This is a genomic window from Rheinheimera sp. UJ63, assembly GCF_021568285.1.
GTDB lineage: Bacteria > Pseudomonadota > Gammaproteobacteria > Enterobacterales > Alteromonadaceae > Alishewanella > Alishewanella maricola.
Genome location: NZ_JAKGTQ010000002.1, coordinates 691,647 through 749,317, shown reverse-complemented (window position 1 = coordinate 749,317; position 57,671 = coordinate 691,647). Strand labels below are relative to the sequence as shown.

Annotated in this window: 47 protein-coding genes and 2 tRNA genes (1 of these 49 only partly in view); 12 read left to right on the top strand and 37 right to left on the bottom strand. The window is 45.0% G+C overall.

Annotation, left to right across the window (positions count from 1 at the left end; all coding sequences use genetic code 11):
* Positions 1–53 precede the first annotated feature (53 nt).
* Entirely contained in the window at positions 54–1,049 is a 996-nt protein-coding gene (locus L1N97_RS09470) for a 6-phosphofructokinase (protein WP_229585670.1), read from the top strand.
* An 8-nt stretch (positions 1,050–1,057) separates the two neighbouring features.
* Here L1N97_RS09470 and L1N97_RS09465 read toward each other — a convergent pair whose 3' ends face one another.
* The 4 genes from L1N97_RS09465 to L1N97_RS09450 all read right to left on the bottom strand — a co-directional run bounded on the left by L1N97_RS09465 (position 1,058) and on the right by L1N97_RS09450 (position 4,033).
* Positions 1,058–1,876 carry a LytR/AlgR family response regulator transcription factor gene (locus tag L1N97_RS09465; protein ID WP_229585671.1) on the bottom strand — a complete coding sequence of 273 codons (819 nt, stop codon included), beginning with the start codon at positions 1,874–1,876 and terminating at the stop codon, positions 1,058–1,060.
* Complete coding sequence (locus tag L1N97_RS09460) at positions 1,869–2,864, bottom strand: sensor histidine kinase (RefSeq protein ID WP_236129613.1); 996 nt, start codon at positions 2,862–2,864, stop codon at positions 1,869–1,871. Before L1N97_RS09460 ends, L1N97_RS09465 begins: the two co-directional genes overlap by 8 nt.
* A 231-nt stretch (positions 2,865–3,095) precedes the next feature.
* Positions 3,096–3,563 (bottom strand): Mpo1 family 2-hydroxy fatty acid dioxygenase, encoded by a 468-nt coding sequence (locus tag L1N97_RS09455; protein ID WP_236129612.1) that lies wholly within the window; start codon positions 3,561–3,563, stop codon positions 3,096–3,098.
* A gap of 71 nt (positions 3,564–3,634) precedes the next feature.
* The gene (locus tag L1N97_RS09450) at positions 3,635–4,033 is read right to left on the bottom strand and encodes an acyl-CoA thioesterase (RefSeq protein WP_226752201.1); all 399 of its coding nucleotides are present in this window, start codon (positions 4,031–4,033) and stop codon (positions 3,635–3,637) included.
* A gap of 144 nt (positions 4,034–4,177) precedes the next feature.
* On the opposite strand from L1N97_RS09450, the gene L1N97_RS09445 reads away from it, so the two are divergent.
* On the top strand, positions 4,178–5,944 hold the full coding sequence (locus L1N97_RS09445; protein WP_236129611.1) for a M61 family metallopeptidase: 1,767 nt from the start codon (positions 4,178–4,180) through the stop codon (positions 5,942–5,944).
* Positions 5,945–5,967: 23 nt separating this feature from the next.
* Here L1N97_RS09445 and L1N97_RS09440 read toward each other — a convergent pair whose 3' ends face one another.
* The 3 genes from L1N97_RS09440 to L1N97_RS09430 all read right to left on the bottom strand — a co-directional run bounded on the left by L1N97_RS09440 (position 5,968) and on the right by L1N97_RS09430 (position 7,954).
* The gene (locus L1N97_RS09440; RefSeq protein ID WP_236129610.1) at positions 5,968–6,804 is read right to left on the bottom strand and encodes a M23 family metallopeptidase; all 837 of its coding nucleotides are present in this window, start codon (positions 6,802–6,804) and stop codon (positions 5,968–5,970) included.
* The gene (locus tag L1N97_RS09435; protein WP_236129609.1) at positions 6,764–7,624 is read right to left on the bottom strand and encodes a 6-pyruvoyl trahydropterin synthase family protein; all 861 of its coding nucleotides are present in this window, start codon (positions 7,622–7,624) and stop codon (positions 6,764–6,766) included. Before L1N97_RS09435 ends, L1N97_RS09440 begins: the two co-directional genes overlap by 41 nt.
* A gap of 72 nt (positions 7,625–7,696) precedes the next feature.
* Positions 7,697–7,954: a hypothetical protein gene (locus L1N97_RS09430; RefSeq protein ID WP_229585677.1), complete on the bottom strand. Its 258-nt coding sequence runs from the start codon at positions 7,952–7,954 to the stop codon at positions 7,697–7,699.
* A gap of 189 nt (positions 7,955–8,143) precedes the next feature.
* On the opposite strand from L1N97_RS09430, the gene fabA reads away from it, so the two are divergent.
* Positions 8,144–8,656: a bifunctional 3-hydroxydecanoyl-ACP dehydratase/trans-2-decenoyl-ACP isomerase gene (gene fabA, locus L1N97_RS09425; RefSeq protein ID WP_226752196.1), complete on the top strand. Its 513-nt coding sequence runs from the start codon at positions 8,144–8,146 to the stop codon at positions 8,654–8,656.
* Between the two features lie 99 nt (positions 8,657–8,755).
* Here the strand turns inward: fabA and rmf are convergent, their stop codons facing one another.
* From rmf to rlmKL, 5 genes are all read right to left on the bottom strand, one after another.
* Positions 8,756–8,938, bottom strand: a complete 183-nt coding sequence (gene rmf / locus L1N97_RS09420) for a ribosome modulation factor (protein ID WP_229585678.1) — start codon at positions 8,936–8,938, stop codon at positions 8,756–8,758.
* A 299-nt stretch (positions 8,939–9,237) separates the two neighbouring features.
* Positions 9,238–11,052, bottom strand: coding sequence for a DUF3466 family protein (locus L1N97_RS09415; RefSeq protein ID WP_236129608.1), 1,815 nt, complete (start codon positions 11,050–11,052; stop codon positions 9,238–9,240).
* Between the two features lie 17 nt (positions 11,053–11,069).
* Positions 11,070–12,986: an ATP-binding cassette ATPase Uup gene (gene uup / locus L1N97_RS09410; protein ID WP_236129607.1), complete on the bottom strand. Its 1,917-nt coding sequence runs from the start codon at positions 12,984–12,986 to the stop codon at positions 11,070–11,072.
* Complete coding sequence (locus L1N97_RS09405; RefSeq protein WP_236129606.1) at positions 12,986–13,234, bottom strand: glutaredoxin family protein; 249 nt, start codon at positions 13,232–13,234, stop codon at positions 12,986–12,988. The genes uup and L1N97_RS09405 overlap by 1 nt, the downstream gene beginning before the upstream one ends.
* On the bottom strand, positions 13,234–15,348 hold the full coding sequence (rlmKL, locus tag L1N97_RS09400; protein ID WP_236129605.1) for a bifunctional 23S rRNA (guanine(2069)-N(7))-methyltransferase RlmK/23S rRNA (guanine(2445)-N(2))-methyltransferase RlmL: 2,115 nt from the start codon (positions 15,346–15,348) through the stop codon (positions 13,234–13,236). Before rlmKL ends, L1N97_RS09405 begins: the two co-directional genes overlap by 1 nt.
* Before the next feature lie 206 nt (positions 15,349–15,554).
* Between rlmKL and L1N97_RS09395 the strand changes: the two genes are divergently transcribed.
* Both L1N97_RS09395 and L1N97_RS09390 read left to right on the top strand, forming a co-directional pair.
* A tRNA-Met gene (locus L1N97_RS09395) sits at positions 15,555–15,631 on the top strand.
* Between the two features lie 84 nt (positions 15,632–15,715).
* Positions 15,716–15,792 (top strand) — tRNA-Met (locus L1N97_RS09390).
* On the opposite strand, the gene L1N97_RS09385 is transcribed toward L1N97_RS09390, so the two are convergent.
* From L1N97_RS09385 to L1N97_RS09345, 9 genes are all read right to left on the bottom strand, one after another.
* A complete protein-coding gene (locus tag L1N97_RS09385) occupies positions 15,771–16,163 on the bottom strand; it encodes a hypothetical protein (RefSeq protein ID WP_236129604.1) in 393 nt (130 codons plus the stop codon). The genes L1N97_RS09390 and L1N97_RS09385 overlap by 22 nt on opposite strands.
* Before the next feature lie 379 nt (positions 16,164–16,542).
* Entirely contained in the window at positions 16,543–17,655 is a 1,113-nt protein-coding gene (locus tag L1N97_RS09380; RefSeq protein WP_236129603.1) for an 8-oxoguanine DNA glycosylase OGG fold protein, read from the bottom strand.
* A 153-nt stretch (positions 17,656–17,808) separates the two neighbouring features.
* Positions 17,809–18,261, bottom strand: a complete 453-nt coding sequence (locus L1N97_RS09375) for a hypothetical protein (protein ID WP_236129602.1) — start codon at positions 18,259–18,261, stop codon at positions 17,809–17,811.
* A 172-nt stretch (positions 18,262–18,433) separates the two neighbouring features.
* Entirely contained in the window at positions 18,434–20,488 is a 2,055-nt protein-coding gene (locus L1N97_RS09370; RefSeq protein ID WP_236129601.1) for an AAA family ATPase, read from the bottom strand.
* Positions 20,489–20,591: 103 nt separating this feature from the next.
* Positions 20,592–22,565 carry a DUF2779 domain-containing protein gene (locus L1N97_RS09365; RefSeq protein WP_236129600.1) on the bottom strand — a complete coding sequence of 658 codons (1,974 nt, stop codon included), beginning with the start codon at positions 22,563–22,565 and terminating at the stop codon, positions 20,592–20,594.
* A gap of 108 nt (positions 22,566–22,673) precedes the next feature.
* On the bottom strand, positions 22,674–23,780 hold the full coding sequence (locus L1N97_RS09360; protein WP_236129599.1) for a hypothetical protein: 1,107 nt from the start codon (positions 23,778–23,780) through the stop codon (positions 22,674–22,676).
* Between the two features lie 61 nt (positions 23,781–23,841).
* Positions 23,842–24,855, bottom strand: a complete 1,014-nt coding sequence (locus tag L1N97_RS09355) for a helix-turn-helix transcriptional regulator (protein ID WP_236129598.1) — start codon at positions 24,853–24,855, stop codon at positions 23,842–23,844.
* A gap of 68 nt (positions 24,856–24,923) precedes the next feature.
* Complete coding sequence (locus L1N97_RS09350) at positions 24,924–25,793, bottom strand: hypothetical protein (protein WP_236129597.1); 870 nt, start codon at positions 25,791–25,793, stop codon at positions 24,924–24,926.
* Positions 25,794–25,804: 11 nt separating this feature from the next.
* A complete protein-coding gene (locus tag L1N97_RS09345) occupies positions 25,805–26,011 on the bottom strand; it encodes a hypothetical protein (RefSeq protein ID WP_229585690.1) in 207 nt (68 codons plus the stop codon).
* Between the two features lie 995 nt (positions 26,012–27,006).
* Between L1N97_RS09345 and L1N97_RS09340 the strand changes: the two genes are divergently transcribed.
* The gene (locus L1N97_RS09340) at positions 27,007–28,029 is read left to right on the top strand and encodes a helix-turn-helix transcriptional regulator (protein ID WP_236129596.1); all 1,023 of its coding nucleotides are present in this window, start codon (positions 27,007–27,009) and stop codon (positions 28,027–28,029) included.
* 18 nt (positions 28,030–28,047) lie between these two features.
* Here the strand turns inward: L1N97_RS09340 and L1N97_RS09335 are convergent, their stop codons facing one another.
* Positions 28,048–30,141: an AAA family ATPase gene (locus tag L1N97_RS09335; RefSeq protein WP_236129595.1), complete on the bottom strand. Its 2,094-nt coding sequence runs from the start codon at positions 30,139–30,141 to the stop codon at positions 28,048–28,050.
* Between the two features lie 164 nt (positions 30,142–30,305).
* Between L1N97_RS09335 and L1N97_RS09330 the strand changes: the two genes are divergently transcribed.
* Both L1N97_RS09330 and L1N97_RS09325 read left to right on the top strand, forming a co-directional pair.
* Positions 30,306–31,028: a metallophosphoesterase gene (locus L1N97_RS09330; RefSeq protein WP_236129594.1), complete on the top strand. Its 723-nt coding sequence runs from the start codon at positions 30,306–30,308 to the stop codon at positions 31,026–31,028.
* 61 nt (positions 31,029–31,089) lie between these two features.
* Positions 31,090–32,868: a hypothetical protein gene (locus tag L1N97_RS09325; protein WP_236129593.1), complete on the top strand. Its 1,779-nt coding sequence runs from the start codon at positions 31,090–31,092 to the stop codon at positions 32,866–32,868.
* A 172-nt stretch (positions 32,869–33,040) separates the two neighbouring features.
* Here the strand turns inward: L1N97_RS09325 and L1N97_RS09320 are convergent, their stop codons facing one another.
* From L1N97_RS09320 to L1N97_RS09295, 6 genes are all read right to left on the bottom strand, one after another.
* The gene (locus tag L1N97_RS09320; RefSeq protein ID WP_236129592.1) at positions 33,041–34,150 is read right to left on the bottom strand and encodes a PDDEXK-like family protein; all 1,110 of its coding nucleotides are present in this window, start codon (positions 34,148–34,150) and stop codon (positions 33,041–33,043) included.
* Positions 34,151–34,648: 498 nt separating this feature from the next.
* The gene (locus L1N97_RS09315) at positions 34,649–35,914 is read right to left on the bottom strand and encodes a vWA domain-containing protein (RefSeq protein WP_236129591.1); all 1,266 of its coding nucleotides are present in this window, start codon (positions 35,912–35,914) and stop codon (positions 34,649–34,651) included.
* Positions 35,911–37,038 (bottom strand): ATP-binding protein, encoded by a 1,128-nt coding sequence (locus L1N97_RS09310; RefSeq protein WP_236129590.1) that lies wholly within the window; start codon positions 37,036–37,038, stop codon positions 35,911–35,913. Before L1N97_RS09310 ends, L1N97_RS09315 begins: the two co-directional genes overlap by 4 nt.
* Before the next feature lie 74 nt (positions 37,039–37,112).
* Positions 37,113–37,610: a phosphatase domain-containing protein gene (locus L1N97_RS09305; RefSeq protein WP_236129589.1), complete on the bottom strand. Its 498-nt coding sequence runs from the start codon at positions 37,608–37,610 to the stop codon at positions 37,113–37,115.
* Between the two features lie 26 nt (positions 37,611–37,636).
* The gene (arsB, locus tag L1N97_RS09300) at positions 37,637–38,653 is read right to left on the bottom strand and encodes an ACR3 family arsenite efflux transporter (protein WP_229585699.1); all 1,017 of its coding nucleotides are present in this window, start codon (positions 38,651–38,653) and stop codon (positions 37,637–37,639) included.
* A gap of 16 nt (positions 38,654–38,669) precedes the next feature.
* Positions 38,670–38,999, bottom strand: coding sequence for an ArsR/SmtB family transcription factor (locus tag L1N97_RS09295; protein ID WP_229585700.1), 330 nt, complete (start codon positions 38,997–38,999; stop codon positions 38,670–38,672).
* A gap of 101 nt (positions 39,000–39,100) precedes the next feature.
* On the opposite strand from L1N97_RS09295, the gene L1N97_RS16945 reads away from it, so the two are divergent.
* Positions 39,101–39,223, top strand: coding sequence for a hypothetical protein (locus tag L1N97_RS16945; protein WP_268964660.1), 123 nt, complete (start codon positions 39,101–39,103; stop codon positions 39,221–39,223).
* Between the two features lie 197 nt (positions 39,224–39,420).
* On the opposite strand, the gene L1N97_RS09290 is transcribed toward L1N97_RS16945, so the two are convergent.
* The 4 genes from L1N97_RS09290 to L1N97_RS09270 all read right to left on the bottom strand — a co-directional run bounded on the left by L1N97_RS09290 (position 39,421) and on the right by L1N97_RS09270 (position 46,875).
* On the bottom strand, positions 39,421–40,113 hold the full coding sequence (locus L1N97_RS09290; RefSeq protein WP_236129588.1) for an SIR2 family NAD-dependent protein deacylase: 693 nt from the start codon (positions 40,111–40,113) through the stop codon (positions 39,421–39,423).
* A gap of 113 nt (positions 40,114–40,226) precedes the next feature.
* A complete protein-coding gene (locus L1N97_RS16940) occupies positions 40,227–42,251 on the bottom strand; it encodes a glycoside hydrolase family 32 protein (RefSeq protein WP_268964659.1) in 2,025 nt (674 codons plus the stop codon).
* A gap of 243 nt (positions 42,252–42,494) precedes the next feature.
* A complete protein-coding gene (locus tag L1N97_RS09275; protein ID WP_236129587.1) occupies positions 42,495–45,233 on the bottom strand; it encodes a TonB-dependent receptor domain-containing protein in 2,739 nt (912 codons plus the stop codon).
* Positions 45,234–45,429: 196 nt separating this feature from the next.
* A complete protein-coding gene (locus tag L1N97_RS09270) occupies positions 45,430–46,875 on the bottom strand; it encodes a glycoside hydrolase family 32 protein (RefSeq protein WP_236129586.1) in 1,446 nt (481 codons plus the stop codon).
* A 146-nt stretch (positions 46,876–47,021) separates the two neighbouring features.
* Here L1N97_RS09270 and L1N97_RS09265 point away from each other — a divergent pair, with 146 nt between their 5' ends.
* A complete protein-coding gene (locus tag L1N97_RS09265) occupies positions 47,022–48,038 on the top strand; it encodes a LacI family DNA-binding transcriptional regulator (protein WP_236129585.1) in 1,017 nt (338 codons plus the stop codon).
* A gap of 15 nt (positions 48,039–48,053) precedes the next feature.
* Positions 48,054–49,295, top strand: a complete 1,242-nt coding sequence (locus L1N97_RS09260; protein WP_236129584.1) for an MFS transporter — start codon at positions 48,054–48,056, stop codon at positions 49,293–49,295.
* A 103-nt stretch (positions 49,296–49,398) separates the two neighbouring features.
* On the opposite strand, the gene L1N97_RS09255 is transcribed toward L1N97_RS09260, so the two are convergent.
* From L1N97_RS09255 to L1N97_RS09240, 4 genes are all read right to left on the bottom strand, one after another.
* A complete protein-coding gene (locus L1N97_RS09255) occupies positions 49,399–50,949 on the bottom strand; it encodes a leucyl aminopeptidase family protein (RefSeq protein ID WP_236129583.1) in 1,551 nt (516 codons plus the stop codon).
* Between the two features lie 306 nt (positions 50,950–51,255).
* Entirely contained in the window at positions 51,256–53,259 is a 2,004-nt protein-coding gene (locus L1N97_RS09250) for a S9 family peptidase (protein ID WP_236129582.1), read from the bottom strand.
* 237 nt (positions 53,260–53,496) lie between these two features.
* Positions 53,497–54,120 carry a DUF2799 domain-containing protein gene (locus tag L1N97_RS09245; RefSeq protein ID WP_236129581.1) on the bottom strand — a complete coding sequence of 208 codons (624 nt, stop codon included), beginning with the start codon at positions 54,118–54,120 and terminating at the stop codon, positions 53,497–53,499.
* 265 nt (positions 54,121–54,385) lie between these two features.
* Positions 54,386–55,447, bottom strand: coding sequence for a hypothetical protein (locus L1N97_RS09240; RefSeq protein WP_236129580.1), 1,062 nt, complete (start codon positions 55,445–55,447; stop codon positions 54,386–54,388).
* A 574-nt stretch (positions 55,448–56,021) separates the two neighbouring features.
* Between L1N97_RS09240 and L1N97_RS09235 the strand changes: the two genes are divergently transcribed.
* Positions 56,022–56,912, top strand: a complete 891-nt coding sequence (locus L1N97_RS09235) for a WYL domain-containing protein (RefSeq protein WP_236129579.1) — start codon at positions 56,022–56,024, stop codon at positions 56,910–56,912.
* A 7-nt stretch (positions 56,913–56,919) separates the two neighbouring features.
* Here the strand turns inward: L1N97_RS09235 and L1N97_RS09230 are convergent, their stop codons facing one another.
* A protein-coding gene (locus tag L1N97_RS09230) for a phosphoethanolamine transferase (protein WP_236129578.1) crosses the window boundary here: on the bottom strand, positions 56,920–57,671 show its end. Its footprint extends 898 nt past the window's final position; 752 of the gene's 1,650 nt are visible here — the last part of the coding sequence; its start codon lies beyond the right edge, outside the window — the gene reads right to left on this strand; it ends in the stop codon at positions 56,920–56,922.

Below are 57,671 nucleotides of genomic sequence, written 5' to 3'. Positions count from 1 at the left end.
AAATTAGAGATCTGTCGTTATAATCAAGGCTTATGGCAAAGGAGAATAATTATATGGCTACCATTAAGCGGATCGCATTACTGACCTCAGGCGGAGATGCGCCGGGAATGAACGCGGCCATTCGAGCCGTGGTGCTAACGGCGGCGGCATGTCGTATCGAAGTGATCGGCTTTGAGCACGGCTACATCGGTTTATTAGAGCAAGAATACCGCACCTTACTACCGCAGCATGTGCATAATATTATTCAACGCGGTGGCACCATATTAAAAAGTGCACGTTGCCCTGCTCTGCAAACGCCAGAAGGCCCCAAACTGGCCGCCGATAACCTACAGCAATTGAATATCGATGCCTTAATTGTGATTGGTGGCGATGGTAGTTTTCGAGGTGCCTTGGAAATTGCTCGGTATTATGATGGGCAAATTATTGGCGTGCCCGGCACCATTGATAATGATGTTGATGGCACCACCAACACCATTGGTTATGCCACAGCCATTGATACGGCTCTTGATGCGATTGATAAAATTCGCGATACGGCCGATGCCTTTGAGCGTATTTTTCTGGTGGAACTGATGGGGCGTCACAGCGGATATATCAGTTTAGCGGCAGGAATTGCCGGCGGTGCCGAGCAAATTATTTGCCCTGAGTTTAGTCAGATCACTCCCACAGATTTACGTCAAATCACCACGCCAATACAGCATGCCCAACTGTTAATGGGCAAAGCCAGTTATATTATTGTGGTGGCTGAAAACAGTTACCCTGGCGGCACCACCGCGCTAGCTGAAGCATTAACCAAAGCGATTGGTATTGAATGTCGCGCCTGTATTTTGGGGCATATTCAACGTGGCGGCAGCCCAGTTGGCGCAGATCGCATCTTAGCCACTAAACTGGGTGCTTATGCGGTGGAAGCCTTACAACAAGGGGCGCATTTACAAATGGCCGGAGAAGTACACGGTGAGGTAACCCTGTACCCACTGGCTAAAACCGGCGATCGCACTAAGGCGATTGATCCTTACTTAGTGCGCTGGCAACAGCAAGTGGGCAGTTATTAAAGGGGCAGTTAATGGCTAAACACTTGTTTTACACGGTCTTTGTAACTGCGGCTGACCTTAACCGCTTGGCCATTAGTTAACAGTAATTGATGTTCGCCATTGCTGAGCATTTGCAGTTTAGCAATGGTTTGTACATTGACAATAGCCGAACGATGCACCCGCACAAATTGCCGTGGATCTAATTCGCTCTCTAATTCTTTCATGGTACGGCGTAAAATATGGGTTTGGCCGTCGCGAGTATGAATACACATATAATCGCCCGCAGCATCCACCCAATCGATTTCGGCTACCGGTACTCGGGTGATCTCACCACTGTCTTTAATACTGATCGCTTCAGGGAAACGACTGTTCACCACGGGCTCGGCTTTATCTAACCGCTCTAAGATGTGATTGGCTTGATCACCGGTTAAACGCGCCACCGCCGCCGCCAGCTGATCTTTATGTTTTAGATTGTCAGAGGCCCCATGATAAGTAATTACCTTGTCTACCGCCGCTTTCAGCCGATCCGCTTCAACAGGCTTTAACACATAATCTAATGCATTCACTTCAAAAGCATTAAAGGCATATTGATCATAAGCCGTCACAAAGACGATATAAGGCAATTTAATTTCTTGCGCCTGTAATTGCTTTAACACAGCAAAACCGTCCATGCCTGGCATTTCGACATCTAAAAACACCAAATCGGGTGACAGCTCAATAATGGCTTTTAAAGCATCAGGCCCATTCGCACATTCTGCAATCACCTTCAATTCAGGAAATGCAGCTAATCGAACTAACATACCTCTGCGCGCTAAGGGTTCGTCATCCACTACGATTACATTAAGCATGTTCAATATCCGTCTTCTCTAGTTGTAATGGAATTCTGATATTCACTTTTACACCTTGCGGTTGATTATGAGTTAATACCAAAGCAAAATCATTGTCGTACAACGCAGCCAGTCTTTCTCGTGTATTCACTAGCCCAACGCCACTGTCCGTGTTGTCAGAAGCTTTAACTAAGCCATCAACTAACGGCATACCTGGGCCATTGTCGGCCACCTCAAGCAATAGATCATGCCCAAAGCGTTTGGCTTTGATGGTGATCTCTCCCCCATCAACTTGACTTGCCACCGCATACTTAATGGCGTTTTCAATTAATGGCTGCAAAATTAAACTGGGCACTAAAGCTTTTTCGGTGCCAGGCTCTAAATCGATCACTATTGCTAGTCGTTCTGAGAATCGCACCTTTTCAATTTCTAAGTACAACCTCGCCGCATAGATCTCTTGTTCAAGCATGACCTTATTAATTGGGTCTTTATACAGCGAATAGCGTAAGAAATCACTTAAACGGCTGACCATCTTATTGGCAGTATCGTTATCGTTAATTAATACTAAGGTTGAGATGGCATTCAGTGTATTAAACAAAAAATGGGGGTTTAGCTGATACCGTAGCATTTTTAACTGCGCTTCATGCGCTTTATTCATTGCCGTTAGCAGTTTTTGTTTTTCTAATTGTAAAGTTTGATAGTACTTAATACCAAAATACAAGCCACTCCAACTAAGCATAACGTAAAAGGCCACGGGCGTATCACGGATGTATAAAAACCAGTCGGCTGGGCGGTAGCCATGTCGATAGATCTCCCAATAGTTAAAATTGCGGATCACCGTCCAAACTAACGCCGTTAATAATGCTGCTGCCAAAATAACCAGCACCATTTTCCACGGTTCCCAGAACCAGACTTTACGATAAAGATAGCGCAGCGGTATGGTTAATAACCAACCAACATAGGCATCGAGGCTAATCACGATCAGAAAAGCATCTCGGGTGTCTAACATCAGAGAGCTGAGATAATTGACTATAGCGAAACCGAGCCAGCCGAGGGAATGCAGGATCCAGAATTGTCGGTTTCTATCTTCGAAAAGTTTATTCAATGTTGACGCCGGTTTCTACCATAACAGAGAGGCATTATAACGATAGCTGCGCACAATGCCTCGGCTACCTGCCGTATACAACCAGACATTAATCGCAACTTTGGCCATAAAACCGCGCACACATCACAAACTAAATTAATAGCGAATGCGAAAACGTTGCAAAATGAAACCGAGTAACCAGGCAGGACCAATCAACAGAAAGACCAGATCTTGAAAGAATGACGGTTTTTTACCCTCAATTTTGTGGCCAATAAATTGTAAGATCCACATTAATACAAACACTGCAGCGGCAATTTGCCAAATGGCAAACAGGCTTTGTTGCTCCAATGCTCTTAGCACTGTCACCACGGCAGCGGTAAAGATGGTCATGCCAAGGCCTAAACTAAAAGCGAGTAAAAAGTAAAAAAGTAACGCGGGCATCACCAGTAACAAAGCCCAATTAATGCCCTGCTCTGCCAAGCCTGAAAATGGCATAGGGATCTGCCATAGCAAACCCAACACCGACGCGTAAATAAGCGGCACCGCTACCCAATGGATGGCTTTATTAACCGGGTTTTGATGACTAACGGCGTATTCACTAAACCACTCTGTTGCTGACTTCATGTGGCTAACTCTCTGGCAGGGCTAATTTTTAACGCAACATAACAAGGTCAGGCCAGTTATACAAGCTCAACTTAGCCTAGCACGGGTGTGGGTTTGCGATCTTCATCTAAAGCGACAAAAGTGAAGCTACCCGAAATGGCTTTGTGCTGATTGTCGTTGTACATGTTTTCAACAAAAATATCGACCTGCACTTTAATACTGGTACGACCGACGTGCGCAACACGGGCAACTAACTCGACAATATCTCCCGCCGCAATGGATTCTTTAAAATCGACGCGATCGGAACACACGGTAACTAAAGGCTTACGACAAAAACGCGTCGCCGCAATAAAGGCAGCTTCATCCATCCAAGCTAAGGCTTCACCACCGAATAACGTATTATGATGATTGGTGCGCCCAGGAAATACCGTTTTTGTCACTCGAGTAACAGCATATTCCATGCGCTTTATGATGAGGGCTTCGTTAGACATAAGATTCCTTAACTGATAAATCGTCATATTATACGTGATGTCAGCCCTGAGTGCTGAACACTTGTGGCGCATTTGGTAATTTAATAACGAAACGGCATAATAGCGTTCAATTAGCCGTTAGCATAAGCCTTTGGAGATCCCGTTATGTCAGCCGTGCAGTATGAAATAACCTTTGATGATATCAGTGCGCATCTACTCACCCTATCGCTGCGTTTTGAGCCTTGCAGCGCAGTGCATCAGTTAACCCTGCCGGCTTGGATCCCTGGCAGTTACCTCGTGCGTAATTTTGCACGGCATATTGTCAACATCAATGCTTATGATGCCGACGGTGAACTTCATCTGGAGCAACGCGATAAACAATCTTGGCAGCTCAGTTGTGGGCAACAACCGGTCACCGTGACTTACCAAGTTTACGCGAATGATTTATCGGTTCGCGCAGCCTATGTCGATGATGAAGTGGCAGTGCTAAACCCAGCTTGTCTATGTTTAAACGTCAGCGAACTAAGTGCTGGGCCCCATTCGCTTACCTTGCACAAACCACAAGATTTTCGCTGTGCAGAATGGCGTGTAGCTACGGCCTTACCTGCGGCAGACAACACTGCCCCACTTTGTTTTGGGTGTTATGTTGCGACCGACTATGATCATCTGATTGATAGCCCCTTACTGGCGGGCATTTTTAATCTGCAGCAGTTTAATCTTGATGGCGTGCCGCATTATGTGGTGGTCAGTGGTAATAATTTGTTTGATGCTGCGCGTTTAACTGCCGATGTCGCCAAGCTTTGCCAGGCACAGCGCGATGTATTTGGCGCATTGCCGCAAGATTTAGATCAATATTGGTTTTTACTTTGGGTGACCGAGCAAGGCTATGGTGGCTTAGAGCATAAATTTAGTACCTTGTTACTGTGTAATCGCTATGACTTACCTGCAGTACAACAAACAGAATTAACCGAAGCCTATCAGAATCTGTTGGGTTTATTCAGCCATGAATACTTTCATACTTGGTGGGTAAAACGCTTAAAACCACAATGTTTTACGCCCTATGTCTTAGACAAAGAGCAGTACAGTCGGCAATTATGGCTTTATGAAGGTTTTACCTCTTACTTTGATGATTTAGCTTTAGTTAAAAGCGGTATTATCGAGCAAAGCCGTTATTTAACGGTGTTAGAGAAATTAATTACTCGGGTCAGTCGCAACCCCTCAGATAGTCAGCAAAGTTTAACGGATAGCAGCTTTACGGCGTGGACTAAATTCTATTTACAAGATGAGAATGCGGTAAACAGTGTGGTCAGTTATTACGCGAAAGGAGCGTTAGTGGCCTTATTGCTAGAGGCTGAACTGCAATCTAAAGGATTAAATTTGGCTGCTTTTTGCCGACAACTGTATCAGCAGCATGTTGCAACAGGCACCTCGGATAACGCTATATTCGAGCAGCTCATCGCATGGCAATTACCCGAACTCGCTGCCCAATTGACGGGCTGGCTCAATGAAGCCAAACCCTTACCGCTGGCAGCAACCTTGGGCAAACTAGGCCTAACCTTAACGCAGCGCGCGCCCAGCAGTTTTAGCGATCTGGCCGGAGAAAGCAGTAAGGTCGTGCCAGCCAGTTTAGGCTGCAGCCTTAAAACGACAGCGCAAGGCGTGTTTATTCAGCAATTATATTGGGGCTCTGCTGCCCATCAAGCCGGATTAATGAGCGGCGACCAATTAGTGGCCTTGGGCGGCTACAAGATCAGCGAATCTAGCTTAACGGAGCTAATGCTGCGTTTACCGCTGGGTTCGGTGCAGCCGTTATTCATTTTTAGAAAAGATCGATTACTTGAGTTGGCACTACCGATACAACAGGCTGCGCCAGGAGTTGCCATGTTAAACGTAGCGAACGAAGTAACAGTAAAACACTGGTTGTCGAGTTAAAACTCAACAACCCTTTTTTAGCTTTAAGGGGTAAGCGCTAAACGCTGCGTTTGGTTTGGCGTAAATTCGGGTAACAACAGTTGCGGGTCAAGCCGCTCTTGAAACCAATTGATACGCCAATCTAAATGCGGGCCGGTAACGCGGCCTGTCGCCCCAATATCGGCAATATGTTGGCTTTGTGCTACGGTATCCCCAACCTTTACTTTAATGGCATTTAAATGCATAAAGGTTGAGCTTACCCCAAAGCCATGATCAACAATTACCGTTAACCCTGAAAAATACAGATCTTCAGCCAGTAACACCTTACCTGGCCATGGCGCCAATACCGGTGCACCGACCGGAGCGGCAATATCTAAACCAAAATGCGGATTGCGCGGTTGGCCGTTAAACACACGTTGACTGCCATAAACACCACTAATACGCCCTGCGGCTGGGCGCACGGGTGTGCTAAAAATGGCATCAAGCTCACTTAAGGTGCTGCGAACTTGTCGCACCTTAGCATTATCATTGGCAATGCGCGCGCTGACTTCTTTTGGCGGTGCTACATACTTTTGCTCCACGCCAGTAATCCGCTGAATATCGTATTCTCTGGCGGTAAAGCGCAGCGGAAATTGCTGTTGCTTACCTTGATGTACCACTTTAAGTTGATGTTGCAGTGCCGCATCACGACCAATACCAAAAACAAATTGGCCTTGCGCACTCACAACAACCGGTTGCTCGTTAAACCAAATCTGAGCACCCATCGGCGCTTGACCGCGGATCAAACTGCCTTGGGTTAATGGGCCATGTAACACCACTTCCGCGGCGTTAGCCGCAACACTAATCGCGCAAAGCAATAGCGCCTTTACCCACACCTTCATAAGCTACAACCTTATATTGTTTACTGCCATTGGCCGCTTTTAACTGATCGGCAATAAAATCGGCCAGACATTCTACCGTAGTATCACAAGGCACAAGTTCACAATGACTGGCAGGTATACATAACTCGAACCAACCTTGGGTAGCCTGATAACGGAAGCTGTAATCATCGATGCCCGGCGTTAAAAACGACAAGGCTTCGGCCGAAACGAGATCGTCTTTACTGCCTAAATAAATATCTTCCCAGCGCTCGCACCACATTTTATTTAAGCGTGGCACTAACATGCCATCTTCAAAGATTTGAATAGTAGAACGATGACCATGGGCAATGCGCTGACAATTACCATCATGCTTTTTCAAACCATGACTGTAATGATAATAAAAACCGCGCATCGCTTCGCTGCGCAATTTTAAAACCAGTTTAGCGACATTATCAGGTAACAAGGGTTTGATTTGTTGCTCAAGAAAATGGGCTACCGTTTGCTCGTTAATCTCTGTACCGGGAATAAAAGCAAAAGCAGAAGGCGGACAAGCGAGTTGTAAGGTGCCGCGTTCACTTTGATAGTGCAGCACAATCATTTGCTCTGCTTCACTGTGACGAAGCGCAGGACATGCCGTAGCAACGGCTAACTTGTGATCAACTAATTGGTCAATCGCTTGTTTAATCACTTTTTTCACTTTAGCAAAATCGAACACCATAGCGGTGTCATCTAAAACACCGTGTAGCTCGACATCGACAATAAAGCTTTCACCCAACATGCCACGCTGCCGATGCAGATAAGAAAAATCAATTACGGTAAGATCCTGCACAAATAAAATCATGGCGCCTTCCTGAAATAAGCTTCAAGCAAAAAATGAAGCCTATTATACCTTTACCACACGGTGGCGTCACTTTTAGCGTTTATGTTCATTTAACCAGCTATTTAAAATCCCCACTTGGCCAAGTTTATGTGCGGCATACATTAAACGCAGCGCATTGCTCAAAATAGTGCTGTCGTTCCACTGCGTTTTTTGCACAATATCTTCGTAGCATTTTAAGGCTTCTGGTGTTAAATAGCCGCGTAATTCTTTTTTACCGGAGTCTTTTTGCCGATCACGGTAGCGTCGTTGTTTTTCTGCGTTACTTAACGCCGGCGTTTTTTCATTACTCATGGGGCACTCCATCATAACGCGTTACCCGCACCTGCTTGGTGTCGGAGTGTGGCTGGTTCAGTTTCAGCGCTGAACAAACCGTTTTAGAATGATTTACCTGCAGAAATCGTTAATACTATAACAAATCGGACTTGTTTAGCGTACAGGTGTTCGCTAAGCTGATGCAGCATTTTTATTGGATAAACATACATGACTAAGAATAGCTTTTCAAAAGAAGATTTAATCGCTTGCGGCAACGGTGAATTGTTTGGCCCAGGCAACAGCCAACTCCCTTCTGACAACATGCTAATGATGGATCGCATTGTGCACATCTCTGAAGAAGGCGGTTTATATGGCAAAGGCCAAATCATTGCCGAATTAGATATTACCCCTGAGCTGTGGTTCTTTGCTTGCCACTTTAAAGGCGATCCGGTTATGCCAGGTTGTTTAGGCCTTGATGCCATGTGGCAACTGGTTGGTTTTTTCTTAGGTTGGGCCGGTGGCCCGGGTAAAGGGCGTGCTTTAGGTGTCGGTGAAGTGAAGTTTACCGGTCAAGTATTGCCAACGGCGAAGAAAGTGACTTATACCATCAATATGAAACGTGTGATTAAGCGCAAACTGTTTATGGGGATTGGTGACGGTGTAGTGAGTGTCGACGGACGCGATATCTATGCAGCGACCGATCTTAAAGTGGGTTTATTTCAAGATACTTCCAGCTTCTAATGCGTATTGCTGGTAAGTTTTAGTGCGTTTTAGCACTGAGCGCTTAATACCAAAAAGCCCCGTCTAAGTACGGGGCTTTGGTTTAGGTGTAAATGAATTCTAGGCGCCTTTGTTAAATAAACCTACGTTACGATCTTCTATGGCCTCCCGCCAGCCACCTAACCACTCAGAACGAGCGTCTAAATTTTGATAAGGACAAAGTTCTTTTGAACGGCCGGTAACACCAGCACGATAACCTTGAGCATGAGCACGTTCCAGACGATCACGTTTTTGTCTTTTCATACGGCAATCTTCCTCACAATTTTTATTTAGAAATAACACTCAACACCGTTAATCGCTGAATGTTACAGTTAATAGATAGTCAAAGACGGCAAAAGGTTCAAGCGAAATTACTATAATAAACAACTTGACTTTGACTAACGGCATGAGAACTAGTCGGTTTTTGTGGTTGTTTATTTTTAGATGGAAGTGCTATAAGGCAAGGTGAATTTCAAACATAAAAGCATAAAGCGAAGGCGATGAGGTTATGCCAACAAAAAAGCTGCCGAAGCAGCTTTTTTTCATGCCGTAAACCTAATAGGTTATCGGCTTAATCTCGCGCGGTAGCGACGACGTAATAAAGGTAAAGTACCTAGCAACATTAACCATAACGCTGAAAGTGAACCGGCGTTACGTTCATAGGTGTTTTCTTCGGTATTACAGTCTTCGACTTGGCCGTTAGCAATAGGCTGTAAAAGTACGGTGGTCGCTTGCTCAGATTCAAACACATCACCGTTTTCATCAAGCACCGGCTCGCCATTATAACTATAAAGCACTCGCTTAATCAGCGCGGTTGCGGTGATCACACCATCATCATTAATTGAAGTTGCTTCAACTAAAGTGTAAGGCGCATCACAACCTACTAAACTGTTTAAATTAGTAAAGGTGTTACTGGCGTTATCATACAGAAAAGCATTAATACGGCGTGAGGTAGTACCGCCAACAATCACTTCAGTCCGGCCAACTACCTGACCTTGATTATTCATATCCAGCGGTTCAGTACCTGAGCTACTGAAAAAGCCCTCAGGAAAACGTAAGGTTTGCGTGTTCATATCGTAAGTAAAAAAACGTGAGCGAACACTGCTATTAATGTTTTTCAGCGCATAGCCCGCTATTAAATTCTGATTATTAATATCTGTAGCGACACTACCAAGCCACTCTTCAGTATCAATAAAGCCGGTTACGCTGTCACCATTAAAGATAGTGGCATGTGGCGCACTATAAATGATCCGGAATTCACCACCAAAACCATCTATAAAGGTCTTAATACGGCTGGTGTCTGAATATAACGAACTACCCACTGCAATACCGCTGTCATTAACAGCATTAGCCCGGCTGTAATATACCGGCACGGTATAATCTTCAGAAGTCGTTGCCGCTAAACCTGTACCTTTCTCACCTAAAAAGCCCCAAGTGCGATTTAAAACCGCTGTACCCTCTGGTGCATATTGCCAAAGAGCAGCACGCTCTTCATAGCCCTCGGTAAAAGAGTCTACCGTTTCATATAAACGGACTTTGCTTAGCAATGACAGCACATTGACGCTTCTGGCAGACAGTGCTTGATTTAAACAATACTGTAATGGCTGACTAAAGCCGGTACAAATTGAATCAATGGATTCTTGAGTGGTCGTGGTAATACCAGTAGAGGTAAAACCCGCCACCAGATTAGTGTTATTAATATCAAGGGCCGCTGACATGCCGCCACCATAACTAGAAAACTGCGGCGGTAAAGCGGTGCTTTGCTGACCATTAGCAACATAGCCAAACAAGTAGCCGGCTTCTGGGATCCAGGCAGTATAAGGATCGGCTGGCTCAACCGCCTCTTCACCTTCAGCTACTGGCGCAGCCGTGGGCGTAAAAGTGCTTTTAAAGGATGGCGAGGTGGCAATACCTGCAATATAACCGCTGTTGTTCGCGGCATAAGCAAATTCACTGTTATTTTTGGTTTGCTGCGTATCACGCAACACCACTTGCGATTGCCCTGAATTTTGCGTTTGACGTATAACACGTGTCGAACCAACAGGCTGAATAGTGACAAAAGCTTGTGAACTAAGATAGTTGATTAACGTGGCTTTAACCGTGGAACTGAAGATCCCATTATTAATTTCTTCGATCTGCTCATCAGTAAATAGCGCTAAGATGACTTCACTTTCAAAATCGATTTCATCAAGATCAATTTCAAAGTCTAATAAGGTGCTGCCATTAAAAATTACCTCACCCTGAGGCGTTGCCGCAACGCCCGAGGTAGAACGAACTTTAGTGGTAGTATCTAATTCAACGATCTGATACACCGCGGCTTGCGCCGTAAATACTGTCAGCAACGGCAATAATGCTAAGCTGATCGGTGATAATTTCATGCATGGCCCCTAAAAATTTACGAAATTGCAGCTTCTAATTCTTCCCAGCGCGTGTACGCTTGCGCCAGCTTCGACTCGGTATCTTGTAATAGGTTCAATCTTTGCTGTGTGTGCTCAGCAGAACCTTTGAAAAACTCGGCGTCGTTCACTTCCAACTGTAAGGCTTTGACTTGTTGATCAAGCTCTTCAATTAAGGCAGGTAACAGCTCTAGCTCGCGCTTTTCTTTGTATGATAGCTTTTTACCATTGTTAACAGAAGCCTGTATCGGCTTTTCCTCAACTTGGCTGTTGTTTTTATCATTATTTTTTACTGGCGCTTTGCTGCTTTGCGCCGTTTGTTGACGTTTTTGCCAAGCAATGACTTCGTCATAACCACCGGCTAATTCAATGATTTTGCCTTCACCGGCAAATAATAATGAGCTGGTTACGGTATTATTAACGAATTCACGGTCATGGCTAACTAACAACACGGTACCTTGATACTGCTGTAAAATATCTTCTAACAGCTCTAAGGTTTCCACATCTAAATCGTTAGTTGGTTCATCGAGGATCAATAAGTTACTTGGCCGTGCAAACAATTTCGCCAATAACAAACGGTTTTTCTCACCACCCGATAAAGCACGCACGGGTGTACGAGCGCGCAATGGCGGGAATAAAAAGTCTTGTAAGTAACTTAATACATGCCGCGTTTGACCATTTTGGGTAATTTCTTGTTTACCATCAGCCACGTTATCTTGCACCGTGGCATTTAAATCCAGCGCCATCCGGTGTTGGTCAAAATAAGCCACTTCTAAATTGGTACCGCGCTTAATCTCGCCACTATCTTGCTGGTAATCACCTAACAGTAATTTGATCAGTGTGGACTTACCGACACCATTTGGCCCTAATAAGGCAATCCGATCACCACGCATCACCAACAAATCTAAGTCGTTCAACACCGTTTTACCACTAAAGGCATGGCTTAACGCTTTGGTTTCAAACACTAACTTGCCTGAACGCGCTGATTGTTCAATATTAAAATCTACTTTACCTAATTGCTCAACGCGGGCAGCACGTTCTTGCCGTAATGCTTTAAGGGCGCGCACGCGGCCTTCATTGCGGGTGCGGCGCGCTTTAATACCTTGGCGGATCCACACTTCTTCTTCAGCTAAACGTTTATCGAAGAGTGAATTGTGTTGTTGCTCGTCTTCTAGCATTTTTTGCTTACGATCGAGGTATTCTTGATAATTACCGGGGTGCGAAGTGAGCTGACCACGATCTAAATCGATAATGCGGGTGGCTAAGGCGCGAATAAAGGCCCTATCGTGCGAGATAAAAATAATGGCGCCGCCAAAGCTTAATAAAAATTGCTCAAGCCAGTTAATGGCTGCCACATCTAAGTGGTTGGTTGGCTCGTCAAGTAACAAAATATCGGGCTTGGCAATTAACGCGCGGGCTAAAGCCGCTTTACGTAACCAACCACCTGATAAGGTCGCTAAACTGTTATTACCGTCCATCTCAAACTGCTGGCAAAGCATTTCAACGCGCGCTTCTAAACCCCAACCATCGCGGGCATCTAAATCAGCTTGCAGGCTTTCAAATAAACGGTATTCGGCATCGCCGGCACCGTCTAAGTTTTCAGATAAGGTATAAAATTGCTGTACCTTATCCGCTAAATCGCCGGCACCTTCCCGAATAAAATCGGCAATTTTCACGTCCATTTTCGCCGGGGGATCTTGCTCTAAACGACTTAAAATAACGCCGTTGGTCATAACGATTTGGCCATCATCTAAATTTTGTTGACCGGTCAGCAATTTTAAAAAGGTTGATTTGCCTGCACCATTCCGGCCGACTAAACAGACGCGTTCGCCGCTGAATAAACTAAAATCGACTTGATCTAATACCGGGTTGGTACCAAAAGCCAAGCTCGCCTGTTGAAAACGTAATAACTCCACTACTTTGTATCCTTAAGCCAATGCTGTAACTGTGCCGCTGTAAAAGGCCAATATAATAGGTTTTCATTACCTTGCTGATCGATGCCAGCAAGCACCGGGATATGCACCCGAAAACGCGCTAGCAATTGTTCATCGTCGATAATATCCAGAACCTGAGTTTGCTCGGTAATGCCTGCTGTTGCTAACAGGCTTTCTGCCTCTTCGCACAGATGGCAACCCCAAGTACTGTAAAGGGTATAAACGGCCATTAACGCGTTAACTCAAAGCACACGTGAATGTGCGGATTGCGTTTAAAATCCTCTGGTAAGGTAGCGGCAGAAATATCTTTTACCTGCCAACCAGACTCGACTAAGGCGGTTTGATCAATTTTAAAACGCCGCTTGTTGTTCGAGAAAATTACCTTGCCACCGGGTGCTAACCGCCCTATCAACATATTGATTAATTTCACATGATCGCGCTGCACATCCCAATTGTCTTCCATCCGCTTTGAGTTAGAAAAGGTGGGCGGATCCACAAAGATCAAATCATATAAATTGCGATTACGTGACAGCCACTGTAAACAGTCAGCTTGCTCAAACTGATACTGATTACCTTGTAGGCCATTCAGCATAAAGTTGCGTTTTGCCCAATCTAAATAAGTATTCGACATATCGACGGTAGTAACACTCGCCGCACCACCCATACCAGCGTGAACAGACGCGGTGCCGGTGTAAGCAAAGAGGTTAAGAACCGTTTTGCCTTTAGCCTGCTGCTGAATAAGCCGACGCGTTAAGCGGTGATCTAAGAATAAACCGGTATCCAGGTAATCACGCAAGTTAACCAAAAAGCGCGCGCCATATTCTGACACTTCTTTATATTGCCCCGCTTTGGCCATGGCTTGATACTGATTGGTGCCTTTTTGCTTTTCTCGCACTTTTAAAATCATTTTATCAGATGTAATACCCAGTACCATAGGCACTTGATTAACCACATCAAACAACCGTTTTTGTGCAATATCTTCATCCACTGTAGCCGGTGCCGCATACTCATGCACCACCACTTCGCCATCGTACCAATCTACCGCAACGTTATATTCAGGAATATCGGCATCATACAGGCGATAACAATTCAGGTTTTCGCGTTTGGCCCATTTTTGTAATTGTTTTAAATTCTTCGCTAAGCGATTACCAAAAGAGCTGCTTTCGCCAAAAAACAGCGACGGTGCGCTAGAGCTAACCGCTACTTGTTTTTCGGTTAATTCAAATAAGGTGAATTCACAATCCAGTGGGCCATTGGTAAATTTGTAAGTTTTACTTTTTGATAAACGCAATGAACGCAGTAAATCGGCATTTGAGGTAATAATGGCTAAACGCCAACCTTGATAATGCTGTTTTAACGCTAAGGCAAATTTGCTGTATAACGGAATTAAACTGGGTAAATCACCTAACCGCTCACCATAAGGCGGGTTAGTGACAATCACACCCGGTTGCTCGCTAACCGCTTTTTGTAATGCCGTGGCATCACCATAATCGACACTGACTAAATGCGCGACACCAGCACGCGCAATATTCTGCCGCGCTTTACATAAAGCGCGCTCGTCGGTGTCACTGCCATAACAGAGTATCTGATCGGGTAAACTGCGCTCTTGCGCCTTAGCGGCGGCTTTAAGTTGCTGCCATATGGCAGCACGATGCCCAGGCCAGCCTTCAAAAGCAAAACGCTCGCGCTGTAAGCCGGGGGCTTTGTTCAGCGCAATTAACGCCGCTTCAATAATGATGGTGCCGCTACCGCAAAACGGATCAAATAACGGTTGCTCGGGTGTCCAGCCCGAACGCTTTAATAAGGCGGCCGCCAGATGTTCTTTTAACGGCGCTTCCCCCTGCCCGGCGCGATAGCCACGCTGATGTAATGATGGGCCAGAGAAATCTTGCAAGAAATGAAAGAAGTTTTTCTCTAAACGCACTTGGAAACGCATATCGGGGTTTAACCGGTCGACATCTGGGCGCTGACCGGTTTCTTCCCGAAACTGATCGACTATCGCATCTTTTAAACGCATGCCGCCAAACTGGCTGTTATCGATAGTGGCATGTTTACCTACGCAATCCACGGCAAGCGTTTGACGAATGGTCATGAGCTGTGGCCAATCAATTTTACGTGCCACTTGATAAAGATCGGTTTCTGCTGTTACCGGCTCTGACTGGATCAGCCGCATAATACGGGTAGCCAAGCGCGACCATAAGCACAACTGATAAGCGCTGCTTAGCTCTGCTTTAAAGCGCACCACACCCATAGAAACTTTTAATACTTCGCCTTGATGTGAACGTATCTCATCGGCTAACAGCTCTTCGACGCCTTTTGACGTTAAAGCCCAGAATTCCAGCATAACACCCAACCTTCAAATAAAATGGCCGGTAGTATAACAGAATGTGCTTTAAAGACGTTTGAAGAATTATCGTTAGCAACGATATTGATGTTAAAAACAACAAGCCGCTGCTTAAAGCAGCAGTTGAATGCCATTCACTAAAATATTGCAATTAACCGCTTGCATCGCTTATCTAAAAACACTAAGATGCGCCCCGCAATGACGGACGCGGGATGGAGCAGCCTGGTAGCTCGTCGGGCTCATAACCCGAAGGTCGTCGGTTCAAATCCGGCTCCCGCAACCAATTGTGACTTGTTTATTCCAAAGGTCATCAATTAACGTCTTGCATATCAACCCATTATCTCTACTGCTCGGGGATAATTTCGGACGCGGGATGGAGCAGCCTGGTAGCTCGTCGGGCTCATAACCCGAAGGTCGTCGGTTCAAATCCGGCTCCCGCAACCAACAAAGCCGACTATTAAGTCGGTTTTATTGTACACTAATTTCGGGAACCCGAACGTCGTCGGTTCGCTCTCCACTAAGATCAGGGCTCCTGCAACCAACATCTTAATCAGCCTTGTGCTGATTTTTTTTTGTCTAAATCTCGGTAACCCAACGGACGTCGGTTCGCTCTTTACCAAAATCAAGGCTCCCGCAACCAACATCTTAATCAGCTTTGTGCTGATTTTTTTGTGTCTAAATTTCGGTAACCCAACGGGCATCGGTTCGCTCTTTACCAAAATCAAGGCTCCCGCAACCAACATCTTAATCAGCCTTGTGCTGATTTTTTTGTGTCTAAATTTCGGTAACCCGAAGGTCGTCGGTTCGCTATTCATAAACAGCAGGGCTCCCACAACTACTTTACACTTCTTAGTAACTCATTGATAAATATAAATTTCCCTTAAATAGGGTCGCAAAAATTTCACTTTCACTCCCTGCTATGACGGATCTGTGACAAAATTTTTCATACATCTCAAATTTAAATACCCTGCCCGTACCTAAAATCACTTACTTTTGACCTTTGCCTTAGAATCCTTAGTCACTGCATGTTTCGGATGAATCCGAAACATGCATACGTTCATATCGTTCGTCATAAGCAACTTATTTGAATAGCAGCAGGGAGAAAATGGATGGCCGAACAATACCTAAATGGGTGTCCAGAAGCCCTCGAAATACGCAGCTTTGAAAAAAGAGTCCATTGCAGCAAGAAAATGCTCAAGAATACAAATAACTATCTTGTGCTATCACATAATTGCGCCATTTACCCATACCATAGCCTTGCGAGAATAAGCTCATCTCAATCAAGTCAGGAGTTGTTTGGTAAACTTGCGCAAGATGTTCTACGAATAGACAAAACTTTTCATAGGTCTCAGCGCTATTTTTATCTGAAACAAAGTAAGATAATTTTCCGTATTTTAAGGTGGTTTTAGTCAGTTCAATTAGTTTTGTATTGAGCAATAAATTAGACGATCTGGCAGTCCATTGATCCATGATGTAACCGCGATATTCGGATTTAGACAAAAAATAAATAATCTTCGTAAAATAGGCAGCACCAAGTCCTTTTAACTTTTTACTCTTCCTGAGCTCACTGAACGCATTATAAGCTTCACTCCGAGTGAGTTCGCCAGATCGGATTTTGATCGCGATGGGTTCCCACTCACTCCAACAAGCAAAAGCTTGTAAAGCATGCTCACGGTTCATTCCACCCCAAGCAAGAATAGAAATACAGCAATCTAATGTGCTATTAGCATTTTTGCGGACGAACTCAAAAAGATTTTTTCGATAAAGTTTTTGATTCAGATAGTCAGACAAGTTTAGTGGAAACCCTTTTTCTGATAAATATTTAGCAAAGGCAAGAACATTGCCACCAGCCCATGTCTCATTGCTTAGGTTTAACATATTTTTGGCAAAGAATTCAGCATGAGAGCTTGTCAAAAAAGTTAGTTCTATTGGCTTTTCAATGCAGTCACTGCTCAACATCTTGGCTTTTTGAGGTGTTACGAGAAGTTTAAATTGCTGCACAAGTACCGAAGTGTGTCTATCATCAGAAGATGCAGATTTTTCATAGAACGAATACACAGCTTTACCAGGGCACTTAATAAACAACGGTAAATGCCCTCTTTTAACAGATTCCCCCACTCGGTTACCTGGCCCTACAGAGCAATTCGCAAAAATAGTTCTTACATGCTTTGAATCATATTCTTGACCATTAATAACCCAGATACCATTTTGTTCGAATAGGCTTTGCAGCTCAGCCAACGTAAACACGGGCGAATAAAATCCAATTTTTTTAAATTCGGCCATTAAATTAGTTTGAATATTACTCATCGGCCACATGGCTCCATTTGTGAATTAACTCTACTACATCTGATTCATAGAGCTAAAAAAAGTAAAATGCTCATAACGGTAAATAGGTTAACGCATGGTTACATCTAAATATTATACATCTAAGCCGCTAGCTCAATTGCCTTACCAAAACATTCACTTATTATTACCACCACTTTTTCCAAAGGCTGGTGACAATTCATGAGATAGCGCATCCTCGACGATTTGAATCACTTCAATCGGCTGATCAAAGATTTTTATCGTGATTTTGTGTTTACCCTTAAACCAATGCTTTAAATGTAAGGCATAGGTACCCGCTGGTCCATCGCCTAAGTGCTGCTCAATACGTTTTCTAACTCCAGTGGTCGATGAACCTACATACATCACAGGTGAGGCTGCATTAAGTTTCGGACAAGCACGCTCCTTGGTTTTCTTGTAATTAGACAGAGACATAAATGTCTTCTCAGGATCTCCATCGATCTCTTCGATTATATAAATCGCTGTTCCAATATTATCGAGCTCTGACATTTCAGATACAACAAACTCTTTTACAGGCACTGCTGCTTTGGCTTTCTCACAGTTATCTATTAACGTTTCAATGTAACGCATTAACCTCTCCCTTCTAACGTTGCTCACTAAATATGTTGTGATTTGCGACTAACCGATAAATACATTCTGAACCTGATGATATCTGCAGACTGCTGAGTACTTTCACTTTTACACTATGTAAGTTATAAAATCTTTCAGCGGCCTGATGGATACGTTTTATCATTTGGTTAAATCAATGAACGAACCCTATTCTAGGTTGTACTTGCCCGCGTAACACGGTTTCAGCCTTTAAATGGGTCAATATGATATCCGCATTAACCTCTTCAAAGCTTTTGAATCGCATTTGCTTTTTGACAAGCTCAAAGTCAGCTGGCGTAAGTTGCATTTTTTCAAGGCTGGCGAGAGATTGAGATGACGGTTCTGACAAACCGAGCCCTGTAACACATTCGTGAAATAGGTGCTTTGCCTGTTCAGGTTTTAAAAAGCTAAGTTGCACCTTTACATCAAAACGGCGTAACGCTGCAGCGTCGATTTGTTCAATAAAATTGGTAGTGCATACCAAGATGCCTTGATAGTGATCGAGTTGCATCAATAGCTCATTGGTCATGGTTTTTTGCCAATGCCGTTCTGTTTGGTTTCGATGGCTAATTAACGTATCAACCTCATCAAGTAGTAAGATTGCTTCCTCGTTTTGTGCTTGGCAAAATGCCATTGCAATAGCACGCTCAGTTTCTCCCACATAACTACCCAGTAATTCACTCGCTTTCTTCTGCAGCAAAGGCCGCCCTAATTGATCAGCAAGATACTTGGCAAAGCTAGTTTTACCGGTTCCGGGTGGCCCATAGATACAGAGCTTTAAATCAGCGGCTTGCGTTAAATAGTTGATAAGTTCAGCAACCGAGTAATCGCTGTTGTATAACTCAGGGCGAATACGTTTCTTTGCAGGTTTAATGCGGGTACGCCCAGTTTGCGCTTCAAGCATAGGGTTTAACACTAAATCAAAATAGCGCTCTTTTTGTGAAGACGGCATCTCGCCAAGAACATTGTTATTAGCCCAGAGCCTTGCTAGTAATGCCGGAGTTACATTGTCATCTGCCGCAAGCTCATCTATGTAGGCTGCCGACACACCTGTGTTTTGCAAATAACGCTGGGCAATTTTCAAGCGAGTGTTCTTTGGTGGTACGTTTACAGGGATAATCTGGCTAAACCGTCTCAGCTGTGCCGGATCAAATTGCTTGATACTGTTACAAATCCAAATACAGGGGCAATGGTTCGTTTCTAAAATGGTGTTTATAGCCAGTTTTTGCGCATCGGTATTACCTAGTAAAATACCAACCTGACTGGGCAGCACATCGTCAGCCTCATCCAGTATCACAACATGATCTGCATTCACGCCGTAGATTTTTTGGCACATTAAAAGTGCATTTAGTCTAGATTTAGCAACATAAACCTCTTGCTCAAATCCAGCGCTAACGCCTGTTACCTGCTGCGAGTTTTGATATGCAAGCAGCTTAGCGATTTCTGTTTTACCTGTACCAGGCAGGCCATAAATCAATATATTGCAACCACGCTGTTTGAGATTTATGGCTGCTGAAATTAGTTTTGACGCAAGCGTCATTTGCTCAGCTAAATAATCAAAATCGGTTAGGTTCAGCTCAGGCTTACTGATGCGTGTGCAAAATTGTTCTAGCAAGCTTTGCGGATTAAAATGGTCTGAGAAGAGCTTTCCGAATACATTCATTGTTCTAAAATGATCAATAAAGGTATGCCCCCTCTCCTGCTTAACCAAGCCACATAAAGCAAGGGGCGATTGGTCGTGTAGGGCTAATTCAACATCGTACAAATCAGCACCAATACAATTTGCCAGGATCTCGTACGTATCGTTGCTAGATAAATAGTATCTGGCGTTTTGCACATCATTAAAAATTCCTACCCAGGTACGCGCTATCAGGACAAACCGGAATACCGCAATCTCAATAGGCGTTAAAGCAATCATGGTGCCAAACACTTGAATATTTTTATCCAACGCTAAAGGCGGACGGTTAGCAATAAAGGTATCAAGCAGGTTGATAATAGCGTTGTAATTTAGGTCCGCTGCTTCAGTAAAAATAGCAAAAGCCAACTCATCAGGCACGCCAAGCCCCGTAAGCACTTTTTCGCAGCGATACCGGCAAAAATGTTGTTGGATATTAATCAACCAACGAACGGCAATGGCTAGATCTGTTGAAATTATCGGGTTGACGACTAAAGTGTTTGCCTTGTCACCATTTAAAAAAATCTGCTCCATATCCCCTCCATCGTTGACTGGGCGCAGATTGTAGCAGAGGGTTGTCTCATTAATTGATACAACCACAGCAAGTGCTAAGCCTATAATTAAATTGCAATTATGCTCACTCAGCTAGCGAAAACTGCCAACCTTGATACAGCATAACCATAGCCAGGGTATCCAATTCACAGTATTTTAAAAGTGCAGATTCAAGTTCTGCCCGCTCATAATCCGACATGGTAGTAAACTGTAGCTTGCCATATGCACTCAGCGCTAAACCTCCATGATTAAGCTCATCGGCTTCACTGAGTAATGCGATATCGTGCTCACTGGCATCCTGAAACAGTTTGGGAAGTGTTTTATAGGGATCAATAACTTCTCCTTCACCATTGAGTTCAATCCAGGTATGGTGTTGAAAATTCAGGCTAGGCATATGAGCCGTGCCATATATTGGAGAACTATAATAATTTTTCAGCGCATCAGAACGATTTAGTATTGCAGGTAACACCGCTTTTAGTGAATTAGAACCCTTGGTTGTGGGGTCAAAATAGTAGGCTTTCACTAACTCCAACAGATCGACCATATCTCTGCTACCTTGCCATTTTTCCGTTTTATCCTGACCGGAATGCGTAATAGTTTTAATAAAATCGATTAGCTGGTCTTTATCTGTCTCTTCAGAGGCGGCTAGCTGATTGGCAATGTGATTTAAAACGGTATTCTCATGATTTGAGTAGCGGAATATAGTGCCCTGATCACTTGATAACGCCGCTTTTAATTTACGGACGAAATCAAAGTTTGGAAACTGACCAGGCGTGGCCTCAAGAAACTGCGTTTTATGTTCTACTTTGCCATCGAGATGTAACATATGATGTGAAAACTGAAATGCTACCGTCTCGTATGGCACCATCCCCTTGAAATAGGGCAATGCCGCAGTGCTTGTTTCAAAATCAATAAAATGCAATGGATAGGTAAAACTCGCCATGACCCGACGTAACTGAGCTTTATCCATAAATACAGTATCGTCCTGATTTTTGGCTTTAGAAATTTGTAACCATTGACGGGCCGTTGTGCTCAAAGGCGTACTGAGATTTCCATCAAAATCAATGTCCTCTTCGGTAAGCTGTTTAAGCTTAATAAGGCCGCTTTTGACAAAACGATCTGCTTTTCGGAAATTCCAAAGAGATAATACGTTAGCGTCGTTAAAATCACTATCTTGCCAGCCAAGCCTTTGTTGCCAACACTCTATAAAGCCACTTTTTAAACCCAGCTCGGTTTCATTGGGCATTGTTTTGAATTCACAGGTTTTACACTTGGCACCGAGCTCTGCAGAAAGGCGAACATCGTCAGCATAGGCTTTTGAAAAGTACGCTACATTTTCACTAAAGGAAGATAGCGGTAAGTCATCTAAATTATTACCACTGAGAATTTTGTTAACCACATGGTCTACGTTCACTTTTCTAAGCAATGGCACGGCAAGATCTTGTTGAGTTAGTGATTGAATGACCTTTACGCCTCGCCGCGAACGCTCATCACGGATTAATAGAAACTTCTGATTTAGTCCTGTGCTTTGGCAAGCTTGCTGCTTATCTGCCAACATAAGATAGGATGAAACCTTATGCTCGGGGAAGGCTGCCGCAATCACGTATTTCTGGAAGGCAACATCATAAAGATAAGGCTTCCACTTACTGTCAATTTTCCCAGATTTATTTAGAAAATCGCCATCTTTTTCTGGGTTATAAGATTTGGCTTTTACTTCGATGAGCTGAATTGCACCCGGCGATTTAACCAGCACATCTACGCGAATGAATAACTGCTGATAACGAATAGCCGCTTCAAAAATAACGACATGCTCGCGCCTCATTAATTGACGCGTTTCGGCTAAGGCTTGTTCAACATCCAGTGTTTCGATATCAATACCACCAGAGAAGTATTGTTTAGCCAGTTCGCCAACCTGAAAGCCGCCATCGGCCAAGGCTTGTAGAAACGGATCATCGAGAGATTGATTGGCATACTCTGGCTTTGCGGTATAAAACAGCTTTGTTGGACACTCCAAAGCAAGCTTAAAGCGTGATTTAGTGAGATAGCGGGCTTTGGTCATATATACTCCTTTTGATGGCTATTTCCACTGATAAGAAATAGCTTGGTCTTCCTTTACATCATTAAATAACAGCCAGGTTAAGTTAAAACATGCCATAGCTGAGTAATATTAATACCCTTCCATAAACAGTATGGCTTCAAGCTCTCGTAGGGTGATGTCTTTGCTTAAGCTATATCGCTGCTTGTTCTGATTAATGTAATCTCGAAGATCACAACAAAGACGATTCGCTGCGAGTTGTGCTTTCCAACTACCATAACCATTAGGCCAGCGCCATTCATACTCCCTTGGTCTGGAACCCCCTCTACCATCGACAAAGCCAAGGGCGCTATAGTCAGACCAGTCAGGTGAATGACTGAAAACGGGCATCTGTTTATCCAGAATACTGGTTAAGGCTGTTGCAACCCTGGAATCATAAATAACAAAGTCATCAGGCATAGCGATAGCATATAGCTTGGTATAAGCGCTATTAATGATATTACTGCGATGAACCGGCTTTCGCTTTATTATGCTGTCACATACCGATACTACCTGCTGCTGCAACTCAGCTTCAGATAGCTGCGGCCTTCTAACTCCGCCCCAATCACAAATCTCCCAAAAAAGCTGACGTAGCGCAGAGGCCGAACCAGCTTGGGTTAAGTCTGGTTTTAACGCTTTAAACCGTTGCTTAAATTGATTCAAAAGCTTGGTGTTTTTATGCCAAGTATCCGATATGCGCGGCCAAAAATAACTTTGCAAACGCTGTTCAATACCCAACACTGGTTCCACAGGAAAATAGTTTCGCTCTCGTTTGAAATATCTTTGATAGGGCACAAAAGCTAGATAATCTGCAATAAACCCTAATAGCGATTGAGCGTTAAGTGCTTTACGAGCAGGAAGCTCAACCAATACAGCCTCTTCATCCTGATAAACATCATCACTATCGTTCTGCTCTGCTTCAAACGGCAAATCACGATGAATCTTTAAACGATAACGCCCTTTGCTCTCGTAGATAAATAATGCGTTAGCCCCCTTAGTGACGTGGTGCCCCTTGGGCGCACCTGATGGCCATTCGCAATAGTTTGCTGTATGAGTGCGCAAAGTAGATAGTTTATAACTATTTTTACCTACCAAAAATGAGCCATCTTTGTGTGGGGTGTGGCACAACTGCCGATAGGAAAATACAACGGGTATTTTATTATTCTGAATATCAAGCAAAATATCGTCTTGCAAGGCCATAATCTTAATCCTTTTAAATTATGTACTTAGCTTGCTGGGCCCAGCAAGCTAAAGCGCTTTCTTATATATCTGCATAACGCTTAAGCAGCGCTTGTAATTCTGCAGTTATTTCCGCCCTAAGTTCAGCTGGAGCAAGCACTTCGACATTGACACCAAAGCCTCGGATAAACTTCCTTAGTTCGTAGCAATCACGCACCGTTGCTTTTAATATTCGGCAATCATCGGCAAGCGAAATAACCTTTTGATCATCACTTAGCGGTGTTTCATCGATATAACGGGCTGCATCACCATAAAACTTAAGTTCAAGGGCAATTTTTTTATCTCGGTGTGAGCTGAACAAACCGATTTCATGTTCCTCACATATCTGAGTTAATGTTTTTGTATCAGGTTTGCCGCGATACTTCAGCTCCATGGGCAATGGAGTTAGGTTCTCCATACGATGCACCGCATAAGAGGCGGGTTTATCAATATCTAATTGCCCCTCAACCCCCAACAAATAGATCTTTTCTGCTTTAAACATCAACCCCCAAGGCATAAGCTGTTTTCTTTTGGCTTGCCCTTTCATATTAAGGTAATCAAAAGCAATGGGGTGCTGATTTTCAATGGCCGAATAAAGTACTCTTAATGCTTCGGCGTTATAGTCAGGTGAACGCCAAACGGCAGATGGCGCAACATAAATATATTGCTGCCAGCGATCCACACCGTTCTGCTTTATCGAGTTTTGAAATATCGCCTGCTGATCAATAGGTAAGAAACGAGTTACCTTGTCATTCAAGTAACTAAGTTGCGCCAACACGCCTAAGGCTTGTTTTACTGGCTCTTTCTCACGTCCATATAAGACTGGGCGAGCCGACTCTTCGGCATAGATTGGATACTCATTAAAATTGAGTAATTTATCCAGTTTGCGTCGAACGAATTGTTCCAAAATGCGGGAATTAAGGCTTTTGTCATCTATTTTATGTTGAGTACTTAACCTGCGAATAATTTCTTTCAATGATATTGGGTTAGCTGGCTTTTCGGGTAACGCTAGGAATACTTGATGCTTTGTTAAGTCTATACGGCTTACTTTAGGCAATTTAAGCCTCCTTGCTCAAAAATAACAAACTAATCCTAAGCACAAGATTAATCAATACTTTTCATTTATTAATCTAGAACTGTTCCTAGGTAAGCACTGACACATTCTTTCAGTGTATTGTCATGCAAATCAAGCACCGGCCAAATGTTACCTTGCTCATCGCGCTGATATCCCCCCGCCGTATTCCAGGCCACTGGTATATTGTGCTGCTGACAAAAAGTGAATACGATTTTATCACGCTCTCGTAGCTGTTCTGTTGTAAGAAACCCTCCCAGTGGATCATCGATATGCGGATCAGCACTGGCTTGAAACAAAATAAGATCACAGCTTGCCATTTCAGTTAAAACCTTCGGCAGCGAATCAAGATAAGCCTCTGCATTTTCGGGTATTGGTTCAATTGCGTAGGCTAAGCTATGATGCACTATCCAATCGTTTAACTGCAGTTTGTCTATAATCTCTCGAGTGCCATCGCCCTCGTGCACGTCTAAATCTAGGATCGCTATTTTGCTGACGGCCCCCTCATGCTTTAACATTAAGGCGGTAATGAGTAAGCCGTTAAAAGTGCAAAACCCAAACGCATCCGCATAACCTGCATGATGAAAGCCTGATACGGGTGCAACGGCAACTTGCTTGGAAACAAGTGCACTTCTCGCAGCGGCAAGCATAGATCCAACGGTATAAAGACAACTGTTAGCAACTGCAATATCTTTATTACCGAACCCATTTTTAAGAATTCCGTTCATTACGCCATCAACGTAATCAGTATCGTGAGCTAATTTGAGGCTGTCTGGTGTTACAGGCACAAAGGAACAAATCTCAATTGGCTGTGAAAGGCTAAGCCAGCGCTCTACAACAAGCGCAGGCTTAGCAGCACTCGGAGAAAAGCTTTTAACATCACTGATAATTTCATCGCGATAAAATATCGGGAGTTTTTGCATTGGCACTCTCCTTAGTAAATCTTAGGCGCTACTAAACTTTGCAGGGCATTCCCTTTCGCTATAACAGTGCCGCGGCGTAAATCCATGGTATAGTTCATGCCAGCGTAATAACGTCCAATCACTCCATCCACTGTTCGAATGGATTGATCACCACCTGGATGGTGATCGATAAAAGCATAGGGATGTCCGGCTGCGTCGCGAAGGATTTGGCTTGTCATAGATACACTCCTTGGTTGGTTATATGCCAAGTGTATACCACCGATGTTTCAATGATTGATACCTTAAGCGTCACGCTAAGAGTGACGCTTAAGTTAAGTAATAGTCAGATTAGACATCGCAAAACTACAATGGCGTAATAACAGTTTGGAACAGCATTCCACAGACTCAAACCTTATGGCTGGCGTAAACCTATACGTTGTCACCCGCTTTGCATATCTTCAGGGATCTGATAACGATAAAAGCTGATGACTGCAACTTGAAGCGGATTAACTGTTGGCAGCTTTTTTATTAGTCTCGCTAATTGCCACTCGCGAAGGTCTCGTTTTTTAGCAACGCGTAACGCTAAATAGAGGCTGAAACCCATTGCGGTAAAACCGACAATACAAGCCACAATACCGTAAACCTACATTCTCATTACTCCTGTTGAAAACAATTAAAATCTAGCATGGTATTCGTAAAAAGGGTCATGCTCAGGGTTGTTTAATTAATTCGATGTTTGCAACTGTTCTTACCAGTCACCAAACTTCACAAGTGATAGGTACATGGTTAGTGCGTGAAGCAACTCAAGTTAACAGTTCCAGCACACTTCCTTTGTTTTATATCGCACTTTTAGGATGAGTATTTAAAAGACGTAAATGGAACTCATAAATGCCAGGGATGAATAATTCATAGCCATCACAGAGCCTTTAATGAGGATGTAAAATACCGGCTTACTGATTTTTTGAAGAAGATACAGTACTTATATGCAGTGGCGATTATCGGCGCGAACTCAAATAATTCTTGGTCTGCGTTGTGGACTCTCCTGCTTGGGGATAGTATCGGACGCGGTATGGAGCAGCCTGGTAACTCGTCTGGTTCATAACCCGCAGCTCGTAAATCTCGCTTTCTTATCGCTTTGTCGCTTCCTATTTACCTGTATTGTCTCTATTATTCCTTTAATGGCATGCATATAAGCCATTATTTTTTGCTTTAAATTACACTCAAGGATGGTTGTATGTCTGCTGCTAAATCGCACGTCACGCTCAGTCGGCAATGGGAGTTGCTTAATTTACTGCCTAATCGTGGTTTGGGTAAAACGGCTGCCGAGCTAAAGTCGCTGTTGGATGATCAGGGCTTTAAAGTTAGCAAACGCACGGTGGAACGCGATCTGAATGATTTATCCATGGTGTTTCCCATTGTCAGTGATGAAAGTAAAACAGCGCATTTATGGCGCTGGATGGATAATAAAGATATTCAGCTGCCCGGTATCAGTGTGGCTGAAGCGATGATGTTGCAACTGGTTGAAGGCACATTAAAAAGCATCTTGCCACAAGTGATGTTGCAAAGCCTGAACAGCCGCTTTAGCCAGGCGAAAAACAAGCTACAAGCACTGGAAGACAGTAACAGCAATAGCCGCTTAGCCGATAAAATTGCCGTTGTATCTCCGGCGTTACCGATGCTACCGCCCGCAACATCCCCTGTTTTATATGAGGCTGTGCAACAAGCGTTAAGTGACAATAAACAGCTAAGCGCAACATACACCGCCCTTTATGATCAACAGCAAAAACAATACCTGTTAAACCCACTTGGCTTAGTGCAGCGCGGCCACATTACCTATTTAATTGCCACAGTAGGTAGCTATCAAGATGTGCGCTTATTTGCATTACACCGTTTTACCTTATTAGCGCTTACAGAACACCCCCTGCAAAGCCCTGAGGGTTTTACCTTAGAGGGTTATTTGCAAAGTGGTGCCTTACAATTTGCCAATGGCCAGCAAATTGTGCTGCAAGCAAAAGTAAACCCGTATTTAAGCCAATTATTACAAGAAGCCCCGCTTGCTAAAGATATGCAGCTTAGCCCCGAAGCCGATGGCTGGCATCACTTAACAGCCACTGTACATGATGGCTGGCAATTAAAATGGTGGCTACTGTCACATGGCAATAGCATTCAGGTTTTAGCACCCACCGCGCTGCGCCTTGCAGTAATTAACAGCTTGCAAGACGCTTTAGCACAGTATCAGCAAGCTGAAACACCTTAACTGAGCTTACTTTGCTCCTTATTGTAAAAAACCAATCGGTTTTGCCGTATCAAGATTTTTAAGCTTAACGTCGTTAAGTAACGCTGCAGCAAACTGCGCTGCTGTGGCAAAGGGCCGAAACCGACTTTGCCTAGCCACAGCAGCAAAATCTCCCGGCGTAAGTTGGCTTGAGGCGGCTAATCGCTGTGCGCTGTCGCGACAGGGAGAAAGCTGTAGCTGCTGACAATGCGCATCAAATAATTGCTTAGTTTGCTCTGGTTTTAAATAGCTAAAACCGGATTTTAAATCAAACCGGCGCAGTGAGGCCTGATCCAAGTTATCCAGTAAATTGGTGCTGGCCACAAAAACACCATCAAAGGCTTCCATTTGCATCAGCATTTCGTTTACTGCAGACACTTGCCACTGCTGCCGCGCCCCGCGTCTATCTTGTAAAAAGCTGTCTACTTCATCTAACAACAACACCGCATCCTGTTGCTTAGCTTCCGCAAATGCCGCGGCAATTTGCTTTTCGGTTTGCCCAACATACATACCAAACAACTGGCCCGCTGTTTTTTGCAGCAGGGGCTTACCTAATTGCTTGGCTAAAAAGTGACAAAACGCCGTTTTACCCGTACCCGGTGGGCCGTATAAACATAAGCGGCCACTGCCAGCGTTTATCAACCCTTTGGTCAGCTCTAACAAATCAATGTCTGCATTAACCAAGCTGGCATCATACACGGGGCCAAGTGCGTCTCTTGCTAAAGCCGCATCAACTTGATGACCCTGCGCACGCAATGTTTGCTGCATAAGATGTTTAAGCGCAGCCACTTTTACCGGGCGTGTTAACTTCGGGTTTAACTGCGCCACCACTTTACTGGCGCGGGTAATAATGGCTGGTGTTAACTGGGGTAACGCGGCAAGCTGCATCGCCTCTTCGGCGTTAACAAGCTTTGCGGCAGCATCTTGCAGCAACGCAGCACGCTGGGCTTGTGGCGGAGACGCTAGCGCTATTACCTGATCAAAGCGCCGAATAAACGCATTATCCATTACGGTATGATCATTGGTTACCCAAAAACAGGGCAAGGTATTTTGTTCTAGCATACGGTTCATCCAGCCTTTTCGAAGCTCTGCTTGGCGTGAAAAAGGGTTTTGGGCAAACACATCTTCAATCTCATCAAACAGCACGACATTTTTTGAGCTAGACAGCAAACACTGCACCATACGATATGCTCTTAACCGATTATTGCCACTGATCCCATCCCCTTCGCTGTCCTCACTGCTCACTTCAAATAACGGCAATGTTAATTTTTTTGCCAAGGCACGCACCAACTCACTTTTACCGGTTCCCGGTGGGCCATAAATTAACACATTCACACCGGGTAACTGCTGCTCAACGGCGTTTTTTAGATATGGCAGTAAAATCTGCAGATCAGTCTCAATATGCTGAAATTGTTTTAGGGTCAGTGTTGCTGGGCTGGCTTGCTGCACAATTTCTTTGAGCAGGCGTTTCACATCGTTGCTTTCATCAAATAAGTTATAAGCAAACGACACTGAAATAAACTCAAAAACATCGTCTAACGAAAAAACAGGCATCGACTCTAAAGCCAGTAAACCCGAATTGATCAAGGTACTGTTTTGACGCAACAAGGGCTGCAATTCAACCTCATTACAACCAAGTATTTGCGCTAAAATTTTTGGCAGTTGCTGCTTTTTAATATCACGCAACAACACTGCCGTGCTGTTTAACATGCGATCGGTTTTAACCAACGCCACAAAACCCAATAGTTGCTGCTCTAGCGCAGTTAAACCCATCATCTGTGCCAAGCTTTGGATATTTCGTGCTAAGGGCTCGGGCAAACATAACTCGGCCTGCAATTCTATTTGCAGTTGTTTATTTACGAAGGCACGCTGCAATTGAGTGGGACTGAGTAAATGCGCTTGAGGCGTTAAGCCTAAAGTGTTCGCAAACTCCGGATCTAATTCATCGTCCATATACAGTTTTCTGAGCAGTTTTTGGCTGGTCAATAACCGAAGAGCCCATAACCGACAGATCGCGGGGGTATCAGTTTCAATAAATAAGTCAGTTTGGTTTGTTTTGGTTGCAAGCGCTTTCTTACGAATTGGCGTTGTCATAGTGTTACTTCCCTCTCGCATTACCCAATCAGAAGTTTGGCCTTTGCCAACGACAAGATAAGACGCAGAAAAAATTTTTTTACAAGACATATGTCGTCGCGATAGCTTGCTATGCTGATCACCTCTGCTGCGAGGGTAATGGCAGCAATATAAGGAGTAATGAATTGGCACGGTATTTAAAAAAGATTGATGCGCGTCACTACAGAACGCTATTGTTTTGTGGCGATATCCATGGGCGTTTTGATTTGCTGCAAGCCGCTTTAGCTCGTAAAGGTTTTGTTGCTGAGCAAGATTTATTGGTGTTGGTTGGTGATTTAATCGACAGAGGCCGCTTTTGCCCTGAAACGGTTAGCTTTGTGCTGGCAGGACTAAAACAAGGCTGCATTGTGATGGTCGCTGGCAATCACGATTTGTACCCGGTTGGTGATTACGCGATATGGATGGCCAATGACGGTGACTGGTTTGAACATCTCAAAAAGCAGGAACCCGACAAGGCAACAATCGTTATGCAGCAGCTTGTGGCCATTGCAGAGCAACCGTTAGCCTTGGAATTGCATACCGAACAAGGCCTTATCGGCATTGTGCACGGCGATGTGCCTGAAAACGATTGGTTAACACTTTCTAACACGGCCGATGCCGAGCAAGCGCCCCGCTTACAGCGCACGCTGGTTTCTGGGCGCAGTATGCTTAAAGCTAAACAGCTGAACGCCTTAGCGTCTTTGCACGTGGCCAACATTGATTATGTGGTGTCTGGACATACCGTTGTGCAACAGCCGCTGTTTGTGGCCAATCGCGCTTATATTGATACTGGCGCTTACTACACCGAGCAATTAACCCTACTGTCACTCCCTGAACTGGTTGCTGGTTTTAAAAACAGCCGAAGCTAAGACGCAAATTGTCGCACCGATTATCAATACTGTGGTTTTAACTCATAGGTTATGGCGTGTTATGACTGCAGTTCGACATATTTCTGATAAAGCCCCGCTGGTACTGAATGCGGATCACAGCAGCAGTATTCATGATGCAACCTTAACCACGTTAAGTATCACGCAAACAGCGTTGCGACACCTTGACTTAATGCAGGTTAAAGCGCTGCAACAGCTGCATATTTGCAGCACAGTACCGGCCGAGCGGCATTTACGCATTCAGGGCGCATCGGCGTTACAACAAGTGTTACTACAAGGGCATAGCGAAAATCGTTGGGTGCTGCATCTTGATCTTGCTGATTTTCCACATGGCTTGCACATTATTGCGCCGGTAAGCCAACTGGATATGTGCTGGCTTAAAGAAGGCGAGCTACTCACACTGGCGCAAAAACCGCCTCAGCAGCTGTGGCAGCAAATCTATTTTTATGACTTAAACCAAATGTGGCTAGACGATTTCACGACGCTGCAAAACCTGCCCAAAGACAGCTTACTGATTTTTAGCGGCGGTTATCAGCAAGCCATGGCCCCTGCTTTTGCTAACCTACGCCAGTTAGTGTTTACCGATATCGCCGGTATTGCTTGCTTAACCCTGTCGGGTTGTCAGTATTTAGCGGTGCAGCGAGCCATTGGCCTGCGCAGTATTGCTATTTTAGATAACGAACTACATAACATTCAATTACAGCACTGCCCACAATTTAGCCGCTTAACCGCCCCCGCTGATTTTAGTGCACAACATGCACAGCTAACCGATGCCGCACACAGTATTGTCGATTTTGCCGGTAGCTGGCAAAGCGTTAAACTGCGGCGCAGCGCACTCACTGAGCTAAATTCAGGCAATATAGCGCAATTACATGTTTCCGACTGCCCTAACTTAGTTCGCTTACGCGCTGGCTCGCCATTGGTGTTTAGTAGCGGTATTTTTGCACCAGAATTACTGGATCAAGCAAGCTTCTCGATCAATGAGGCAACTATTCGTGATGCCTTAAACAAGCTCACCGAACAGCTCGATACTGAGCTCATTGAAGCGCTGTTAACCCAAGCCGCGAGGCAATCGAAACCGCATAATGTCTATCATGCCATTATGCTATTGCAGGCGTTTGCCGATCTTGGGTTTGCTGTTGATCGGCTTTGGGATATCCGCTGCGCCCTTTACTTACAAAATCAACAGCGCCCGTGCCACTTTAAGCAAGCGCCAAGCAAAATAACACCACACTCTTGGCGCTGGAAGATCAAAAAAGATCGGATCTTTGAATCTTACGAGGCCGACTTTTTACTGTGGCTCGCGGCGTATCGGCAAGCACTTAGCGATACCGCAGATTTTATGCGCACTGCCGTACATTCTGCATTACTGCATGAGCCGGCGGCTTTTCATACGCTTTGTAACATGTTAAGCAAAGACGATAGCCCTTTGCATATAAGCGAAAAGCTGGCGTTTATACAGCAGCTTATCCAACAAAAAACCACGCATACCCATACCTGGTTAACGCTCAATAACACACTGCTACCGGGCCTGAAGCGCCTTAGCCAGTTGTTTATTAAACTTTGCCAGCCTCACAGCCAACTTTCAGAAGAGCAGCAAACTTGGCGCTTCGCTTTGTTTGATTTTCTGAGCATCAGCTTATCACCGAAATTTTTAGCCGAGATCCTACCATCTGCCATGCAAGCCATGCCAGAGTATGCCCGGCCTAAACTACTCGCCATGGCCAATCACAGCGAATTGCCGCATGTCGCCAAAATGGCCAATGTGTCGTTTGAAAGCGTTAAAGTTTGGTATGCCAAGGCGGCACTGGCAAGGGGGTAGTTTTTACCGTTGATGTTAAAGAAATAATTAAGGCTTCATTTGCGGTGAGATACTGTCTTTTACGTCGCCAAAAGACAGTATCTAAAGAAAATGCGACTCTACTTCCGCTCGAAAGCCCGGTGAAGTGCTTTTTAACAAAGAAGCATTTATACCTTAAAAGGCTTTTAGTTAATCACAATGCAGGAATAGCCGGTTGATTCTTAAGCTCGATAATCAGCGTATCCAATTCCAAAAGGCGGTCATAAATAAACTCAATAATTTGCTCTTGGGTGCGCACCGCTAATTGGAGGCTGTATTTACGCACTTTTAAGCGCCCATATTTCTCGAAATCACGCTTAGGGTTTAAACCTGGCATTACGATAGCATCTGCTTTTTGTTCAGTTAAACCGTCACTTAAGATGGCATAAACACAGAACTCTGTAGTATCTGCTTTGCCAGATAAGAAAAGCACAACATCCCAATCAGGCTCGTTCCAGTCGGCCAAAGTAAAGCGTAAAGCAGGATAGCCGCCCCAGTTTTGTATGCGGGCATTAACCACTTTGTCTAACTTTCTTTGTAGCGCCGTTTGTAACTGCGCCAAGTACTCGTTGATAGCATCTTGTTTAATTTGCTGAATATCTTTGATTTCTGTTAGATTTTTCAAGACAAAGTCGAGTGTTTCCTGATTTAAGGATGGCTGTGACATGAGGCTCTCCAGATGTAAGATAAATTCGCGAAGCAGTAATAGCCATTTATGAATAGGTTGAGATATAAACAGTTCAGCTAACTGAGCTTTTAAAGCAGCAATCAGCTCTGAATAGCTTATAAAATGCCAACCCTTTAGTGTTACCTCTTTCGTCGGAGCGAGCACAACAAAAAGCTTCTTTTTGTTGGCAAAGCGATTTGCTTGTTCAACCAGAATAAAATTTTCATAGTCATCAAACGGGTTATTTTGCTGATGGAAAATCTTATTTTCTACAACCATCACCCAATTAGCGCTTTCCAAAAGCAGGTCAATACGCTTACGGTCTTTGGTAACGACTTCACGTTCAGGAGGGCTTATTAACGAACAGTCAAGTTCAGATGTAACATCATTGAGGCAGTTAAATAGCGCTTTAAGCGCCGTATTACCAAGCTTATGCTGGCCGTTGTCGTTACAAAAAAATGCCAAAATATCTGTGGTGGGGTTTTCGTAATAGCCTTTGCTGCCGATACTGAAAATACTTTGCTCGGCAACATTAAGCGGCGGCAGTTGTTTAAAATCAGCCAGCAACTGCTGCAGTTTTATTAATGTGGTATCCATACCTAACCTTTATTTTTTATCACTCCGTATTGAGTGATATTTTTTGCTTTGAAAGACGTTCTTAAAAAATAACTTTAAATAATATTGTTAACTTAAACAGCTTCACAAACCGATAATAGAGTAGTTTTTATTTTTTACTAGCACATTTATCACTGAGTTAGCACAGCCACCAGCTTCCTCTTGCACAAATAGAATCTCAGAAAGCTATGCAATTTCAGAAGCTTAGCTTGTTATGCTAGTCAGCATTTCACCTGCGGTGAGATACTTTCTTTTGGCGAAACAAAAGAAAGTCACTCGCCAACGGCGAAACCGCTGTTTATTTAACAAGTTATTGCGAACATGCACATAAACATTTTGGTGCATCAGGAATTGCTGTTCTTCGCTCATAACTGACAAAAAATTTTATACATGTATCAATAAACGGCCAGTAACAATAAGCTTACTGGCTTAAATAACTATCAATATCTATCATTTAAATGGCTAACCTAGCCAATAACCTCAGCTTATTAAAGCTATCACTTCGCCCCAATTTGTGGGTTGACGCCCCTGTCCTGTTAATACCCAAATCACTGGGTATTGGGGGGCTTGTGCGGGTGCGGTTCCGTAGCCATCGGTAAAGAAAATTAACGCTTGTGGCGGGCAGTTGTCTGACTGCTCGTGCTGCAGATAGGCAAATACTGGCCGAAAATCAGTACCGCCCCCTCCTTTTGCTTGCCAGTTTACAAGTGCGGGTAAGTCGTTATTTTCGTAATAACTGACATCAGTGACCGTGGCGTCACAACTTATTACCTGCAACCTAACTTGCTCAAACTGCCGTAATATACTGCTTATTTCAGCGAGAAACTGCGGCAAATCTTCCAGGGTACTGCCGCTGGTATCGATTGCTAAACTAATGTGCAGTTTTTTGCCCTGCCTGCCCGGTAAATACAGCCCTTGCCCTATATAACGCCGTGCAGGTCGATGCCAGCTGTAACTGCCGCTAATGGTACGTTGAATAAAGCGCTGCAAGATACTTGGCCATGACAATTGTGGGCTTAACACGTTTTTAATAACGCGCTGCATGACACTACTTTGGTTACCAGCCATCACACCCGTAACTTGGGCTGCCGCAGCGGTATATTCGCGCCAACGATGCAGGTCTCGTTCGGTGACTGGCTGTGGCTGATAATCGGGATCTAGCTTAATAGCCGGGTGCTGAGCAGAGGATAACTCAGGTTGGTGTTGATCAAATTGCGCGTTGTCAGCCGGTAGCGATTTACCACCAATAATGTAGGTCTCATGCCACTGATCAGCGGCTGATCGGCCCAAGGTTTGATAAATTTGTTCAGCCGATTTACCACTATAACTGTGGCTAAACAGCACATTTTCAGGCATATCATCGCCCTTAAAATAATGATGCAAGATGCCATTTACTTCAAAGTCACAAGCGTAATTCCAGCGCAGCGGTTCTCGATCTTGCCGGCGTATAAAATGGCCCATCACGCAGTGCCAAACCTCATGCGCCAATACAAATTTCTTTTGCGATGTGCTGCAACGTTTTATAAAGTCAAGATTAAAGAAAACGCGCTGACTGTCCGTGCAAGCTGTTGCTAAACGATCATCATCGACCACCACTAAATGCAGCCGCATCGCCAGTACCGCAACAAAAGGCTGGCTTAACAAGAGATCAGAGCGTAATTGCTGTAATTCCGTAACAACGCGTTGCTTTTCACGTTGCACAGCCGCATCAGGCACAATAACCGCAACGATTGCCTGCGCCGTCATACTGGTGCATCCGTTAACAGTGTGGCGCCTTGTAACGCATCAAAATGCTGGCCATGTTTGTCAGACCACTGCACAAATTTTTTATGCCCTAAAAGCAACTCAGAGCGACGCTGCACTTCGTCATTGTTTGTGTGTTGAATACTGTCAATTAAGGTGAGCGTGGCAAAGTCAGACGTCATCGCTACCCCAATTTCTAAAAATCGACCAATGCGTGTTTCCATCATGGTTGGTGATTGCCACAATTGCTGGCTTAACGATGAACAAAAGGCAAACAACATATCTGGCCGCTCTGGGATCTGGATTGGAATTTTACCGTTTAGCATTAGCTGCACATCAGGCAATTCGGCGCGCGCATTCAAAAAGGCTATTAGTTGATAAGCCGCGCCTGGGCCAACTAAACCACAAATAATTTTTTGCAGTAACGTTTCGTTTAGCGCGGTATGTTGCTGTAGATAAAATGACACCCGCTCCCAACTGCGCGGGCTGGGCCAACCGCGCTCAAGATCGTTTTCCATATCCATAAAGCATTGCGGTTGGTAACGCAGAAAAGCAATTAGCGCTTCATCTATTCCCTGCTGCCGCGCCCATAAGGTCCAGCTTTGCAAATCGGCGGTAAGCTCTAAATGACAAAAACGGTTGGCTAAAGCGCTCGACATGGTATAAGCCACGGCGCGATCATTACTGCGATTTCCCGCTGCCATCACCAACCAACCGGCGGGTAATTGATACAAATCACCCAAGCGGCGATCTAAAATGATTTCATAAGCCGCCACTTGCAAACTGCGATCTGCAGCGGTTAACTCATCAAACAGAATAATACCGCGGCTATCTGGATCGCGTGGCCACTCGCCGCTTAGTAACCAATCAACATGATCATCCCGCACCACCGGTAAACCACGAATATCAACCGGCTCACGTTGCGCTAGCCGAATATCAATAAAACCAATGCCTTCTTTTTGGCATAGCTCACGCACTATAGTACTTTTCCCTACACCCGGCGGCCCCCACAACATCACGGGAGCAACTAAACGCGGCTGGTCAGTTTGGGCAAGCAGTTTCAGCTGCAGCGCTAAAAATTGGGTCAGCTCATTGGCTGTAATAGAAACTTGGCGAGCAGAATACATAAGCACCCCTTAGGCATAAATAGCAGATCGCTAACGACGAGCCAGTTTATGCAAGAGGTGCGACAGCTTGTGTCTTATAAACTGTCAACCGCTAAATTTTCGAAATAGCGTTGATGGACCGGATGGCACAAGGCTTTGGGTCTAAGCTGCTGCACTAACGTTTGCGCTTCGGTTTTGCTGTAACCAAGCTGAGCCATTAATATTGCCGCCATAAGTCCGGTGCGACCAGAGCCGCCCTTGCAGTGAATGGCCACTTTTTTACCCGCTTGCAGCAAAACCAATATGGCCGCTTTATAGTCAGAAAATGCAGCCTCAAATGCCTGCTCTGGCGCACAGTCATCTTCTATCGGTAACTGATACCATGATAAGCCAAGCTCTTTACAGATAGCGCCAATGCGCGTTGCGTCGTTTTGCTCTAGCTCATGTGTTGGCATCAGTGTAATAACGGCTGCCGCGCCAGCCGCTTTAAGCTGACCAATGCTGTCAGACAGACTTACGCCTTTAGTGCCCGGACACGGCGTGAACATCAGCGTGCCGGTGCTCAGTTCCAGATAATCAAATGGATGCTGCATAGTAGTTCCCTAATCAGTAAAAAGTGTCAGCTAAACCAGTGCCGGGTTCGATTGGCAAACCACACCAGTGATAACATCACCGGCACTTCAACCAGCACTCCGACCACGGTTGCCAGTGCTGCACCGCTGTTTAAACCAAACAGCGCTATGGCAACTGCGACAGCCAGTTCAAAAAAGTTAGAGGTGCTAATCAAGCCGGCCGGTGCCGCAACGTTGTGTGGCAAGTGCATCTTTTTGGCAATGGCATAGGTAATGGCGAAAATGCCGTAAGTTTGTAGTAGTAGCGGAATAGCAATAAGCAAAATAATCAGCGGTTTGGCAACGATGGTTTGTGCCTGAAAACCAAACAACAAAACAACTGTCGCCAATAATCCAATGACCGACCACGGTTTGGCTTTAGCCAAAAATGCGCTGACACGCTGCTCTGTACCGCCTTTATTAAGCTGTTTGCGGGTAATGACACCCGCAATCAACGGCAGTAGCACATACAGCAGCACTGACAAAAACAGTGTTTGCCACGGAATAACGATATCGTTAACGCCCAACAGCAATGCGGCGATAGGAGCAAAGGCAAAAATCATAATAATGTCGTTCACAGACACTTGTACCAAGGTGTAATTGGCATCGCCTTTAGTCAGTTGGCTCCAAACAAACACCATTGCCGTGCAGGGCGCAACGCCGAGCAAAATCATACCGGCGATATATTCATTAGCACTTTGGGGGTCAACCCATCCGGCGAATAACACCTTAAAAAACAACCAGCCCAGTGCCGCCATAGTAAAAGGTTTAACCAACCAGTTCATCACCAGCGTAAGCATGATGCCTTTGGGCTTTTTGCCAACATCTTTAATTGCGCCAAAGTCTATCTGCACCATCATTGGATATATCATTAACCAAATCAGCAGGGCCACCACTAAATTTATCTGGCTATACTCAATCGCCGCTATCGCTTGAAACACACCCGGCATTAGGTTGCCAAGCACAACACCAGCAACGATGCATAACGCTACCCAAACTGATAAATATCGCTCAAATATACCCATATTTTACTCAATACCTTTAAGTACCAGCACAGCACGCACCATCATTAGACACCTGACTGCTGGCAATTTGTTGTAACAAATCCAGTAACGGCAATAACTTTTCACGGTTAAGGCTATAACACACTCGCGGGTGTTCTATTTCACCGGTAACAATTTCTGCCGCCTTTAATATGCGTAAGTGCTCCGATACCGTTGATTGAGCAAGACCCACTTCGCTGGTGATTTCACCACCAATACAGGACGGTTTGCTCAGCAAAAGCTGGATAATGTGTATGCGGGCAGGATGCGCAAACGCCTTTGCAATAGCGGCCAGTTGTTCATTGGAGACCGAATTAAGAGTACTCATAAACACCAATATCGTTATTCGACGATAAACGAATATAAGGACAAGTATGACATTAGTCAAGTTAAACATGACGTCGTGGCGTCAGTAAATAAGGTGGGAATATGACTCGTAGAATCCGCCAGTGGCTGATTTGGCACAATCGCGGTGCGTCGTTAAAAGTGCATGCCGCTACGAATAATACCCTGTGCAGCGAACCGACTGAACATCGTCCGCTTAGGTTTTAAGAAAACGAGGGGTTGAGTTCGGCGCTGCTGCGCCGCACCCGTGAGGTTTACACCTTCAAAAGCACATGATCATTCGGGCTTTCAAGCCAATGTGCAGGAAAATTTGCTTTGGAGACTTGCTTTTAGCGACGCAAAAGCAAGTTTCATAGCGTAAGGTGCAACTTTTGCTTAGCTGTCTTGCCGCCAAAACAGAGCGCTTAACGACAGCCCCATGCCGCCACCAACGCGGGCACCTGAGTTGCTGCCTTGCCTTGAATAAACTGATAGCCCGTTTCAATATCAGCAACATCCAGGTTAATCAGCACTTTTTCGGCATTCTCTCTGGCGTAAAATAACAATGAAGCTGCCGGGTACACTTGCAACGAGGTGCCAACCACCAAAATTTTATCGGCACTGGCCACTTCTGTCATGGCCGCTGCCATAGCGGTAACCTCTTCACCAAACCAAACAATGTTAGGTCTTAGGGGTGAGCCATCGGCGGCGAGATCGCCTACGTTAAGCGCCTGGCTGCCAATCTCTTGTATTAGTTGTGGATCGCGGCTGCTGCGGGCTTCTGATAATTTGCCATGTAAGTGCAGCACCTGGCTTGAACCTGCCCGCTCGTGCAAATCATCCACATTTTGTGTGATCACCACCACTTGATAAGCCTGCTCCAATTTAGCAATAGCCAAATGCGCGGCATTCGGCTCTGCCTGTGCTGCTTGCCTGCGCCTGGCATTGTAAAAATGGTGAACCAATTCGGGGTTGCGCACAAAAGCTTGCGGCGTTGCCAGATCCTCCAGCGAGTATTGCTGCCACAACCCTTCGGGATCACGAAAGGTTGCCAGGCCACTTTCGGCGCTGATGCCCGCGCCGCTGATCACCACAATTTTTTGTTGCTTGTTTTGCATTTGCCGTTTATCCCTAGCCAGTCATAGTCTAAACATAGTGTAAAGTATGACCTCGACAAGATAAGTCGCGCAATCAACAACGCCATCCCACGCCCTTCGCGTGATACTCACGCTTAATGAGTGTGCTTTTGCCATATGCTATCCACTGTTTGCACACTTAAAGACAGTGATGATTGCAACGAGGAATTAATCACCACTAATTCGCTATAGGCTGATGTTGGAAACACCTGTGAGGTTAAAACATACTCGCCCTCACCTATAAACACCTCTATCGCTGACGTATCTAACCATATTTCAGCAGCCCCCGAGCTAAGCTTAGTCGTCAGTGGCATCTTAATGATAGGGTTAAACTTTTCATTAGCAATTGCCAGCCCTGCCGCGCTGCGATCCAGCGTCACGCTCTGCTCTAAAGCGTTATACTCAAGGATGAGTTGCTCAGTGTTATTTTTAAAAACCAAGGTAAATGCGGCTTCGTTAGGGTGAGTAAAACCTAGCGTTATTTTCGCCCCCTGCGTTGTTGGCAGTGACACAGTGGTATCCTTTGCCGCTGCAATTGAAAATGGCCGCGCCTCTGAAACAAGTTGTTCTAACTGAGCAACTGGCTTTGAGGTCACTCTTAAACCTTGATTGGTTTCTAATAACCCCAGTTCGCGCGGCAGTGTCATGGCACCACGCCAAGGCTGAGTTGGCAGATCTCGGGCATAATCCCAATTACTCATCCAACCCATAAAAATAGGGTTGCTGGACACTTCAGTAGTATTTGCAAAGGTTACGCCGGCATAATTATCCGTGCCCCAATCTAACCACAATGCCTGCTCTTGTGCATTCTCGGCTGGTTTTTCAGACTGGGTAATCTCATCTACCATAATAAAGCCCCAAGGGCCTGAGCTAAGATCAAGAATACGCAGTTGTGCTGTTTTACCAAGCAGATCCGTCACCGACCAGCTGTGCACAATAAAATTGTTTGTGTGCAACCCACCAGCTTGTCGCATTACTTCACCGTCTATTAGCAATTGCACGGCAACTTTGTCGGGCTCATAACCACCCGCGACATAAAAATTAATATAGTTATTCGCTATGTTAAACGGGGCAGATAACAATTGGCCTTGTGGCAGATCGCCGGCGCTAAAGCTATTTGCCAAATAGTCGCCAACAAAACCGCTAACAGGCCATTGCCCTTTATGGTTCCCTTTTGTTGGCGTATCTAAAAATGCCTCACCGCTTACCGTCCATTGTGTAAAACCCTGTTCGAAGCCTTCTATCAGCTCACCGGCAGGAAAAACCGCAGGTTTAACGGCTAAGGTGGTGGCTTGCTCTGCATCTAAAATAAACGCCTGTCCATTCCAGTCCCCCACAAAGTATTGCGTTGCTGAGCCGCCGTTTGGCCCGCCAGGATTAATGCTAACCAGTAAGGCATAGCGATAATTATCGCTGCCATCTATCTTAAGTTTAATAAGATCAGGGCATTCCCAAACACCACCATGCACACCATGCTCTTGGCCAAAATCACTAACATGTTGCCAGTCTTTTAAATTTGGCGAAGTATAAAACCCAATATGATCTTTTTGTGCCAGCACCATTACCCACTGCTGGTGTTCATCATCCCACACCACTTTCGGATCACGAAAATCCAACATACCCGGGTTTGCTATTACTGGGTTGCCAGTGTATTTGGTCCAGGTTCGCCCTTTGTCTAAACTGTAAGCAATCGCCTGCGATTGATGGGCTATCACATTGTTACTGGCTAAAGCTTGATCATGATAAGTAAACATCGCCACAATAGGTGGGTTTTCAGCGCTACCAAAACCGGAGGTGTTGTGCCAATCTACCACGGCGCTTCCAGAAAATATCATGCCCTTTTCATCTGGTGCTAAGGCAATAGGTAGCTCTTGCCAATGCACTAAATCTTGACTGACTGCATGCCCCCAATACATTGGGCCCCAATTATTGCCATAAGGATGATATTGATAAAACAGGTGATACTCGCCTTGATAATAAAACATGCCATTGGGATCATTTAGCCAGTTTTGTTGCGGCGAAAAATGAAATTGTGGCCTGAACGGCTCGACATAGGTGCTGCTTTGTAAGCTACAAGCGTTAAGTAATAGCAGACTAAAAACGAACAACAATGGCTTCATTTGCGTTAATCCTTGTTAAATACCCTTGATCTTAGGTGTAGAGCATGGCACTTGAATAACAGCACTTTGTATCTTTAGGCTACCCGCGCTAACCTGTTTTGGCCAAACGCTTAAGCGACTTACATTTGGCAACCTGCACTGACTATCGATGGTCATGCAGTTTAAAAAAAGAAGGGAGCCTGCGCTCCCTCTCTTTCTTACTTTAACGGTAAAAGTCGTGTTTACACCGTTTTAGCGCTTAGCTTAAAAATCAATGCGCAGTGACGCTTTGATGGTGCGGCCAAGTAATGGACGCGCTACGCCGGTGTAATCACCATTTGCAAAACGTAAACCTTCTGTCACAGAACTTCCTTCAGTGAAAGAGTCTGCATCATTTAAGTTACTAATATGAAATTGGAATTCCATATCATTCGTGATTGCATATAGTAAGCCCGCGTTTAACTGGGTGTAACCTGGGTAAATAGTCACATTGGTATCGCCATCAGCAGCAAAACGCTCGCTGTAATGCAACACTTGGCCATATACGGTTAGCGGGATATCCGCAAAGTCATATGATGGACGTAGGTTAATTAACCACTGCGATTGACGACGAGGACGTCTATCGGCACCGCTAGAGATGTCATACTGACGTAAGTCATTTACACCATCACCATTAGTGTCGGTTTCTAAAATAGCAGCACGAATAGCGTTATCTTGGCCTTGCTTCGGATCTTGCCACACAATACTGCCTTGCAGGGTCATACCGGTAAACCACTCTGGGCGGTAACTACCTTCAAACTCTAGTCCTTTCGTTTTTAAGCTGGTGCGGAAACTATCACGAATTTTCGGACAGTTAGCAGGTGCAGGAACAGTGTTACAGGCTAAGCCCCCTGTACCTGTTGCAGAAAGGTCATCCAAAGTGGCACCCAGTGATTCTTTAGCTGCAAAATCAATATAAAACCCGCTAAAGTTTAATTCATAGCCTTGACCCGTAAAGCGCACCCCACCCTCATACTGCTTGATATCTTCCACAAGATCGCCACGGGCAACCTCACCGGTTGAAGGGTTGGTAGCCGGGCCGCCGAAGATATAATCTTCAAAGCCAGGTAATCTGAACGAATCCGCATAGCTGGCATAAGTAGTGATCTTATCCGTTAAACGGTAGTTAGCACCAACGGTCCAACCAAATGAATCATATTCTTCCGACGCAAAGTTAGGTTTGCCGTCTGGCACATTCACAAAATTATCAGCCAGGGTATCGTTAGTTGAACCTACCACAACGTCGCTAGGTGTAAAATCGTTAGAAGTATTGCCTGGATTAAAAGAGTTAGTAGTAACACGATCCACTTCTAAATCTTGGTAACGACCGCCAATGTCTAACTGCAAATCACCATCCAGCAAAGTGATGTGATCCAGCAGATATAAGGCATTGGTGCGCATGGTGGCATCTGCACCTAAACCGAAAATGGCTGGTTGCAGCACACCGTTATCGGTAATCGAAGGACCCACTTGGTTATCATTGGCATCTACCGCATACAGGTCAACTAATCTTGAGCTGCCGCTCACATCGCTTAACGCTGTAGCAAAAACAGATTGCACATTATAAGTGTAATGGCTGGTATAAACACCAAATGTCAATTCATGTGACTGGTTGCTAAAGTCAAAAAAGCGACTTAATCGAATATCACTGACAAAGCTGGTCGCATCCACTTTACCGTAAACAGGGGTGTTATTGGCAATAACAGCAGGAGCTCTTGTGGCATTGCTTAAATCTGTGCCATTTACCGTATCAGTGTAAAAGGCTTTGACGCCTACCGCATTGGCATAAGCAGCACCAATGGCTCCATCAAAACTTTGAATACGGGCAAATTGCTCAGCTTCTAAGCTAGAACGTTCAAATAAGGGATCATTAAATAACGCATTAAAACCGTTAGTGCCGGTGGTAGAACGCATCGAGGCAGTTAAGCGCCAATCATTTTCAAAATCTTTAGTGATATTAAAGGTATACAAATTAAATTTTGGTGCTACGCCATCACTAATGTCTAAAGTAAGACGACTACCATCCGGGTTGTACAGTGTGTAGTAACTGGTTTGTGGTGAAACCGTATTGCCTTTACCAAAATCTACGCCTAAATTGTTGACACTTGACGGATCAATTTTAAACGGGTTATCCGGTGTTCCCACCCCCCGATTATTGGTAATAGAGTATGGGATGTTTTGATAAAAATTGGTTTTATCGTTAATGACATGTGCTTGTAACTTTACTTCTGTAGAGTTGTCATCACTGATATAAAGCAGGTTGCCTCGCAGTTGACCACCGCTGTTGCCGGTATAGCCTGGATCGCGAATACCATCCGCTACCCGATAATAACCACCAATAGCATAGGTTAAATTGTCATTGATTGGGCCAGCAGCAAAAAAGTCATTTCTAACATGGCCCCAATCACCTACTTCAATTTTATATGCGCCTTCAAAATCTTGGGTACCTGTACGGGTAATATAATTCACCGCTGCGCCTAAAGCGTTAGAATATAACACCCCACCCGGGCCACCTTTTACCGCTTCAACATTGGTGGTCATCAGATCAGGTTTAATGAACACATCATTGTTCATAAAAGGCGCTTCTGGCTCTTCGTATGTCGGTAAGCCATCAATAAGATTGGGTACATAACGATAGCCGCCTGCTTGTGGTAAGCCTCGCACTAACACGTTGTTATGTGTTTCACCTGCTGTACCGCCTTCTGGGAAGAAACCTGGAATATTACCCAGTAATTCTGCAGCACCATGAGGAGCAAGCCTTTTCATCTCTTCTTCAGAGATAGTGTTAATGGAAAATGTCGCTTCCATTTTTTGCGTGTTTCTGGTTACACCGGTAACAATGATGGTTTCAATCTCAGCAGCTTCGCTTTCTTCGGCTTTATCGGCCTCTTGCGCGGACAATGCAGAAGCCTGCATGGCCAAAGCTGTTGAGATAGCTACAGCGACTAACGTTTTTTTATACATATTGATGTTCCTTTCGTCGGCTAAGTTTTTATTGAGTGTTAAGCTCAATCACTGTCTGCTAGATGTTGAGTTTTTACTCAATCTATGTCTATCGATAGACATTACAGTTTTAACTTAATGCCTGTCAATAATTTTTTTATACGTATTGTAAGACCTTGTTTAGTACTTCTTAATGTTTGTATTAATTTTCAATATTTTATAAAGCTAAATCGTCAATTTCTTTAATTTGTAAATTGTTAATGTTAGCGGTTTTTGAATTCGTGTTAATGGCTAATTGGTTCAAACTGGCATTGGGAAATAACAGCATGGTAAAACAGCCTACATCAGCTACAAACAGCTCAAACGAACAGGTATCCATATAAAGTGCAATTTGCACTGGCTCGCCCTCGGTTAGGCTTAGCGGCATGCTGGCTTTTATTGCAAAGCCATTGTCTTGATAACCCGCTTGGGTGCGATCGGCTACAATGTGGTTATTCTGAAGATCGATGGTCACAATAAATTGTTCATTCAGCTCATTGCTAAAACTAAGCGTTGTAACCGCGCCGTTGTTTTCTAAAGCAAAATGCATTGAATACACGTCGGGTAAAGCAATGGCCTTGTGCTCATTTACAACATCAGCAACAGGCCAGTTAAAACTGGCAAAAGAAACCGCCGGCGTTGTGTCTAGCACATAGCCTTGTGCCTTTTGCGCCAGTTTAAGGGTGCGTGGCAATGTCATGGCGCCGCGCCAACTATTATCAGGCGTTTTGTTGGCGTACAACCAATTGCTCATCCAGGCTATATAGGTGCGTTGCGTGTTAATTTGCGGGGTGTTATCCCACGTAATACCTGCGTAACAGTCGGTACCGTAATCTAACCAACGCGTTTCGTTGTCGAGTGGTTTGAAATGCTGACCGTCGAAATGGCCAATAAAATATTGCGTAGCCGAGCCACCATTGGGGCCGCCAGGATTGATACTGATCAGTAACACCCAAAGCTCCCTACCGGTCTTACTGCAAGTTAATGGAAATAAATCTGGACATTCCCACACACCACCATGAGCACCATAGCCTTGGCCAAACTCAGACACTTTTTGCCAGCTTCGTAAGTCAGACGAGCGGTAAAAATGCACACATTGCCCTGCGACAACCGCTTTAATCCATACCTGGTCTTGTGCAAACCACACCACTTTCGGATCTCTAAAATCTTTTAGTCCTGGATTAGGTAACACTGGGTTGTGTTCGTACATGGTAAAAGTGGCTCCCCCATCCAGAGAATACGCCATGCTTTGTACTTGTACTTCGGCTTTAGAATGCTGTGTAAAAGTAGCAATAATCGGTGTTTCACCTTGCTTAGCAAAACCCGAAGCGTTGTGATGATCAACTACCGCGCCACCAGAAAAAATATAACCCAGACCATCCGGCTCTGCAAAAAGGGCTGTGGGTTTATGTTCCCAATGCATTAAATCTGTTGAGACTGCATGCCCCCAATGAATATTGCCCCACACAGTGTTATCAGGGTTTAATTGAAAGAAAAGATGGTAGGTATTATCAAAATAAAACAAGCCGTTAGGATCATTGACCCAGTGCCCATCTTTAAAGAAATGAAATTTTGGATGCCAAGTTGTGCGTTGATTAACGGTTTGTGCTGAAGTCTGCTGCATCTGTGCCTCTTTATAAAACAGAAAGTTTTACTTGATAAAATGTCTATCGTTAGTCATTATGAGCTCAAGCTATACCTAATTGTCAACAAAAATGTCTGAGGTGTGTGATAATAAAGGCCAGTGTTTAACAGAGAAACCGGATAATTATGTCTTCAATTAAAGATGTTGCAGAAAAAGCCAACGTGTCAGTAAAAACCGTTTCCAGAGTGCTCGGTGGCTTTGAAGGGGTGAGTGAAAAAACACGTTTAAAAGTTACTAAAGCCATGGAAGAGTTAGAGTTTTACCCTTCGGCGGCGGCACAGGCTTTACGTGGGCTTGAAAAAGGCGTGGTATGTCTGATTACCGAAAACCTCACCACCACCCCGGACTCCTTCGACATTATCGCTGGTATTCAACATGAATGCGAAAAACATGGAAAGCTATTGATGATTGGTGAGACAGGCGGCAGTGCCAAAAGCTTTTCACGGTTAGTCGATGACTTTCGACGGCAACGGGCCGAAGCCATCATTTTTGCCACGGTTTCACACAAAGAGGTCAAAATTAAAGAATCCTTTAATAAATGTCCGCTTATTTTAGTGAACTGTTATGAAAAAGTCTTACGACATCCCACCATTTTGCCTGATGACTATTTAGGTGCGTTTAAACTCACAGAGCAACTGATTAATAATGGCCACAAGAATATTGCCTACTTAACCCTGTTTAATGATATGTCTGCCACCCCCTTGCGGGTAAAAGGCTTTAAAGATGCGCACCGAAACGCGGGCTTAACGGTAGATGACGCGCTGATCCGAGAAGGCGTGTGTATTAATAAAGACGACGAGTTTGCAGAGTTACCCGGTGTACTAAAAGACATTATGTCCCGATTAGAGCGTCCCACAGCCATTTGCTGTGGTAACGACAAAATGGCCATGCGGGTGTTTATGCTGATCCGTCAAATGGGTTACAAGATCCCCGAGACCATTTCTATTGTCGGTTACGACAACTACAAACTTATTGCTGAAAATTTATTACCAAAACTGACCACGGTGAGCCTGCCCTACTTCGATATGGGACAAACGGCCGCCAATATAGCCATAAACAAAGAACTTCAATCAAATATAAAAACATTAGAGATCAGCGGTCAATTGTTACTAAGAGACTCGCATGGCTCTGCCAGAAGATGACAAGGATAAAACAACATGACCGATATTATTGCAAAACGTAACTACTGGCTGCTCAGTGCCTGCATTTTAAGCTTTTTCTTAACTTGGTCATTTTGTTTTTCCATATACCCTATTTGGCTTAACCAAGCTATTGGTTTAAATGGCTCTGAAACCGGCTTGGTTTTTAGTATTAACGCTATCACCGCTCTCTTTGTTATGCCTTGCTACGGCTTTTTACAAGACAAACTTGGCCTACGCAAAAACCTCTTATGGTTTGTCGGTTTAATGTTGTTGTTAAGTGGGCCTTTTTTTATTTTTGTTTACACACCTTTGTTAATGCATTCTATTTATCTAGGTGCTTTAGTTGGCGGCTTCTTTTGTTCTGCCACGTTTTTTGCCGGTGTCGGGGCCGTTGAAACCTATATCGAGCGTGTCGGCAGAACAACAGGCTTTGAGTTTGGTAAAGCCCGGATGTGGGGCTCTGTTGGCTGGGCTATAGCCACCTTTTTCACCGGCCAAATTTTTAATGTCTCTGTTTCGCTGAATTTTATTTTAGCCAGCTGTTGTGCGCTGATTTTTTTAACCAGCCTGTTGTTTGTCAAAATTAGTGAAGACAGCGCTAAACAAATTGAAATTAATCAAAAAGCCAATGCACTGAGCTTACGCGATGCGCTGTTATTATTTCAACAACGCAAGTTTTGGGCCTTTGCTATTTGGGTTATCGGCGTGTCTTGTGTGTATGGCGTGTATGATCAGCAGTTTGCAGTGTATTTTGCTGCGCAATTCGCCAGCCAAGCCGAAGGTAACGCCATGTACGGCTATTTAAACTCATTTCAAGTGTTTCTTGAAGCCGGCGGTATGTTTCTTGCGCCCTTTATTGTCAATAAAATTGGCGCCAAAAACGGGTTACTGCTCAGCGGCGCAATTATGGCTCTGCGCATTATTGGCTCAGGTTATGCCGCAGATCCTATTTCTATTTCAGCCATGAAATTACTGCATGCGGCTGAGCTACCTATTATGTTAATCGCCATTTTTAAATATATTACGGCAACCTTTGATGCCCGCTTATCTGCCACTATTTACATTGTGGGCTTTCAGTTTATGGGCCAAGTGGCGGCCAGTGGCTTATCCATTTTGGTGGGCATGCTTTACGATCAGATTGGTTTTGCTCAATCCTATAAAATTATAGGCTTGGTAGTAGCGTTCTTTGTTATTGTATCTATGTTTGTCCTAACCTCGGACAAACCCAAACCGATTAAAAATGCCGTTACCACCTAACGCCCGCTTAGCTTACTAAAGTAAGGTAAAGCCTTGTTTGCTGATACGAAAAAGCTAGGGTCCCCCTAGCTTTTTGCATGTGTGCACACTGAAAACGAAAACCTTAGTTACTGCTTTGCTGATACAACTTAACCCACTCTGTTAATAAGCGCACGCCGTAACCATTACTGCCTTCTGGGTGAATACCTTTCGCAGTGTTATTAAAGGCATCGCCGGCCATATCAACGTGTGCCCATGGCGTATCTGCTGCGAAGTGTTGTAGGAAGATGGCACCCGCTTGCGCACCGGGCGAGCCGGTATTGATCCTATCGGCAATACGGCTTTTAGTTATGCCCTCATATCCGGCGAGTGGCAATGGCCATACTCGCTCTTGCACTTTTTCGCCTGCCTCGCGTAGCGTTTGTTCAAGGGTAACGTTTTCGGTAAACACGGCCGAATAAGCCGTGCCTAAAGCGCCCACTTTGGCCCCGGTTAAGGTGGCCACATCAACAATTGCCCGCGCTTTTAAATGCTCACGCGCATACCAAATGCCATCGGCTAAAATTAAACGGCCTTCGGCATCGGTGCTACCAATCTCAATGGTGCTGCCATCACCGGCGGTCACCACATCACCCGGCAGCTGCGCATCACGCGAAATAATGTTAGTAGACAGTGGTGCTACCGCCACCACATTCACCGCCGCTTTTTGTCCTGCTAACGCTTGCACCGCGCCAACAACGGCGGCCGCACCGGCTTTATCGGTATGCATGCGAATAATAGAAGAGGATGAGGTTTTTAAGTTATAACCGCCAGAGTCAAAGGTATTGCCTTTACCCACTAAGGCAACGGGTTGCCCGTCGGCGCCTTGCCAATGCGCAATTAATAAATGTGATTTTTTATCGCTACCTTGGCTAACGCCATACAGCGAGCCCATGCCTAATGCCTTGATTTGTTCTGGCCCTAAGATAGTCACCTTAACACCGAGCGGCTCTAATACCTGTTTGGCATAATTAGCAAAGGCTTCAGGATAACCGCTACTACCCGGTAAATTGGTCAGTTCCCGCGCGGTAAACACGCCTTGGGCTAGCGCATGCAGTTGCTGGTATTGTGCTTGGCTGGCTTTTACATCGGTAACGTGCAATGTGTATTGTTGCTCAGGCCGTGCATCCGGTTTCGATTTGAAGCGATCAAAGCGGTAATTACGCAGCTCCATACCATGGGCTAAAGCAGTACTGATGTGGGTATTCAGGGCGGTGTCGCTGATCAGCTGGCTATTGACTTGCACGCGTTTAGCCGAGGTGCTGTTAACATGCACGCCTAGCGTCGCGCCTAACTCTTCGGCTTTGGCCCGACTTAACTCTGCGGGGTTGCCCACACCGAGTAGCACTACTCGGTCAACATCTAACCCAACGGGTGCAACGACTTCCAGTTTGCTACCACTTTTACCGGTAAACTCGGCGACTTGCATGGCGCGGTTGATGTGCGCGCGGCTGGTGCTGCTCCACTGAGTTATCGCCAGATCAGTGGTATTTTCAGGTACCAAGAGCACTAAGATGTCGGCCTGTTGCTGGCTTTGATTAAATTGCACCTGCGTGTTTAAAAACGGCTGTGGTGTGACTGCCGCGGCACTAAAACTAAAGAGCGCGACTGCGCAGTAAAGTAGAGACTTTTTCATATTACTCCTCAAGTTTTCAATAAACATGTCACCAACGTCAGCACTGGCTTAACGGGGTTATAAATAATTAATTATCATACCCGTCATGGCTTGCGTACTTTTTAGCGATAAAACTGAGTATTTAACCGATAGTTAACGGCGATAGCGCCTTTGTAGCACCTGGCTATTTCGATGATTTAGCTCATGAAAACCGCTGTTGGCTGTCATGCTGAATAACAATGGGCTTTTCAGTGATGGTGCCTTGAGCAATAACGGCAGGTTGCTGCGTTTAGCACAGCGCAACCTGCATCAGATCATCGCTTTGTTTTAGGCTTTGGTTGGCTGATGATAACGCTCAAACCAGTCTAGAATACGTTTTAAGCGCTCAACCAAATTTACCGGTGTCCCGCTTCGAGACAAACTGTGGTTCTCATCTTTAAACACCACCATTTCAACCGGTACTTGATTGGCTTTTAACGCATAAAACCACTCTTCGCCTTGACCAATGGGCGTTATGTGATCGGCGGTGCTGTGAATAATCAAGGTGGGTGTCGTGACTTTATCGGCATGCTTTAACGGCGAGCGATCCCAATACAAGTCATAGTTTTCCCAAATGCTACCCGCAAATTCACGACGCATTGAATTGGGTGGAAATTGCTGCGTACCCGCCTCCGAGATCCAGTTACTGACACTGCGCTGCGTAACTGCTGCTTTAAAACGACTGGTTTGCGTGGTGATCCAATTGGTTAAAAAGCCGCCATGGCTACCGCCGGTGATAAACAAACGTGTTGCATCAAGCCAGTCGTGTTGCTGTAATACCGTATCCAGCACCGCCATATTATCGCGATAATCTACACCGCCGTAATCGGCATGCACCGCATGTTGATGGGCAAAACCATAGCCGGTACTGCCGCGATAATTGGTAAAGACCACGGCATAACCTTTGGCAGCCATCATCTGAAATTCATGAAACCATTCGTCACCCCACATGCCACCGGGGCCACCTTTGATATTCAATACCAGTGGGTACGACTGCCCGGCTTGCCAACCAAGGGGTTTAATGAAAAAGCCCTGACTTTTGCCCTGCTCGTGTTCAAACCAAAACGACTCTAATGGCTGTAGTGTTAACTCAGCCAATAACGCTTGATTAAACTGGGTTAATTGGCGCGGCGTATTGCTCTCTGTTTGAAACCAAATTTCGGGCAGGTTTAGCGCATCTTGCCACAGGTAGCTTAGCTGTTTGCCATTGGCGGAAAGGCTCACATTTGAAGCACTACCTTGTTCGCTTAAGCGAATTTGCGTTTTATCACGCCGTAAGTTGAGTTCAAAAAGAGGCCGAGCGCCTAAGTGATCCGCACTGAGTAAAATACGATCATTATTAAGCCATTGCATGCTACTGGCATTACGATCCCAATCAACTGCCACCTGTTTGTTATTGCCATCGCGTAAAGTCAGCAACACTAACTGCTCTGGCGTAAAGTAATCGGCTTGATATTGATAGAGCAGTCGACGGCCATCGGGTGACCACTGCGGCGCGCTGGCATTACCGGGCAAGGTAGGCAGTTGCTTGGTAGAGCCATCGCTTAATTGATAAAGATATAACCCTTGCTGCATGCTGCCTTCTAGCGCCTCCGCACTGCGATCTGAAGCAAATACAATCTGCTTGCCATCAGGTGAAAATGCCGCTGAATGATCATGCCAACGTGTGTCACCGGTGAGTTTTGTCAGTTTTTCGCTGTTCAGATCCAATAACCATAAGCCAGAGCGGCGTTCATTTAAATAGCCACCGCCATTGCGTTTATAAAGCGCATCAGTGATCACCACCACATCAGCTTTGGCTTGCTCACTTTTGCTTTTTTCTGTGCTGGGATCTGTAACAGTCGGGTCAATGCTTAACGTCAGTAACAGCTGTTTGCCATCCGGTGACCAACTAAAATCCCGTATGCCGGCTTGTTTTAACGCAGTTACGGCACGTGCTTCGCCGCCTGCCATCGGCAGAATATACAGCTGTTGCCCCGCTTCACGACCAGAGATAAAGGCCAACATGCTGCCATCAGGAGACCACACCGGGCTGCTATCGGCGTTACTAAAACTCAGTTGCCGTGGCGGGCTTTTGCCATCGGTCGCCACTAACCATAGGTTACTTAACCGCTCACGTTTATCGGCCGCAATGGTGGTGTGTACAAAGGCTACCTGCTTGCCATTGGGCGCTAATTGCGGCTCTGCCACAAACACAAAACGATAGTAGTCTTCTGGCTGCATGCCTCGGGTAGCGGCAAAGGCACCAAAACAACAGCACAAAATGAAATAGACAAAAAAACGTAGCAACATAAGATCGACCTTTAGCTGAATCACGATAATCTTGATTGAAACGTAACCGCTAAAAATCTACAAGTGAAAACCGTTCAACGTGCTAATAAATACGTTTTATTTTAATTAAATCAGCAGGCTTTAGTGAACAAAGCCAAACCGCTTTACGCCAGTTGCCTGAGGCAATAGCGCTAAACGGTTTGTTTAGCAGAGAAGCATGGCGGGATAATGAAAAACCCAAGCTTTTCACGTGCTAGGCTATAAATAGCTTTTAAAACGCTGCTCAGCTTGGATATAGGCTTGCTCTGCGCTATAGGCTTGTTCTTCTAACCCCGGCAACGCATTAAGCGCTTCATTAATTTCATATTTATGCAGCTCAATTTCATTTAATAACTGTACTCGGTCATCGCGCGTTAAGCCATCTGCTACCAGTAATTCAGTTTTATCGACGATTTCCTGCTCTAAATTCGCAATAACACGACGTTGCTTATCAATGTTCGAACGCGCTGAATTTAACGCTCGCTGCAATTCAAACAAGGTTTTGCCATCGCGATAACCGAGCAAAAAGCCCTTTTCTAAGTCGGGCATACAGCTATTTTGATAACTACTGCCGCGTTTGCCTACAATAAAACCGTTACGCGTAGTGCAATAACGCTCTGAACCTTCACGATGACCCAGCCGATACGCTTCCAGTTGCGGTGTGACACCGTGCTCTGCACACTCTTGCCGGTAAGTGGCAATGGCGTTTTCTGCTTTACCATTAACGCCATCTTCAAAACCAATAGTGCGCCAATCTGCCGTAATACATTGCGATTTGTTCATGCCAGAACAGCCAGAAATGATAATGCTCAGCAGCAAAAGTGGCCATTTATTGTTATTCATTACCGTCTCGATATACTGATTACGCCTCGTAACTCATGCATTACAAGGCAATGATGCCGTATACGTTAACTGCTAACACGCTGTTTTGGCAAGTGAGGATCCTAAAGACACGGTCTTATCGCCGTGCCGTGACGAAACGCGCCGCTCTGCAGACAACATTTTTATCACCCGCCTGTTGCTGGCACATACCGTGTATGTAAAAAAGATTGGCCATTTTGCGTTGCTAACAGGCCGAAGTCTTTTTGGTGATGCTATCGTTCATGCTTTAGGTTGGACCTGACATTTTGTTGGTTGGCACTGCATTATAGTTGTTCAGCAGCGCTTGCACCTCAGGTTTACTCGCGCCATAACTAACAATATTAACGGTTAAACCACTGTGTTTGTATTGCTCTAGTGCAGCGCTGATCGCCTGGATAATCCACTTTGTCGGGTTACCAAAGGCGCCACCACCGAGTAGTGTTAAATACAGCGTTTTATTGCCTGTTGCTGCGGCGTTTACTACTGCTGCAGCCAGTGTTGCCTCGTAAGCAGCTTGCAATACCAAGGTGGCTAACGGCTGCCATAACGCTGTGCTGTGTTGGCTATATGCCACTGGCATAGCCGAGCAATAAGCTTGCGACACGGCATGAAAACAGCCTTTGAGCGTAACTTGGGTATCGAGTTGCAAGCCAATTTTTATCCGGCCGCGTAATTGCGCCAATTCAGCGCTAGAGCAGGTTGTTAACGCCTGATTAATCAGTAATAGTTGTTGCTGAGTTGGTAATGCGTAACCATTTTTCATCAACCAAAGTGGCTGATCACTGCGCCCCGTGCTTGTTTTAATATGGCTAAGTAAAGCGTCAGCAAAATCATCCAACATATCTAACTGGCGCTCAGCCGTTTGGCCTAGCTTACCTTGCACCGGCACAAAGTAGTTGCGATAAATCAGCCCAGCACCACAGGCCATAGCGCAGGCTGGGCCTTGGGTTTTATCAAATTGATAATTGGTAATACCGCTATCTGGGGTAATGGTCGGTGACACCATTTCTAACAAGTTAAATTGTGATGCAACTTGAAATAGCGCCCCTGCATTTTTCGGATCGGCATGTAAGGCTTGTGCATCTGCCACCACCTCGCGCAGTTGCAGGTGTGATAACGGTTGCTGTGGCTGCTGTAACACAGCCGCTGCACGGGTATGTAACTCAGCTAAACTTGGCGTGATTAACGAGCCCACTTTGTAGCTTAAACCATTCACCTTACTGCGTAGATAATCACCCTCTAGCTGCAGTAATTGTCTGATCTGGGCGGCGCCCTGCTCTTTAAAACCGGTTAACGCTGCAAACCACATACTTATCTCCCTAAAATGGCATCCCTGCCTCGTTATCCCTTGCTCATCCTGACCTGCTTTTGGCAGTCGCGCCGCGTTAACTACTGAGTCAACAGCGGCATACATCCTTACGACAAACAGCATAACGCAACGTAAAAAAGCCGCCATACTGTGTAAGTATGCAGTGTCGCTTTTTCAGGCAGATCTCGTTTACCCTGCAAAAAAATATTAGGCCTTAACCTGGGTATGTTCTACTGTTTGATGAGCCGATAAACGGTTGAGTAAACTACCAAACCATGCTTAGCTTTTATCGCTTATTCGTTTAGCCAACCTGCGTGAAACCAACACCCAAATTGAACATTTGGAAGGGCTTGTAAGGATAAAGTGATTTATGCAGGCAGCATAGGGTGTTTTGCTGATTTAGTGTATCTTGTTTACCAGTATTATTTTTGTTAAAACGCTGCGATTTAAATACCGACAGTGTTGTCACCAGGTTAGCGCAAGCACATGCCATTTTAAACGAGCATCGTTTAGCCTAGCCCATTTAGTGGTGTCTGCTTTGCAGACAGATCAGTTGCATTTGAAAAGGACTTTTATGCTATCTAACGCTACTGCTGTATCAGCGCCCACCGAAAATTGGCCGCTACGTTGGGAATTACTGATGCGTTATCGGCTGATTGAAATTGTGGCGCAATGGGAAGGTCGGCTCACGACCAATCATTTGTGTAACAGTTTTGGTATCGCTCGCCAACAAGCGTCAAAAGACATTAATACTTATTTACGTGAAATCGCGCCAAACAATCTGGTGTATGACAGTAAGTTAAAAGGCTATAAACCTACTGCCGAATTTAGCCCGAAAGTTACACGTGGCCTCGCCGACGAGTATTTACATGCACTGGCCAGTTCACAAGATTTTTCGCATACCTTTACCCAACTTGATCTAGGCTTTACCCATACCGAAATACTCACGCCACCGCTGCGCCAGGTGAAACCCGAGATCTTACGTACTTTGGTGCAAGCGGCACGCGAGGGTAAAAAAATTGATATGGGTTATGTGTCGCTATCATCACCCGATGAAGAAAGCCGCATCATTGCGCCGCACACCTTGGTATGCACACCACTGCGCTGGCATGTGCGTGCTTATTGTGAGAAAAACCGAGATTATCGTGACTTTGTGCTCAGTCGTTTTCGGGGCATTAATGGTGTTGAAGGTGATGCCAATATGCGCCGTGAGCAAGATCAGCGCTGGCAAAATACCGTCGATATCGTGCTGGTCCCTGACTCGCGTTTAAGCGCTTATCAGCAAAGTATTATCGCTGAAGATTACCATATGATCGCAGGTAAACGGATTATCACGGCGCGTTCAGCTTTAGTACCTTATGTTGTCCAAGCGCTGAATCTGGATTTACATAAATTAGATGCCAGGCCCGAGGCGCAACAAATTATGGTCGCTAACCTAGCAGAGGTGCGTTTACACGCCTTTTAGCGTTGATTTACACACAGCCTTGAAACATATCTTTATCGCGCTGATACACCGCAGTTTGCACATTAAACATACCCAGCAAGCTATGAAATACATTATCGTGACTGTAAGGCTCGGTTTCTTTATCCCGCAAACAATTTGCGGTAAGTGTATGCGCAGTTGCATAATCGGGCGACATCCACCAAATCAGTGGCACATGTGTTTGTGCGTCGGGCGCCATAAAATAGGGTAACCCATGTAAATAGACGCCGCTCTCACCTAAAGACTCACCATGATCTGACACATAAAACAGCGCCGTTTGATAAGCGGTTTGTTGTTGTAAGCGGTCAATCAAGTCGGCTAATAACTGGTCTGTGGCAACAATGCTGTTATCGTAAGCATTGATTATGCTGCTGGGATCGCACAGTTGTAATTGCTTATCGCCACATTCGGGTAAAAAATGCTTATCTTGCTCAGCACTTCGCTTAAAATACTCTGGGCCATGGCTCCCCAGCTGATGTAAGACAATCAACCGATCAGCGGTGATATGCTGCGCCAGTTGTGCTTCCACGGCAGGTACTAAAATGCGGTCGAGGCATTGACCATCGTGACACCATTGTGTCTGCTGCTGTTGAAATAACCATTCAGTGGCCACCCGATCACATACCCCTTTACAGCCTGAATTATTATCCAACCACGTTACCGCTACGCCACTGCGCTGCAAAATATCCAACACATTACTGCTGTTTTTAGCTATGCGTTCGTCATAGTGTTGTCTGCCCA

Coding starts and splice junctions, on each gene's coding strand:
- L1N97_RS09470 (WP_229585670.1), top strand. CDS start 54: ATGGCTACCATTAAGCGGATCGCATTACTGACCTCAGGCGGAGATGCG.
- L1N97_RS09465 (WP_229585671.1), bottom strand. CDS start 1,876: ATGCTTAATGTAATCGTAGTGGATGACGAACCCTTAGCGCGCAGAGGT.
- L1N97_RS09460 (WP_236129613.1), bottom strand. CDS start 2,864: ATGTTAGACACCCGAGATGCTTTTCTGATCGTGATTAGCCTCGATGCC.
- L1N97_RS09455 (WP_236129612.1), bottom strand. CDS start 3,563: ATGAAGTCAGCAACAGAGTGGTTTAGTGAATACGCCGTTAGTCATCAA.
- L1N97_RS09450 (WP_226752201.1), bottom strand. CDS start 4,033: ATGTCTAACGAAGCCCTCATCATAAAGCGCATGGAATATGCTGTTACT.
- L1N97_RS09445 (WP_236129611.1), top strand. CDS start 4,178: ATGTCAGCCGTGCAGTATGAAATAACCTTTGATGATATCAGTGCGCAT.
- L1N97_RS09440 (WP_236129610.1), bottom strand. CDS start 6,804: ATGAAGGTGTGGGTAAAGGCGCTATTGCTTTGCGCGATTAGTGTTGCG.
- L1N97_RS09435 (WP_236129609.1), bottom strand. CDS start 7,624: ATGATTTTATTTGTGCAGGATCTTACCGTAATTGATTTTTCTTATCTG.
- L1N97_RS09430 (WP_229585677.1), bottom strand. CDS start 7,954: ATGAGTAATGAAAAAACGCCGGCGTTAAGTAACGCAGAAAAACAACGA.
- fabA (WP_226752196.1), top strand. CDS start 8,144: ATGACTAAGAATAGCTTTTCAAAAGAAGATTTAATCGCTTGCGGCAAC.
- rmf (WP_229585678.1), bottom strand. CDS start 8,938: ATGAAAAGACAAAAACGTGATCGTCTGGAACGTGCTCATGCTCAAGGT.
- L1N97_RS09415 (WP_236129608.1), bottom strand. CDS start 11,052: ATGAAATTATCACCGATCAGCTTAGCATTATTGCCGTTGCTGACAGTA.
- L1N97_RS09405 (WP_236129606.1), bottom strand. CDS start 13,234: ATGGCCGTTTATACCCTTTACAGTACTTGGGGTTGCCATCTGTGCGAA.
- rlmKL (WP_236129605.1), bottom strand. CDS start 15,348: ATGCTGGAATTCTGGGCTTTAACGTCAAAAGGCGTCGAAGAGCTGTTA.
- L1N97_RS09385 (WP_236129604.1), bottom strand. CDS start 16,163: ATGAATAGCGAACCGACGACCTTCGGGTTACCGAAATTTAGACACAAA.
- L1N97_RS09380 (WP_236129603.1), bottom strand. CDS start 17,655: ATGAGTAATATTCAAACTAATTTAATGGCCGAATTTAAAAAAATTGGA.
- L1N97_RS09375 (WP_236129602.1), bottom strand. CDS start 18,261: ATGCGTTACATTGAAACGTTAATAGATAACTGTGAGAAAGCCAAAGCA.
- L1N97_RS09370 (WP_236129601.1), bottom strand. CDS start 20,488: ATGGAGCAGATTTTTTTAAATGGTGACAAGGCAAACACTTTAGTCGTC.
- L1N97_RS09365 (WP_236129600.1), bottom strand. CDS start 22,565: ATGACCAAAGCCCGCTATCTCACTAAATCACGCTTTAAGCTTGCTTTG.
- L1N97_RS09360 (WP_236129599.1), bottom strand. CDS start 23,780: ATGGCCTTGCAAGACGATATTTTGCTTGATATTCAGAATAATAAAATA.
- L1N97_RS09350 (WP_236129597.1), bottom strand. CDS start 25,793: ATGCAAAAACTCCCGATATTTTATCGCGATGAAATTATCAGTGATGTT.
- L1N97_RS09345 (WP_229585690.1), bottom strand. CDS start 26,011: ATGACAAGCCAAATCCTTCGCGACGCAGCCGGACATCCCTATGCTTTT.
- L1N97_RS09340 (WP_236129596.1), top strand. CDS start 27,007: ATGTCTGCTGCTAAATCGCACGTCACGCTCAGTCGGCAATGGGAGTTG.
- L1N97_RS09335 (WP_236129595.1), bottom strand. CDS start 30,141: ATGACAACGCCAATTCGTAAGAAAGCGCTTGCAACCAAAACAAACCAA.
- L1N97_RS09325 (WP_236129593.1), top strand. CDS start 31,090: ATGACTGCAGTTCGACATATTTCTGATAAAGCCCCGCTGGTACTGAAT.
- L1N97_RS09320 (WP_236129592.1), bottom strand. CDS start 34,150: ATGGATACCACATTAATAAAACTGCAGCAGTTGCTGGCTGATTTTAAA.
- L1N97_RS09315 (WP_236129591.1), bottom strand. CDS start 35,914: ATGACGGCGCAGGCAATCGTTGCGGTTATTGTGCCTGATGCGGCTGTG.
- L1N97_RS09310 (WP_236129590.1), bottom strand. CDS start 37,038: ATGTATTCTGCTCGCCAAGTTTCTATTACAGCCAATGAGCTGACCCAA.
- L1N97_RS09305 (WP_236129589.1), bottom strand. CDS start 37,610: ATGCAGCATCCATTTGATTATCTGGAACTGAGCACCGGCACGCTGATG.
- arsB (WP_229585699.1), bottom strand. CDS start 38,653: ATGGGTATATTTGAGCGATATTTATCAGTTTGGGTAGCGTTATGCATC.
- L1N97_RS09295 (WP_229585700.1), bottom strand. CDS start 38,999: ATGAGTACTCTTAATTCGGTCTCCAATGAACAACTGGCCGCTATTGCA.
- L1N97_RS16945 (WP_268964660.1), top strand. CDS start 39,101: ATGACTCGTAGAATCCGCCAGTGGCTGATTTGGCACAATCGCGGTGCG.
- L1N97_RS09290 (WP_236129588.1), bottom strand. CDS start 40,113: ATGCAAAACAAGCAACAAAAAATTGTGGTGATCAGCGGCGCGGGCATC.
- L1N97_RS16940 (WP_268964659.1), bottom strand. CDS start 42,251: ATGAAGCCATTGTTGTTCGTTTTTAGTCTGCTATTACTTAACGCTTGT.
- L1N97_RS09275 (WP_236129587.1), bottom strand. CDS start 45,233: ATGTATAAAAAAACGTTAGTCGCTGTAGCTATCTCAACAGCTTTGGCC.
- L1N97_RS09270 (WP_236129586.1), bottom strand. CDS start 46,875: ATGCAGCAGACTTCAGCACAAACCGTTAATCAACGCACAACTTGGCAT.
- L1N97_RS09265 (WP_236129585.1), top strand. CDS start 47,022: ATGTCTTCAATTAAAGATGTTGCAGAAAAAGCCAACGTGTCAGTAAAA.
- L1N97_RS09260 (WP_236129584.1), top strand. CDS start 48,054: ATGACCGATATTATTGCAAAACGTAACTACTGGCTGCTCAGTGCCTGC.
- L1N97_RS09255 (WP_236129583.1), bottom strand. CDS start 50,949: ATGAAAAAGTCTCTACTTTACTGCGCAGTCGCGCTCTTTAGTTTTAGT.
- L1N97_RS09250 (WP_236129582.1), bottom strand. CDS start 53,259: ATGTTGCTACGTTTTTTTGTCTATTTCATTTTGTGCTGTTGTTTTGGT.
- L1N97_RS09245 (WP_236129581.1), bottom strand. CDS start 54,120: ATGAATAACAATAAATGGCCACTTTTGCTGCTGAGCATTATCATTTCT.
- L1N97_RS09240 (WP_236129580.1), bottom strand. CDS start 55,447: ATGTGGTTTGCAGCGTTAACCGGTTTTAAAGAGCAGGGCGCCGCCCAG.
- L1N97_RS09235 (WP_236129579.1), top strand. CDS start 56,022: ATGCTATCTAACGCTACTGCTGTATCAGCGCCCACCGAAAATTGGCCG.